The organism is Bacillus cereus group sp. Bc010, from assembly GCF_027716745.1.
Classification (GTDB): domain Bacteria; phylum Bacillota; class Bacilli; order Bacillales; family Bacillaceae_G; genus Bacillus_A; species Bacillus_A pacificus.
The window spans coordinates 173,014-230,684 of sequence record NZ_JAQFUY010000001.1; the positions used below are offsets into that span (position 1 = coordinate 173,014).

The following is a 57,671-nucleotide window of genomic DNA, read 5'->3' on the forward strand; positions in this document are numbered from 1 at the left end:
AAGTGATTTGCCGGATGTAACGAAATTACAACTGAAAAACGTAATCCAATTTACGAATAAATATAATAAAGAAAATAATTTTAATTATGATCCAGTCAATAAAATATCTTTAGGAAACTCAATTAAAAAAGTAAAAGAAAGTTTGGCTAAAGATGGAATTACATTCAGTGATACAGCGAAAGTAATTGGAATGGATTCTTCGCAAACTATGAATATTACTATTCCGAGTGGCTTTGAGTTATATGGTAATACAGATTCACTATTAATTGATGGTGTGGACCGTACAAGTGAATTCTTGCAAAACGGAGCAGTTGCAATATCAGCACGTAATGAGGGAGATTTGAAAATTAGCCTTCATGTGAAGTTAGTAGATCCAAGTATCAATATAGATGTTTTCTCTCCAGTAACGTGGGAATGGAAATTGAATGGTAATTACGAGAAAGAAACTAGTACCGGAAAAGAAGAACCTAAAAAAGAAGAACCAAATAAAAAGAATGAAGGAACAAAAACAGAAAATAGAAAAGTAGAAAATGTATTTCATAAAACGCAGTATGGAATAATGCCGCTAGTAAACACTGTTAACAAGCCTATCATTCAAAAGACAGAACAGAGTAATAATACCGAAGGAAACCCAGGAGGCGGAACGGGAACAGATAATGGAAATGGTGGAAACCCAGGAGGCGGAACGGGAACAGATAATGGAAATGGTGGAAACCAAAATCAAGGTGGTGGCTCAACAGTTATTGAACGTACAAATAATCATGTTGTACATCAAAAGACTGAGAAGTTAACAGATAATACATCTAATGTATTAATTAAAGAAGCAGTTGAGACCGTTCAAAGTTATCAAGGTTTAATGAGTCTTTATCAAGTGTATTATGGGATTGATTTAAGAACAAATGATGTAGGTCCTAAGCTTGAAGAGGGAAGTTTAGATGCGATTGCGACGGATCATTCATTGTATTATATGTTAAATAAACAAAGTGTAATTGATTTAATTTCAAATCTTGTTTCAGCTAGTATTACGAGTGAAGTAAAGCAAGATATGATGGGGTTAAAACAAAAAATAGACTCTTACCAACAACTTATTACTAGTGCAGATCAAAATTCAATACTACTAGCAGAGAAGTTAAATGAAACGATGCAGCAAGCAACTAGTATGAATCAAAACTTAGGTGAATATTTAAAAGGTTTAGCGAAATGGCGTGAGAGTAGCTTAAAGCTAGCTGAAGAACAACAAGTATTAACGACTAATAATGCAGGTGAACAAACAGCTGTACTATCATTAGACTCTGGTATTAAATCTTTAACGATGCAAACTCAGTCATTAGTAGAGAGTTCGAAGCATAGTTTAGCGACATCAGATGATGTGTATAAAACATTTGATCAAATTAATGGACAAGCAAAAGAAATTCAGGAAAGTGGAACGACAATTGTTTCGAAAGCAGATTCGTTATTAAATGATTTTACGAAGAAAATGGAAGATGATAAAGCATTCTCGAAAAACTTTACGAAGATTTTGGCGAATAGTCGTATTGGAGATCGTCAAAATGAGATGCTATATGATTTTTTAGCTAGTCCAGTTCAAAAACAAAACGATGGGGTAATTGTAGCAGGTAATGCTTTTACGCCATACTTAATCGTATTAACTTGTTTCATTGTTGCGTTATTTACAGCGTATGCAATTGCGAATCAAGAAAAGAAACGAACGCAATCAGATCATTTTGAAGAGAGATTCTCTTTAATTGATATGAATGTACCAACTACAGTAGTAGCATTTGGAATATCGATTGTGGAAGGAATTAGTATAGGAATCATTTCGGGCCGTCTTTTAAAGTTTGGCCAGGATCAAAGTTTACTATGGATTGCGTTTATCACAATCATTATGATGGCGTTTGTATTGGTTTCAACATACTTACTGCGACAAATAAAAATGGTAGGGATGTTTATTTTACTAGTATTTTTAAGTATGTATCTATTTTTAACTGAAGCAGTTGGAAATAAAGTAGATCAAATGTCTTCTGTAGGTAAAATGCGTCAATTTTCACCGCTTCAATATATAGAAGGATTTCTAAATGATTTTATTAGCGGTAAAGATACTGGAAAAGTTATTTTTATCGTATTGTTTGTAATTGCCATTATAGGATTAGTTAGTAATCTATTTGTATGGCACAAGAAATGGGAGGAAAAAGAAGTAAATGATCAAACAATGGAGCATAGTGGTTAAGCTATCATTTATTTGTTTCCTTTTACTGTTTGTCGCGCTACCGATTAGGAGCGCGGCGGATAGTTATCTTGGTGATGATGGAAAGATTCAGTTTAAAGTAGACCGCTTTGAAGATAAAGACCAAGAAAAAAATAAAAAGGAACATAAGGAAACAGAATTAGATAAAGCATCAATTGAGTTATTTAATAAAGATATAGAAGAAGAAATTCAAAAAAAGAAAAAGAAAGAACAAAAAGAGATGGAATCCTTAAGAGATTCTCTTTTTATAAAACAAAAAGAAAATAATCGTGTTAAAGATACGAAAAATAGTTTGTTTAGTAGTGAATACATTGTAAGAAAAAGCGCTGATGAAGTAGCAAGTAATCAAACAATGAATGAAAAGCCAATCGGTACAACAGTAATCATATTGTTAGGTGGCAGTGTTTTACTTATTTGTATAGGTATTTATACGGTTCTTCGGAAAAATTGGAGGTAAAGTAATGGCAATACAAACGCATATTAATGTAACGGTAGATTTTCGTAAATGGAATGGAAATACATATGATTTGCGTATTCCGAATCATCAATCTATTAAATATTTATTGAAAAACTTATTAGATACGCTAAAGATTGATAATCATGAAGGTTCACATTTTGTAATGAAAGTGAAAAATAAGTCAATTGTTTTAACAGATAATGATCGTTTAATTGATCACCAAATAACAGACGGAGATATTTTACAAATTTTATAAAGAATATTTCTTACTTTTAGTTTTTTGAAAATAAGTTATTACTGGTTATAAAGAAAAGGAGAAGAGGATAAACATGACGGAAAAAATAATTCAAATTGATGCAATGAACTATCAATTTCAAATAGAAAAAGAAAATTGGAAGTTGGAGATGACCAAATCTCAAACACGTATAAAAGACTTCCGTCAATTCGATATAATTACGGGCGTATCATCTGAATTTGTACCATTAACAATAGAAGAAACGGATGATATGTTTACGTTTCTATATCAAGTAGATAAAAAATTATATAAGTGGGACGATCTTAGCCGTTTTAGAAGAAATGAGAAATTAAGACTACTTCGGAATGTTGCGCAGTTTCGTAAATATTTAAATAAACGAATCACGTTCTTTTTACATCCAGCCAATATAGTTTTTAATGCTAATTTAATACCAAGTATTATACATAGAGGAATTCGAGATATTGTTCCACCAACCCCGTTATTAGAAGAGCAATTTTTAACACAATATAAGTGTCTAATCATTGCTTTATTCTCCGAAAAGCACAATTTTGATGATTTATATGCTGGGTTACTAAAAGATGCAAAAGAAACAACATTTGAACAGACAGTTGCTCAAATGGAAAGTTTAGATGCATTACTGCAGTTTCTTGATGACAGCTTTGAGAAGGAACAAACAAAAACAGAAAAAAATATGCAGCTAGTACCTAAAAAAAGCTATAAATCGTTTAAATACTTAGCTTTTTCCTTCATAGCGGCGACAGTTATTTTAGCTGCTCCTTTAATATATTTCACTTTTATAAAACTTCCTTATCAAAATAAATTATTAGAAGCAAATGCGGGTTTCATAGCAACTGATTATGACAAAGTCATTACGCAGTTAAGTGAAGAGGAATTTGAATCATTACCGATTGCATCTAAATATGAGTTAGCATTTGCATACATTACAGTTGAAAAACTAGGTGAAGATCAAAAGAAATCAATTATGAAAAATATTAGTTTGAAAAGTGATGAAAAGTATTTGCTGTATTGGATGTATAACGGAAAAGGTAATTTTGATAAATCATTAGATTTAGCTAAGACACTTGATGATCCGCAGCTTATTATGTACGGCCTTGTTAAACAAATTGAATCACTGAAAAATAATCCGGACTTATCAGGAGAAGAACGTGATCAAAAGTTAAAAACATATGAACAACAATTAGATGAATATAAAAAGAAATATGGCAATTCATCGAGCGATAAAAATTTGTCGGATACAGAGAAAAAAGAGTAAGCACTTGATGAGACAGTTGAAAAGGAGCAGTGAAAACGGATGGAGCAACTATTAGTATTGACTTATGGAGACAAAATATATAAGTGCACATTACATCCAAATGAGCAATCAATAGTGTCGATTGGAAAAGAGTGGACAAATGATATTACAAATCCAAGTTTAGAACAAGAAGTAGAGTTAAAGTGGAATAATGAAGTAAATGCTTGGATGGTACAAAATCAATTAATAGAATTCAATAAGGAATTTGAGATTGGAAAATCTAAAGATGTGAGCTTGAAAATTTTTATCTCTATTATCGGCACAACTAAAGTGTTTGATATCGGAACGAAACATTCTCTTACAATTAGTCAAAACAGTTATGATGATATTTCTATTATTGGGACAAATGTAGATTTAATGCTATCTCGTGAAACGTTGTACGATTCTTTTAAAGTGAATGTATATGACGGGGATGTATTTCATAATTATACGAAGCTAAAAGATAGCGTTATGTTAGAAGCGGGAGACGTATTATATTTTGATGGTGTTTTAGTAGAAATAGGCAATGAAGACATTCAAGTACTTTCTTCAGAAGAGAACGTGAAATCTACGTTACCTATTTTAGTAGAATCAGAAACAAATTATCAAAGTGGTTATCCAGATTATCATCGTTCACCGCGTATTATTTACCGTGAACCAGAAGAGAAAATGACAATTGCAAAACCTTCAAGTATGCCATCAAAACCGACTGAGCATTTGGCGAGAATTATTGCACCTTCTCTTGTCATGATTGTCGTAACAGTATTACTTGCTATCTTTATGAAATATGGGATGTTTATTATTGCATCGATTGCGATGACATTAGTAACAATTATTGTTTCTGTCACATCATATATAAAAAATTTAAAGCAATATAAAATTGACATTGTTGAACGTGATAAAAGTTATAGAGCGTATATAAAACAAAAAACGAAAGATTTACATGCAGAAAGTGAAAAACAGCGTCATGCATTACATTATCATTATCCAAATGTAGAAGTAATACGTAATATGGCAGTTCAAGTAAATCCTAGAATCTATGAAAAAACAATGTTACATCATGATTTCTTAACATTTAGCGTTGGAACAGGACAAGCTAATACGAGTTTTGAAATTCAATTTAATGAAGAAGAATTTAGTCAAACGAAAGATGAATTAATTGATATAGCACGTGAACTAAGACAGCGTTATCTATCATTGGAAGATGTACCAGTTGTAACAGATTTAATGAATGGACCAGTCGGTTATATTGGCCAACGTTCTTTAGTGTTAGAGCAATTACAATTATTAGTTGCACAAACAGCTTTATTCCATAGTTATTATGACTTGCAGTTTATTACTATTTTTCCGGAAGAAGAAAAAGAAAAATGGGATTGGATGCGCTGGTTACCACATGGAAGTGTTCGCGATATAAATGTACGTGGATTTGTATACCATGACCGTAGCCGTGATCAAGTGTTAAATAGTTTGTATCAAATATTGAAAGAACGAAAATTAAAACTAGATGAAAAAAGTTCAACGAATGAAAAAATGTACTTTGCACCGCACTATGTTGTTCTCGTTACAGATGAAAAACTAATACTAGACCATGTTGTTATGGAATTCTTTAATGATGATCCAAGTCAATTAGGTGTATCACTTGTATTTGTACAAGATGTTATGCAAAGTTTACCAGAGCACGTGAAAACGGTAATAGATATAAGAGATGCAAAACAAGGGAACATCATCTTAGAACAAGGAGAGCTTGTTAACCGTCAATTTAAACTAAATCACGTACCGAAAGGATTCAATTTAGAAGACATTTCACGAGCACTAGCACCGTTAAATCATTTGCAAAACTTAAAAAATAGTATTCCAGAAAGTGTAACATTTTTAGAGATGTACGGTGTTGAGAAAGTAAAAGAACTAAATATCACAAGTCGCTGGGAGAAAAATGCAGCGCATAAATCTTTAGCTGTACCACTTGGATTACGTGGTAAAGAAGATATCGTAAACTTAAACTTACACGAAAAAGCACATGGACCACACGGATTAATAGCAGGTACAACAGGTTCAGGTAAATCGGAAATTATACAATCGTACATTTTATCTCTAGCAGTTAATTTCCATCCGTACGAAGTAGCCTTTTTATTAATTGACTATAAAGGTGGCGGTATGGCGAATTTATTCAAAAACTTACCGCATTTATTAGGAACAATTACGAACTTAGATGGAGCACAAAGTATGAGAGCGCTCGCATCAATTAAAGCTGAATTACAAAAAAGACAACGATTATTTGGCGAAAATGATGTAAACCATATTAATCAGTATCAAAAACTGTATAAAGAAGGCTTAGTAAGTGAACCGATGCCACATCTATTTTTAATTAGTGATGAATTCGCGGAACTGAAGTCAGAACAACCAGAATTTATGAAAGAGTTAGTTTCAACAGCGCGTATCGGTCGTTCACTTGGAATCCATTTAATATTAGCTACGCAAAAACCGAGTGGTGTTGTAGATGATCAAATTTGGAGTAACTCGAAATTTAAACTAGCATTAAAAGTTCAAAATACGTCAGATAGTAATGAAATTTTAAAAACACCAGATGCTGCTGAAATTACATTACCAGGACGTGCTTACTTACAAGTTGGGAATAATGAAATATATGAACTATTCCAATCAGCTTGGAGTGGAGCAGACTATGTAGAAAACAAAGAAGATAAAGAACATTTAGACGCAACAATATATGCAATAAATGATCTAGGACAATATGAAATATTAAGCGAAGACTTAAGTGGACTTGGTAGTAGTAAAGAAGTAATAAGCGTACCATCTGAACTGGATGCTGTTATTGACTACATTCACGATTACGCAGAAGTAAATGAAATTGAAGCGTTAGCTAGACCGTGGTTACCACCACTTCCAGAAAGCGTATATTTACAAGACTTACACGCTATTCAGTTCAAAGAAGCATGGACGAAAGAAAAGAAACCATTAAAAGCAACAGTTGGTCTACTAGATCAGCCTGAATTACAATCACAAACACCATTAACACTAGATATTAGTAAAGACGGGCACGTAGCGGTCTTCTCAAGTCCAGGCTATGGAAAATCAACATTCTTACAATCAGTCATTATGGATGTAGCTCGTCAGCATAGTCCGGAGCATTTGCATGTGTATTTATTAGACTTCGGAACGAACGGTTTAATGCCATTAAAATCTTTACCGCATGTGGCAGACATCATTACATTAGATCAAGTTGAAAAATGTGAGAAATTTCTTCGTCGCATAGAAGACCTATTAAAAGATAGAAAGCAATTGCTAAGTAAATACGGTGTTGCGAGTCTTGAAATGTATGAGAGAGCTAGTAAAGAAGTATTACCAACAATATTAATTACGTTAGATAACTATGATGCTGTTAGAGAAGCTGGATTTGTCGAAGACTTTGAACGCATTGTTGCACAAATTGTACGTGAAGGGGCAGCGGTAGGAATTCATTTAATGCTTACGGCTACACGTCAAAATGCATTGAGAGTACAAGTAAATACAAATATTAAACTACAAATTGCGCTATATATGATAGATGAGGCAGAATCTAGAGCTATTGTAGGAAGAACAGAGTTAAAAATTGAAGAATTAGCAGGCCGTGGTTTAGTTAAAATTGACGAACCAACAATCTTCCAAACAGCTTTACCGACAAATGGAGAAGATGTCCTTACTCGAATTGAAAATATACAAGCTGAAGGAAAAGAGATGGATTCCTTCTGGGATGGAGAAAGACCGAAAGCAATTCCTATGGTACCTGAAGTTCTGGAATACAAGGAATTCATTGCATGGCCAGAAACAAGAAAAATTATTGAAGCAGGCAAACTAACATTTGGTGTAGAGACAGAAAACGTTACGCCTCTCGAATTAGATTTAACGGAAGCGTCTAATATTGTTGTAGGGGGAATCAAGAAAGATGAAGTTGAAAATGTAGTTCATCAATTCCTTCAACAGTTAGCAGACAGTGGACACTTTGACCTAGGTTTAATTGATACAAGAACACGAAATTTCTCAAACTATAGAGAGAGCGCTGCTTTATATGTAGCTGAAAAAACAGGAATTGAGAAAACGATTAAACAAGTTACAAACGCTTATAAATCGAGAGAAGCGGCGTTTAAAGAGGAGCAGGAAGTATCAAGTGAAACAGTGAACCCGGCAGAATTTATTAAGAAATTTAAGCCGATTGTAATCGTAATTGCAGATGTAAATGATATTTTAAGTAATTTAGAAGATAGCGATATATATAGTTTAGCGGAATTAATAACAAATGGTGCATTTATGGGCATCCACTTCGTAATTGGCTGTGATGTTGATTCAATTGACAGTCGATACGACTTAGTTTCAAAAACAATAAAAACGCAATCTCATGTTATTTTACTTAGAAAATCATCAGGCCAAATGGTCTTCGATGTATCTAATAAAGATTTAAGTAGTACAAAATTAAACCCATTTGAAGGGTATTTTGTTGAAAATCGTTTTGCTACTAGAATTAAAGTGCCAACTATTTAAGGGGGGATTTACATGGGGATAGAGGAATTAAATAGTCAAAAATCTGGTTTATTAAGTAGTATAAGTTATCAACAAGGGCAATTGGCTGAATTACAAATGAAACTACGAAGGCTAATAACTGCTAAAGGGCAATTTGTAAATAATCTTGAAGCAATTAAACAAAATCAAGAGCAGTTTAAGTCTTTAGAAATAAACGAGAGTAGTTGGAAAGGGCAAAGAGCAACTGCTTTTAAAGAAACGTATGAACAACAAGTCATTTCGAATTTAGGGAAGTTTATCGGAGAACTAGGAAGAGTGCAAGAAGACATCGATCAAGCTATACGGCGGCTTGAAAGAGAAATCGCTACATGTGAGTCTAGTATTCTTTCTCTAAGTAGAAGTGTTTCAATGGTTGACGCTAGTATTCAAGTAGAAGTACAGAAGGCGGGGAAATGATAAATGGGGGAAATTAAATTAAATAAAGGGGTATTTGATGCGAAAGTAAGTGATTTGAAAAGTGGTGCTAGTGATTTAGGTAAGACTAAATTTAATGGTATGCAGTTACATCGTACGAATTTGACTAGGCTGATTCAATATTGTGAAGCAATTGAACAGTTATCTCAAAAGGTGCAGCGATACGAACAGATATTAGAAAATGACTTAAATAAAATACAACAAACTGGGGAGAAAATAGTCGAAAAAGACGAACAACTTGAGAAGCAATTAAGGATCGGTTCAATTCATCATGCTATGAAAAATTAAAATAGGGTGGGAGAAGAGTGGATAAAAATATAGAGTTACAAGAAGTAAAAGAACTTCAAAATAGATTTCAAGCAAGTGCCACTGAGTTGAATCAACAGTTTGAATGTTTGATGCAAAAAATACTTGATTTTACAGAGATTAACTCTTTTCAAGGGAAAGCTGCTTCTGATATTAAAAATTATTTATCTACAGTTCATGGAAGTATTATTTTTAAGTATATGGAAGCAGTGGAATTATTAAAAGAACAATTTCAAAAAAGTATTAATGATTTCAATAGTACTGTTGACAGTGATGCTGATACGAAGATTTATGGGATTTACTTGGATGATGTAAAGAAAAAAATTAATGGGTATAGTGAAGGATTTAATCTATCTAATGACCAAGCAAAACAAACAGTGGGGTCTGTTAGCGACATCATCGCAATTCAATATCCATCATCAGCAGGGATCATGGAAGGGTCTATAAAAAGCCAAAAGGAAATTAGTGACACTTTAGAAAAATTAGAAGCTTATAATAGTAACCAAAGTGACCTACAGACGTTTCAAGAAATGATGCGTGAGTTAGATGATGGAATGAATCGAGTACAAGCTTATGGTGGGGATTTTTCTAGTGATTCAATAGAAAAAATAATGCCCGAAGAATGGGTAGCAGCAACAGTTGTGAATTCGAAAGCTTGGATAGGCGGTTTTAATAAAGGAAATAAATGGGGAAAAGGAGTGGTATCTTCATTTTTGCGCTACCATTATATGAAAAAAGTTTTAGGGTTTGGTACGCAGTTTGACATTATAGATGGTGAGGGACAATTTTTATTAAAAACAACCAAACCGAAACAAATGGTAGAAGCTCTTGAATTTTTAAAGGCTGATAAGAACGAGGATCATATTTTTAAATTTCTTAAAGGTAGAGTAGAAGAGTATTTAACTGGTTGGATGAGGCCAACTGATCCCAAAGTAACCGATAAAGAAGTAAGAATAGCGAAAAGAGAGATTGTGGAATTACCGGAATTCAAAGCGTATAAAGATTTCCATGTAGATTGGGATAAGAATGGGCTTGTGAAGGCTGTGGGAAATAATTCTTGGAGTTCACTTAAAAAAGAACTTGGAAAAGGTATTACTGATCTGAAGCCTTGGAAATGGAAGGATACACTCAAAGAATTAGGTGGAGTAGGGAAAACAATGAAAAGTTTTGGGATAGCTGGATCTGTTCTTTCCGTTGCAAATAATGTTGTAGAGGCTAGCGATAATGCTAAAAAGAATGGTGGTTGGCAATTACATGACGTTGTGGATATAGCAACGGATTCAGCGGTAGATGTTGGAGCAACTGCTGGAGCGGCAGCGGCTGGTGCCGTAGCAGGCTCGTTTTTCCTTCCGCCTATTGGAACTGCAGTTGGAGCAGGTGTTGGAATAGTTGCTTCGTTGGCCGTAAATGCTGAATTTGGTGGGTTAGGCGGAGAAAGTGTGGTTAGCGGAACAAAAAAAGGTATAAAATCGGTGACTAAGAAACTTGCAGATTTATTTTGGTGATACAATATAGTCCAGAGTGAAGGTGGAGAAGTCAAATGTGGAATATAAAAGAAGAGGATTTAAATGAATTTAAAAGTACTTGTAAGAACCGCTTAAGTCCCGACTGGGCTACAGGGTTTATGTTTGGAACGATGTTTTTTATTTCATTAATAATGTTTTTTCTTATTGTAGGGTTAATAAGGTTTGGTTGGAGTTATTACCCGACTCTCTTTGATAAAATAATTGTTAGCTTTGAGTTAGTGTTTTATAGTCTTCAAGTAATTTTTTTAATTATTTATCTGTTTCCTAAGATGTCATTTAAATTTCAGAAACTACAAACACTTGTGGTACTGTTATATGCGTTTCAGCTAGGTACTATAACATTTACAATACTGATAATCCCAGGGATGTCAAATTATTCGATTGATCAAATTACATTAATGTATGTTGGGTTATTATTTTTAGGAGCAGTCATTTTGCATATTTTAGCGACTATTGATACTTTTAGACAGGCAAGTAAAGGGGCATTTAATACGGGAGAAGAATCCTCTTCATTTTTTAGTAAAACAAAGAGGACTGCAATTAAGTGTGCTCTAATTTATGTGTTAACTCTTCTCATTTTAATTTATGTGCATAATGATTATACACTGAAGATTTTTGGATTGTATGCGGGAGGAACTTTAATAATGTACGCGGTAGCCGTAGGTGCAGCAGAGTTCCAATTATTAGCCTATTGTAGATTTAAATTTCCATCATTTTATATTTCATGGGAGGAACACGAAAGGGAACGTCAGAAAAGACTAAAGCTTTATGAAGAAAAGGAAAAAAAGCAAGCTAAAGAAATAAAATAAGTTTTGCATCTTAAACATTCATTACTACATATGTAGTAATGAATGTTTATAAATCAATACTATCAAAAAGGAGTAGATTTTGTGAAAGTTCAGCATAAAGCATTATCACTTTTAAATTTAATTAGCATTACTCAAATTGTAAAAAAAGAAGATTGGTTGTTACCCGCAAGAGCACTTAGAAATCAAGTAGTTCGTAATGGGATATATGCAGTAGGACCTGTTCTATATAAATATTCACAGTTAGAAAATGAACCAGAATATGGGGAATATACGTATTGTATTCCTGTCAACGGAAGAGTTGATTTAGGTGAGAGCTCTGCATATGAGTATTATGATGCTTTAATTATTAAGAGTGCTCTATGTGTGCGATTTACAGATGAAGATGGTGATATTGAGGAGGCTTATAACCTAATACGTGAGGTTGCAGAGCAGCATCATATGAAATTAGATAGTAGTTTTTATCACGTATGTTTAGATGTATATGGTGATACATGGTTAGATATTTATGCTCCTATTATAGAAGTAGGTGAAACAGTGAAATGCTAATTGAAAAACAAAGTATTGCATATACAAATGTTGTTTCAAGAGAATACATTTTTCATTACCCAGATATGAAAGAAGCAATTGAAGATTTTATGTCAGAAATTTCAAAAGCGAATTTAACGATAAAAGGTCCTATGTTTTACGCTTTGAAAAATATACCGTCTGATGGAAATATGTATATTGAATTATTTATGCCGGTAAATGAAGATAAAATTCCAACGTCAGAAACACTTCAATTTAGGAGCTATTATTATGTTGATGAGATGCTCATGAAACGATATACGGGAGATTATGAAAAATTAACAGAGCAGGTATATGGTGAAATGCTCCAATATATGGAGGATAATAATCTGAATTTAGCTTCGCCAATTTATCATGTGTTTAGCGGTGATGAGTCTTTACAGTATGTTGAAGTGAAAATCGCGGTATATAGTGAAGTATAATATTTGAAGCTTGAGATTTTTAAAATATGGAAGCATCATGAAATATCTTAAAAGAGATAGTTTTGAATAGTATATGGGGATGTGACATAAATAAAACCTTCTCTTCTCGTTAGAATGAGGAGGTTTTTCGTTCTCAAATCTATATATAATTAACTTAATATTTCGACATGTGATTTTCAGTTAGATTATTCTGAATTGGTAGTAGTTACGTTCTATAGTTTACTTTGTTGCTATTTTGAAGGAGAAAGTTTATTCAAAAGTCAATTTGTAAGGAGAGGAAGGTGTTACTTTGAATAAGGAGCAGAATGTTTTGAAAACAGAGAAAAGTTGTTTTGAGAGGACAATAGTATCTATATATAAAGCGTTAGAATTTATAATGAAATATACAATGATTCTAATAATAATAATGTCAATATTTGTGATAATTGCTGCTGTTTATTTTAAAATATATGAGGGTATAGGGGCAGGTGTATTCCTCTTAATCTCGTCATTATTTGCATATTTGGTGTTTTTTAAGAAAAATAAAAATGTCTAAATTAATAGCGGAAATAAAATTTCAAAGATTAACTATAATACGTTATTTGAAGAGGGAAAGCTTTAAATATGGCATGAATGTATAACAGCAAGAAAACCTTCTCTTTTCGTTAAAATGAGAAGGTTTTTATATTTAATCTACATGATTTAAGTAAAGGTAGTTAAAGGTGGGAAACTTGGATGTGGGATATAAAAGAAAAAGATTTAGATGAATTTAAAATAACATGTAGAAATCGTTTAAGTCCTGAGGCTGCTGTAGGTTTTATGTTAGGTTCAATCATATACACCTCATTAATAATGTTAGGTGTAATTTATGGTTTGGTGAAATTTGGTTGGTCCGTATATCCTAGTTTACTAGAGGAAACAATTATTAAAATAGAGTTATTTTTGTATAGCTTACAAATCATTTTTCTTATTGTATATTTATTTCCCAAAGCCCGTTTTAAATTTCAAAAGTTACAAGCTATAGTTATATTGCTATATGCACTTCAACTTGCGACTATAGGATTTGTAACAGTAGTTGTTTCGAGTATTTTCAGTTATTCCAATGATCGTGTTACATTGACTTATGTAGTCTTATTATTGTTAGGAGCCTTTATTATTCATATTTTTACAACAATTAATACCTTTAAGCAAGCTAGCGAAGGCGCATTTAGTAAGTGGAAAAATTCAGTTTCATTTTTTAGTAAGACAAAAGATTTTTTTATGATTGCTTCTATATTATATGTATTAACTCTCCTAATCTTAATTTATATTAATAATGATTATACGATGGAGCAAATAGGTTGGTATGCCGTATTGACCCTTATACTATATTCGGTAGCCATAGGTGCAGCAGAGTTCCAATTATTAGCCTATTGTAGATTTAAATTTCCATCATTTTATATTTCGTGGGAGGAACATGAAAGAGAGCGTCAGAAAAGACTAAAGCTTTATGAAGAGAAGGAAAAAAAGAAAACTAAAGAAATAAAATAAGTTTTGCGTCGAAATGGGGAAAGATGAATGCTTAAAATAAAGGAAGAAGATTTAGGTTTTTTTCAAATTACAAATAAAAACCAATTAAGTCCGGATTATATAAGAATCTTTTATGGGGGAGTTTTTGCATATACTTCTATACCAATGCTCATCATGTTTTTAGGTGTTTTGCTGAACGGTGATAAGATTTCTCTAACTCCTTTTGAAAAGATAGTTGTACAAACTGAGGTTAAGTTGTATGTTTTGGAGTTCGTTTTTTTAATATTATTCATGTCTAAAAAGATTGCTTTTAAATTACAGAAACTACAAACAATCGTAACTGTATTTTATGCTTTTCAGTTAGCGACATTACCTTTCATAGTTATGGTTGTTGAAGGAATATATGATTTTCCATGTGACAATAAAACATTGGTTTATATCGGTTTAATACTATTAGGAGCAATCTGTACCCACATTGTAGCAACGATCGATGTTTTTAGAAAAGCAAAGCATGGAGGATATAAATTAGAAGGACCGGCTGTCTCATTTTTTACTAACACGAAATTATATTTATTGATCGGAATAACGATCGGTGTAATAGTTCTACTTGTATTAATTTTTTTAAACCTTAATTATACATTTGATGAAATGGCAATTTATGTGACACAAACAATAATATTATATATATTCGCTGTAGTATCAGCAGAATTCGTCCTATTGGTGTATTGTCGCTTTAAATTTCCATCATTTAATATTACGTGGGAACAACATGAAAAGGAACGCCAAGAATTTATAGCAAATAGAAAAAGAATAAGAGAGAAAGAACAAAAGCGAAACAAAAACTGAAAAGAAAGTTATAAATGATACTCGTAAACTTATATTGAAGATAGAATGAATACATTATTCATAAATTAACTAGTAAAGGGAGGAATGTAATATCTTGAATAAAGATTCTAAAGCTGTAAAAAAAGAAAAAGGTTTATTTGAAAGTGTAATAGCACCTATTATTGTTGGGATTATATTTATCTTTTTAATTCTATATAAAGTAGTAGAGTTTCTGGGGAAGTGGATTGTTATCTTCTGAATAATATTTTTTATTGGTAGTATATTTCTTGCATATATCTAGAAGAATATGGAGGAGTGTTGGGCGGTGGGATAGGGTTAATATCGATGTTATTGTTATATTTTATGTTTATTAGAAAAAGTAAAAAAGGCTAGTTTAATATGAAATACTAAAAACATTTATTTACTTTCAGTTTGTCTACAAAAATAGAGTTATTACATGATTTTAGAAAAGATGGTGTAATTATATGTGGAATATAAAAGAAGAAGATTTAGATGAATTTAAAATAACATGTAAAAATCGCTTAAGCCCAGAACGCTCCATGGTGTTTATACTTGGCGCAACTGTTTATAGTTCATTATTCATGCTTTTTATTTTGGGAGCATTAGTTAAATTTGGCTGGGGTTATTATCCAAATCTCTTTGACAAAATAATTGTTAGTATTGAATTAGTGTTATATGGTTTGCAAGTAATTTTTTTCATTCTATATCTATTTCCAAAAGTTCGTTTTAAATGTCAAAAGTTGCAAGCGCTTGTGATATTATTATGTACATTTCAGCTAGGAACTATAGGATTCACATTATTTATACTTCCAGCAATTTCAAATTATTCGATTGATCAAATTACATTATTGTATCTAGGTTTATTGTTTCTAGGAGCAGTTTTTGTTCATCTAGTGACAACGATTGATACCTTTAAACAAGCAGAGAGTGGAGCATTTAGTATGGATGAAAGGGCAGCTTCATTTTTTAGTAAAACAAAAAACAACGTAATGATTGGTGTTACGGTATATGTACTAACCCTACTTATTTTAATTTATTTTCATAATGATTATGAAACAGAGATATTAGTAGGGTATATAGCAGGAACTCTTGTAATGTATGCGGTAGCCATAGGTGCAACTGAATTCCAATTATTAGCCTATTGTAGATTTAAGTTTCCGTCATTTTATATTTCGTGGGAGGAACATGAAAGAGAACGTCAGAAAAGACTAAAGCTTTATGAAGAGAGGGAAAAAAGAAAACTAAAGAAATAAAATAAGTTTTGTGTCGAAATGAGGAAAGATGAATGCTTAAAATAAAGGAAGAAGATTTAGACTTTTTCAAAATTACAAATAAAAACCGATTAAGTCCTGGTGGTGTAATGGCCTTTTTAGTTGGAGTTTTTGTATACGCTTCATTACCGATGTTTTTTATTGTTTTGGGTTTTTTACAACTTGGTTGGGAGGCTTATCCAAAATCTTTTGAACGAATATTTGTTTCTGTAGAGTCAGTATTATATATTCTGCAAATCCTTTTTTTGATTATCTATTCATTTCCGAAATTAAGATTTAAATTACAAAAGTTACAAGCCATTGTAATTGTGTTTAACTCGTTTCAGGTTGCAACGGTAGGGTATGCTTATGTATTAATTGAAGCGATATTTGGATATACTTGTGAAAATCTAACCGTATGTTATATAGGTCTATTATTATTAGGAGCGATTACTACTCATATTGTAATTACAATCCATACTTTTAAAAAAGCAAAATATGGAGGTTATAAGTTGGAAGGGGAATCAGTCTCATTTTTTACTAATACAAAACTCTGGATGTTAATTGGAATGGTAATTTATATAGTTGTCCTATTGATATTAATCTTTGCAAGTATTCGTTTTACGCTAAAGCCGATGGTGTTTTATTTTTTACAAACAATTATATTATATGTATTTGCCGTTGCATCAGCAGAATTCGTCCTATTAGTGTATTGTCGCTTCAAATTCCCATCATTTAATATTACGTGGGAACAACATGAAAAGGAACGCCAAGAATTTATAGCAAATAGAAAAAGAATAAGAGAGAAAGAACAAAAGCGAAACAAAAACTGAAATGAAAGTTGTAAATGATACTCGTAAACTTATATTGAAGATAGAATGAATACATTATCATAAATTAACTAGTAAAGAGAGGAATGTAATATCTTGAATAAAGATTCCAAAACTGCAAAAACAGAAAAGGGTTTATTTGAAAGTACAATAGCACCTATTATTGTCGGGATTATGTTTATTTTTTTAATTCTATATAAAATAGCAGAGTTTCTGGGGAAGTGGCTCATTATTTTGTCAATACCGAGCTATATTGTTACCATGTTTATTTTTTTATACCAGAAAGAATATGGAGGTGTATTGGTTTGTGGAATAGGCTTAATACTAATGCTATCGCTGTATTTTGTGTTTGTTAAAAAAAGTAAAAAAGGCTAGTTTAATATGAAATACTAAAAACATTTATTTACGCTCAGTTTGTCTACAAAAATAGAGTTATTACATGATTTTAGAAAAGGTGGTGTAATTATATGTGGAATATAAAAGAAAAAGATTTAGATGAATTTAAAATAACATGTAGAAATCGCTTAAGCCCAGAAGATTCTATGGTGTTTATGTTTGGAGGAATAGTTTATAGTTCATTATTCATGCTTTTTATTTTGGTAGCATTAATTAAATTTGGCTGGGGTTATTATCCAAATCTCTTTGACAAAATAATTGTTAGTATTGAATTAGTTTTATATACCTTGCAAGTAATCTTTTTCATTCTATATCTAATTCCAAAAGCTCGTTTCAAATATCAAAAGTTGCAAGCACTTGTGATATTATTATTTGCATTTCAGCTAGGAACTATAGGATTCACATTGTTTATACTTCCAGCAATTTCGAATTATTCAATTGATCAAATTACATTATTGTATGTGGGTTTATTGTTTCTAGGAGCAGTTTTTGTTCATCTGGTGACAACGATTGATACCTTTAAACAAGCAGAGAGTGGGGTATTTAGTATGGATGAAAGAGCAACTTCATTTTTTAGTAAAACAAAAGCCAATGCAATGATTGGTGTTACGATATATGTACTAACCCTTCTTATTTTAATTTATTTTCATAATAATTATGAAACAGGGGTTTTAGTGGGGTATATGGCAGGAACCCTTGTAATGTACGCAGTAGCCATAGGTGCAGCAGAGTTCCAATTATTAGCCTATTGCAGATTCAAATTTCCATCATTTTATATTTCGTGGGAAGAACATGAAAGAGAACGCCAGGAATTCTTAAAGCGTTATAAAGAGAGAGAGGAAAAGAAAGCAAAAGAAATAAAATAAGTTTTGGTTTCTGAAAATTCAAATAGAATATATAAGCAATTAAGGATTGTATATAAATCGATGCTATTAAAAATTAAAGTATCTTCAATATAATCTGTATGAGTAAATAAATACCAGTAAGTAAAGGTGAAGTGTATTACTTTCCAAAAGGGAACATAATGAACCTAAAAATCCCTAGAGTAACTAACGGGGTGTCAGTATGAAGTTAAAGAAGAAAGCTAAGATGATGATAGTTCTGTCAGTATTAGCAAGTTTATTAGGATGTGGTAATGATATACCTAAAAGATTATCTAAATTTCATTGTACAAAAAAGATTTATGTACTTAAAAATGTTAAGAATGTAATGGAATTTTAGTGCCTGAAAATTATTTAAACTGTATAGAAGGTGAAAAGTCAGGATGTGGAATATAAAAGAGGAAGATTTAGAAGCATTTCGGATGACATGCAGAAGCCGTTTAAGTCCTGAAGGTGCGACGGGATTTATGCTTGGAACAATATTTTATATTTCGATATTTATGTTTATTATTTTTGTAGGTGATTTGAATTACTACAGCAATTTCTTTGATAGAACAATTGTTAAAACTGAAATTGTGTTATTTAGTATTCAAATTATATTTTTAATTATATATCTATTTCCGAAAGCATGTTTTAAATTTCAAAAGTTACAAACGCTAATCGTATTACTATATGCGTTTCAATTTGGAACGATATTATTTGTAGTTTCGATTGTTTCTGAAATGGCTGACAATTCAACTGGTAGGATGTATACCGGGCTATTATTTGTAGGAGCAGTTATTATCCATATTGTAGCAACGCTAGATACATTTAAACAAGCAAGTGAAGGTGCGTTTAGTAGTGATGAAAGATCCACATCGTTTTTTAGTAAAACAAAAAGAACTATGATAAAGGGGGCTACAATATATACACTAATAACTCTTATATTGATGTATTTTCAAAATGATTATTCAATTGATTTTTTTGTTATGTATGGAGTGGGAACTGTATTAATGTATGCGGTTGCAATTGGAGCGGCAGAATTCCAACTATTAGCGTACTGTAGATTTAAATTCAAGTCATTTAATATGTCATGGGAAGAGAATGAGAGAATGGGTGGGAGAATTCGAAAACAAAATAAGAAATTCAAAACGAAAAATAAATAATATATTAATAGAATTTTAGTGTTCGAAAAATAATTGAAACGTATAGAAGGTGAAGAGCCAGGATGTGGAATATAAAAGAAGAAGATTTAGATGAATTTCGAATGACATGTAATAATCGTTTAAGTCCTGAGGGGGCTATGGTTTTCTTTATTGGAGGGATAGTTTATACTTCAGTATTTATGTTTTTTATTTTTATGGGGGGCTTGGAGTATTATAATACTTTCTTTGACAAAACAATTGTTAAAATTGAAATTGTTTTATATAGCTTACAATTCATCTTTTTAATTCTATATTCATTTCCAAAAGCACGTTATAAATTTCAAAAGTTACAAACGCTCGTTGTATTATTATATGCATTTCAATTAGGTACAATAACATTTACAGCGTTAGTTCTTCCTGGGATATCTGATTATTCAATCGATCGAATGACTTTAATTTGTGTAGGGTTATTATTTGTAGGAGCAGTTATCGTTCATATTGTGACAACAATTGATACATTTAAACAAGCGAGTGAAGGTGCGTTTAGTAAGGATGAAAGATCCATCTCATTTTTTAGTAAAAGAAAAGGAGATGTGATGAAGTGGGCTACAATATATGTGCTAATCCTATTTATTTTGATATATTTTCATAATGGTTATGGAATTGATGTTTTAGTTCTTTATGCGGTAGGTATTGTTTTACTGTATACAGTAGCCATTGGAGCGGCAGAATTTCAACTATTGGTGTACTGTAGATTTAAATTCAAGTCATTTAATATGTCATGGGAAGAGAATGAGAGAATGCGTGGGAGAATTCGAAAGCGAAATACAAAATCCAAACCGGAAAGTAAATAAGAGTGAAATAGAATTGAAGTGAATGAAATTTATTTAAACTGTATAGAGGGTGAAGAGTCAGGGTGTGGGATATAAAAGAAGAAGATTTAGATAAGTTTAGGATGACATGTCAAGGACGTTTAAGTCCTGAAGGTGCTACGGGTTTTATGCTCGGAACGATATTTTATACTTCATTATTTATGGTTATTATTTTTGTGGGAGGAATGGATTATTATACTACCTTGTTTGATAAGGTAATTGTTAGGATTGAATTAGTGTTATATGGTTTGCAAGTAATGTTTTTAATTCTATATTTATTCCCTAAAGCACGTTATTTGTACTTTCTGGGATGATAGAGCATTCAATTGATCTCAATACACGTGTTTATGTAGGGCTATTAGTATTAGGTGGAATTATTGTTCATATTGTGACAACGCTTGATACGTTTAAACAAGCGAGTGAAGGTGCGTTTAGTATGGATGAAAGGTATGCTTCTTTCTTTAATAAAACAAAGGGAAAGATGATGAAGTGGGCTACATTTTACGCAGCAACTAGTTTTATTTTGATATATTTTCATAACGATTATGGGTGGGATACTTTAGGTATGTAGTAGGGCCCCTTTTAACGTATTATCCGAAAGAAGTATCCTCCCAGAGGCGTGTGAAAGACGATAGTCTAGCGGTAGGTGGGGGATGAATGTTGGTTTGGCGTAGCCAAACATTTGAGTTTCCTATTTATTTCGCCCCTCATATAATCAGTCTTATAAGAGGTAAAGTTTGGTATAACAATGAAAGTAGATAATAATCTTGTAGTGTTCAGGTTGTGTGATCACCGTCATAGCTTATGGGAAATAAAGCGGAAAATGAGGTGAATGGATATGCCAAAGCAGAATAAGGCGTATAAATTTCGTCTGTATCCAACAGAAGAACAAGCACATCTCATATGTAAAACGTTCGGATGTGTACGTTTTGTGTATAATAAAATGCTGGCTGAACGGAAAGAAATATATGAAAAACACAAAGCGAACAAGGAAGAGCTGAAGAAACAAAAATTCCCTACTCCTGCGAAATATAAAGTGGAGTATGAATGGTTGAAAGAAATTGATTCATTGGCATTGGCCAACGCTCAATTAAACTTGCAAACTGCGTATAAGAATTTTTTTTGTGGTCAAAGTGAGTTTCCTACATTCAAAAATAAAAAGAGTAGAAAATCCTATACAACGAATCGAGTAAACGGAAATATTATGTTATTTCATGGTTATATCAAATTACCAAAATTGAAAATGGTGAAACTGAAGCAACATAGAGAGATCCCACCAAATCATATCATCAAATCATGTACGATTTCGATGACACCAACTGGTAAGTATTACGTGTCTATTTTGACCGAATATGAAAAAGAAATCACTCCAAAAGAAGTAGAACGTGTAGTTGGATTAGACTTCGCAATGGCTGAATTGTACGTGAGTAGCGAAGATGAGAAAGCCAATTATCCTCGCTTTTATCATCAGATATTAGACAAATTAGCGAAGGCACAACGAGTATTAGCAAGGCGTGTGAAAGGTTCAGTGCGCTGGAATAAACAACGTATTCGTGTAGCGAAGTTGCATGAAAAGGTCGCCAATCAACGTAAAAATTTTCTTCATCACAAGTCTAAAGAATTAGCTACGAATTTTGACGTTGTAGCAATTGGAGACTTACATATGAAAGGAATGTCACGAGCACTTCGCTTTGGTAAAAGTGTAGCGGACAACGGTTGGAGGATGTTCACGACATTTTTAGAATATAAGCTGCAAGAACAAGGAAAACAGCTTGTAAAAATAGATAAATGGTTTCCTTCTACAAAGATGTGTAGTCGTTGTAGAAATAAAAAAGAAATGCCATTATGTGAACGCATGTATGCGTGTTCGTGTGGACTCACAATCGGCCGTGATTATAACGCAGCTATCAATATCAAAAAAGAAGCCATACGCTTACTAGCGTTGGCATAAATAGTAACAAAATAACCTTTGGAACAAGGGAGTTAGCTCGGCTGTCCTAGGACAAATTTGTTAGCTATCAAAAGTAGCGATGAACCGAGAAGCTCCCACTTAGGGGTATGCTCATAAGAGATACTAAGTGGGGGGGAGTTCACTGTATACGATAGCCATCGCAGCAGCAGGATTTCAGCTATTAGCATATTGCAAGTTTAAATTTCAGTCATTTAATAAAACGTGGGAGCAACATAAAAGAGAAACTCCAAGATATCAAAGGAAAAATAAAAAAGGTATATCGAAACGTAAGGCATAAAGAAAGTGCGTATTGTAAGTTTTGGTGGTAAAAAAGTAATAATTTATAGGAGAGTATTTTAACTTCTAAAAGAAAATTTAATTATGTAAGGTGATTAAAGTGATTAGTAGGTCGACCTCTTTTTTATTTTTCTAAATATTACAACTTAAGTTTTTTGAAAGCAATATAAAATTTTATGTTTAGTTCACAAACTTTCGGAAAAACTAGGAAAGATATGACAAAGGAGGTTATGAACGGTGGATCATCCAATTCAAGGATTAATGAAAGCGGCAATGGAAAATTTAAAAGAAATGGTCGATGTAAATACGATTGTTGGAGAGCCTGTTCAAACGGCTGACGGTGGTGTAGTGTTAACTGTTTCTAAAGTAGCGTTCGGGTTTGGAGCAGGAGGTTCTGATTTCCAAACGAATGATGGACAAAGAGCGAACGGTAACCCTGCATTTGGTGGCGGTAGCGCGGGTGGTGTTTCTATTACACCAGTAGCATTTCTTGTGGTGAATAAAGATGGAGTAAATATTCTTCATTTACAAAATGCGACACATTTAGCAGAAAAAATGATTGAATTAGCTCCACAAACAATTGATAAAATTCAATCGATGTTCCAAAAAGATGAAAAGAAAGAGGGAAATCATCATCCTCAAAACCCAGATGAAATCCTTTAAAAACGCCTGCTTATGAGCAGGTGTTTTTTCTTGTAATCACTATGTAATAAAACACATGAAATTGTAAATAGTTTTTGAAGTTTTTTCTATGTTTCTAAAATTTTTCATGTTAAAATATGCTATAGAATTGAAACATATAAAACGAAGGTGGCTAGGTGCTTTGTCTGGAGGATCTGACCAAGTAAAGAATATGATATATATTAATGGTAATCGTCGGGGTCATTGTTTTATTACATCAGGAATTACGTTTAAAGAGTTTGCAAGTAACATCCCTTCACCGCTTCATCAAGTGTTGCTTTTGAAGCATAACTTTGAATGGACAGATTTTCATTATCATACTTTATTTGAATATGTTGAGGAAGAAAATATACATAAGTTAATTCAAGCAGAGATTGATGAATTTGATGAATTTTGTTGGGTAGATTTTGATGATGCAAGCGATTTAGATGAACTAGAGCCAAAAGAAATTGCAGAGCTTTTATATTTGGCTCACAAAAAAGAACCACTTGCAAGAACGTTCTTTCCGCTATTGAAAAATAGATTTGTTTATTTTTCACATGATGACGGATGGTACAACAAAGTGTATTATCGTAGAATTGCTGATTTTGTAGGAATGTTAAGTAAAGTTATTCCTTATAAACTCGGTGCTTTCGGTAAGAAACGTTTTTCTTTCTTCCAAAAATCAAAAATTTTCCCAGCAATTTCTAAAGAAGTGATTATGGGGCTTATTCCATTAATGGAAGATGGTCTTTATATTGATCTGGCAGGGAAAATTGAGTCAAGAAGGGGTCTCGAAATTCCGGTATATGTAGTGGGTTCGTATGAAAGTACGGATGAGGTACTAGATAATATCGATGAATTGAAAGAAGAAGCAACAGAGACTGGTTGGCTTATTTTTGATAAGAAAGAACAAGAGTGGCAATGGGTTGTAGACTAAGAAAACTTGGCGCATGCAGTCAAGTTTTCTTGTCTTTTGAAAGGAGTACAAATGAAGAAGTATTATACAATTGTGGGTATTGTAAGTATTATTCTTGTGGCAATTTTACTTATCACTTGTCCGAAAGAATCAGATTTTAAATTGTATCTAGAAGATAAGTATGCATTGAAATGTGATGAGAGTAGTTTTGAATGCACACAAAATGTAGATGGTAAAAAAGAAAAACTAAAATTTGAAAGTACAGATGCACGAAATGGTGTATTCTTTATGACTGTAAAGCAAACATTTAAAACAGAAGCTGGTGTTACGAAAGAATATAGCGGAGTAGGAATGTTTGGTACATTTCTTTTTGTTTCAGAGAAGACTTTCTAGTAATAGAAGGTCTTTTTCTTATGCTTATGTTCATATAGATGAAGTAAGACAAGCATAGGAGGGGTATTGATGAAGAACACATGTATTGTTTGTGGCGGTGAGGAGTTTTTCTCTTCTACATTATATGCACGTACGAAACAAGACTGGGCATATGCGCCAAACATGTACCGTTTTGAAAAGGTGTTTATTGAGCATCGGGATGAAGAAAATTATCCAGTGTTTCAAGAAATTACAGCGAAACATTGTTGTGGATGCGGTCATATTATGTTGTATCACGAATGAACACACCAAGTATAACTTGGTGTGTTTTTTTAAAAAGCTGACAAAGCAAGCGGATAAAGTAAAGTAAATAAAACAGAAAAACTACCAAAACCAATTGCGGTATATCCAAGTGTTCTTGCTCCAAAATTGACAGCTAATAAGCCGACTAAAATCGCAAGAGAACCGAGTGTAACTGGATAAAATGCAATGGAGAAAAGCGAAAGAAATAAAGCGACATAACCTATCATTGCACCGGTATTTGTACCTTCTATTTCATTTGCAATTTCTTTACGCTTATGTCTAATTGGAATGCCAGCTGGTGATATTTCAGCTGCATACTCTTCGTTTTTTTCACCACTTTTAAAATGATGATTTCTCTTTCTTCGCATGTACATCCCTCTCTTTCAATTGGGTGTACCTATAGTATCTTTCATAAAAGAAAGAACATGAGTATGAGTTAAACCCAAGTAAAGCAAAAATTGGAGAATAAAGATTCCTTCATTAGCATGTACATCTCCTTATGAAGGTAAAACAGGGATTTTTGAAAATGATGTAGAATGAAATGAGTGACAAAACGTGAAGGTAGGGGATTACATGACAAAATTTAATTGGCATGAGTCAGCAGAGAAAAAATGGGATAGTAGTGCAGAATTTTGGAACCAAAATAGTCAGGAGATGTGGGATAGTGGGAGTAGGAGTACGATTATTCCATTTTTTGAACAATACGTGAAGAAAGAAGCCAAGGTGCTTGACGTTGGTTGTGGTGATGGATACGGTACATATCAATTAAGTCGCGCGGGCTATAAAGCAGTTGGAGTGGATTTATCAGAAGTGATGATTCAAAAAGGGAAGGAGCGTGGAGAGGGCCCGGATTTATCCTTTATAAAAGGAGATCTTTCTTCCTTACCATTTGAAAATGAACAATTCGAAGCAATTATGGCAATTAATTCTTTAGAATGGACCGAGGAGCCATTACGAGCATTAAATGAGATAAAGCGTGTTCTAAAAAGGGATGGATATGCATGTATTGCAATTTTAGGACCGACAGCAAAGCCGCGAGAGAACAGTTATCCTCGTTTATATGGCAAGGATGTTGTTTGTAATACGATGATGCCTTGGGAATTTGAACAGTTAGCGCAAGAACAAGGTTTTAAAGTTGTAGATGGTATCGGTGTATATAAGCGCGGAGTAAATGAGAAGATGTTAGGTCAACTATCTACAGAGTTACAACAATCGTTAACATTTTTATGGGTATTTATGTTAAAAAGCGCATAAAGAAATGAAAGAATTTTTAGGAGGTAAATAAGTGCAGAAAATACAAAAAACTGATACAATATCATCAGAACCAATTAAAGGGGGACTAGGGTATATGACAACTACTACAACAGTTAAATCCGACATTGAAATCGCACAAGAAGCGAGTATGAAGAAGATTCAAGAAATTGCAGCTGATTTAAATATTTTAGAAGATGAATTAGAGCCATACGGGCATTATAAAGGTAAGTTATCTCTTGATATTTTTAAGCGCTTACAGAATGAGAAAGACGGTAAAGTTGTTTTAGTAACAGCGATTAACCCAACTCCAGCTGGAGAAGGTAAATCAACAGTAACAGTTGGTTTAGGTCAAGCTTTTAATAAAATTGGTAAGAAAACAGTAATTGCACTTCGCGAACCATCTCTTGGGCCAACGATGGGACTAAAAGGCGGAGCAGCAGGTGGTGGTTTTTCACAGGTTGTACCTATGGAAGACATTAATCTTCACTTTACTGGAGATATCCATGCGATCACAACTGCTAATAACGCGTTAGCGGCGTTTATTGATAATCATATCCAACAAGGAAATACACTTGGAATTGATACGCGTAAAATCGTTTGGAAACGCTGTGTTGACTTGAATGATCGTGCCCTACGTAACGTAGTAATTGGTCTTGGTGGACCCGTTCAAGGTGTACCACGTGAAGATGGTTTTGATATTACAGTAGCATCTGAAATTATGGCCGTATTCTGCCTTGCGACAGATATTCAAGATTTAAAAGCACGTCTATCACGCATCGTAGTTGCTTATAATTTTGCAAATCAACCTGTAACGGTTAAAGATTTAGGCGTAGAAGGTGCGTTAACATTATTATTAAAAGACGCATTAAAACCAAACTTAGTACAAACGCTAGAAAATACACCAGCTATCATTCACGGCGGACCATTTGCGAATATCGCTCACGGTTGTAACAGTGTTATCGCTACAACAATGGCAGCAAAATTAGGTGATTATGTTATTACAGAAGCTGGATTTGGTGCTGATTTAGGTGCAGAGAAGTTTTTAGATATTAAAGCTCGTGCAGCTGGTATTAAACCAGAAGCAGTTGTTATTGTTGCGACGATTCGTGCGCTTAAAATGCATGGCGGCGTAGCAAAAGATCAATTAAAAGAAGAAAATGTAGATGCATTAGCAAAAGGTATGGAAAACTTACAGAAGCACGTTGAAACAATTCAAAGCTTCGGTGTGCCTTTCGTAATTGCAATTAATAAATTCATTACAGATACAGATGCAGAAGTTGCATACTTACAAGAATGGTGTAATGAGCGTGGCTATGCGGTATCCTTAACAGAAGTTTGGGAGAAAGGTGGCCAAGGCGGAGTTGACCTTGCTGAAAAAGTGTTAAAAGAAATTGAAAAAGGTGAAAACAACTACGCACCACTTTATGAATTAGAATTACCATTAGAAGAGAAAATTCGTACAATTGCTCAAAAAGTGTATGGCGCAAAAGACATTGAATTTGCTCCGAAAGCACGTAAGCAATTAGCTCAATATGAAGGAGAAGGTTGGAGTAACCTACCAGTTTGTATGGCGAAAACACAATACTCTCTTTCTGACGATGCAACGAAATTAGGTCGTCCATCTGACTTTATCGTTACAATTCGTGAGTTAAAATCATCTATCGGTGCAGGCTTTATCGTTGCGTTAACAGGTACAATGTTAACAATGCCAGGTCTTCCAAAACAACCAGCAGCACTTCAAATGGATGTAAATGAAGATGGAAAAGCAGTAGGTTTATTCTAAAAGGTTGTAATTCATCTCGTTTATCTGTAAACTATATATACATCAAGTGGCGCCTTTCCATCGAAAGGCGCCTGTTTTTTGGAGGAAATTATGTTTGATCCAACTGCTTTTGACAATTTAAAAGTAATCGTAGAAGGTGCTGTGTATGATTTTGATCTACATGGAGATATTCTTGTAACAGATCGAAAAGATATGATGGATCTTGCTTCATTAAGTCGTATATATCATATCTCATTTCAATTAACAGAACCGTTTGAACCGTTAGTAGAAGCAACATTTTCATTATCTGTGGATGCAAAGAACTTGTCTGGTGAAATATTAGAAGTACCACAATTTACACCAGGATGCGAAATGAAGTTAGCATTTTCATTCCCGATTGAAAAACCAGAAGTAGTGTGCGGTGAAATTGAAACTTTCATGCATTCTATATGGGGAAAAGAAAGAATGATTACGCAAAAACTTTCATACGAATATAATAAGCAAGCGATTTCATATCATAATAAGGTAGAGGTTCTATTTCAAAAAGCGATTACAGAAGACCATGTTGATGATTTAATAGCTGTTATTTCACACATGATAGAAACGGTGCGAACAATACAGCATTTTCTTCAAAAATAGAGATAAAGGAGAAAAACAAATGATAAAAGATATGCAACCATTTTTACAACAAGCTTGGGAGAAGGCTGGTTTTAAAGAGTTAACTGAAATTCAAAAACAAGCGATTCCAACTATTTTAGAAGGACAAGACGTTATAGCTGAATCTCCAACTGGAACAGGAAAAACATTAGCGTACTTATTACCCCTTTTACATAAAATTAATCCTGAAGTAAAACAGCCACAAGTTGTTGTTTTAGCGCCAACACGTGAACTTGTCATGCAAATTCATGAAGAGGTTCAAAAGTTTACAGCAGGAACTGAAATTTCAGGTGCATCTTTAATTGGTGGTGCAGATATTAAGCGCCAAGTTGAAAAATTAAAGAAACACCCAAGAGTAATTGTCGGTTCACCAGGACGTATTTTAGAATTAATTCGTATGAAAAAGCTAAAAATGCATGAAGTAAAAACAATTGTATTTGATGAATTTGATCAAATTGTAAAACAAAAAATGATGGGCGCAGTGCAAGATGTAATTAAATCTACGATGCGCGATCGTCAATTAGTATTTTTCTCGGCTACAATGACAAAAGCTGCAGAAGATGCGGCACGTGATTTAGCAGTTGAACCACAATTAGTACGTGTAACACGTGCAGAATCAAAAAGCTTAGTTGAGCATACGTATATTATTTGTGAGCGACGCGAAAAAAATGATTACGTAAGAAGAATTATGCATATGGGCGATGTAAAAGCAGTTGCGTTCTTAAACGACCCATTCCGTTTAGATGAAATTACTGAGAAATTGAAATTCCGTAAAATGAAAGCAGCAGCTCTTCATGCAGAAGCAAGTAAGCAAGAACGTGAAGCAACGATGCGTGCATTCCGCGGCGGGAAATTAGAAATTCTACTTGCTACTGATATTGCAGCACGCGGTATCGATATTGACGACTTAACACATGTAATTCATTTAGAGTTACCAGACACAGTAGACCAATATATTCACCGCTCAGGACGTACTGGACGTATGGGTAAAGAAGGAACTGTTGTATCTCTTGTAACACCACAAGAAGAGCGTAAATTACTGCAATTTGCGAAAAAACTAGGTATCGTATTTACGAAGCAAGAAATGTTCAAAGGATCATTTGTAGAAACGAAACCGAAAGCACCAAAGAAAAAGAAACCAGCGTTTACAGGGAAGAAAAAGCCTAGATAAATGATGGGGAAGGCGTAACTATTTGTAGTTACGTCTTTTTTGTTTGTAATCAAGTGATAATGGGAATTGTATTAGTGCTTTTTTATATGCTTCTACTGGGGGTATCGAAAAAAGGTAGTTTATTTATTTGGTTTATACGAGGAAATAATATAAAAAAAGTCGAATATTAAATTGGCTTCAATGGATATAACATGATCGAAAGAAATGATTATTTTGACGAACTAGATGGGATGAGTCAGTCGATAAATTTTGCAAAGAAGTACATACCAACTCAAAAGGAATAATGATAGTACATGTAGAAACCTACTTAGAATATAAAAAACATTAGGGGGAAATGAAATGATTCATAAGGTCGGACAAATTATGCTGTATGTAAACAATCAAGATGAGGCAGTCAATTTTTGGACGGAAAAGGTAGGGTTTCATGTAGTAGCAGAGGAAGATAACAAGCAAGGAATGAGATGGATTGAAATCGCTCCGACTAACGGTGCTGAAACGAGCATTATACTACATAATAAAGAAGTGATTTCTAAAATGAGCCCAGAATTGAATCTTGGTACACCATCTTTAATGTTCTTCTCAGAAAATCTTGATCAATTATATACAGATTTAACAAATAAAAATGTTACTGTTGGAGAAATGGTAACTATGCCTTCTGGTAAAGTTTTTAACTTTGCTGATAGTGAAGGGAATTATTTTGCGGTTATGGAAAAGAACCAATAATAATATTGTTATGTGAAAATCCCCCCTCAAATATATTGAGGGGGATTACATATTTGAAGTGGATTTTTCATTAGAGAGTTGATTAATATAAAATACGCCTTTTTCAATAGCTGTCTCAATATAACCAATGATTTGATTAAACGTAAACACCTGTAAGTCTTTATGCAAATGTTGCTCTGGATACAACATATCTTCAAAAAGATATTTTCGAAATTCTAAAACATTTTCTTTAGAAACCTCTTCAATATCGACAATGTGAGCATCTTGATTGAGAAGCGAGAAGAGCTGTTGTTCTTTATCGTAATGATGAAGCAACTTTGCATTTAACAATTTAAAATCGTTATAGTACAGGGGTGCGATCGTCTCGTCATTTTCTATTCTATTTTTTAGCCAAGGTAGAAAAAATCCACTTAGCCAATTATCATCGGCAATGAGGTGAGTGTAATAGCCTAAGAGAAAAGGGGAATCCATTTGAGCTTTATATTTTTGAAAAAAAGAATTGAAAGCTATCCTTCTCGTATAATTTTTCGTTGTGCCAGCGTAAAAATGTGAAGTTCCTTTTTCTTCTGTTGAATGAACTGCATCAGGAGCTACACCTCCAAGTATGAAAGAAGTTTTATCTTGAATACATAGTTTTTCGGCAATACCGTTAGCGATAATAGCATGCATAATTCGTGATCCCATGAATGACACCTCGGTTTCAAGTATTCATTTTAGGAAGATGACTGAACAGTTAGTATTACTTTCCCTGTACTTTTTCTACTTTCGACCCATTCATGTGCTTTCCCTGCATCTTGGAGTGGAAAAGATTTCGTAGCCGTTATTTGCAAACGTCCGTCACGCAAATAACGGAATACTTCATTTGCAGTTGCTTGGAGTAGTTCAGGACGTTTTTTTCGTGTAGTTCCAAAGCTAAAACCGAGTATAGAACGGCAACTTGCATGTAAATCTTTCGTTTGGAAATTGCCAATTTCACCACTAGCATTACCGAAATGAACGAGGCGACCGTAATAAGCAAGACATTTTAAACTTCTTTCCGAAACAGTTCCAGAAATAGAATCTAAAATTACATCAACCCCTTCACCGTTTGTCAGCTCATTGACTTTCTCTACAAAATCTTCATTCTGATGACAAATTACATAATCAGCTCCAGCATATAAAGGAATTTCTTTTTTTGCTTCACTTCCGACAGTACCGATAACTGTTCCAGCCCCTAATAGTTTTGCAAGTTGAATAGCTGTAGTACCGATTCCACCAGCAGCCGCATGAATGAGTACTGATTCGCCTTGTTGAAGCCTTGCAACATTTGCGAGTAAATTATAACCTGTAAAAGATACAATCGGACAAGCAGCTGCAGTTTGAAAGTCGACTTCATCAGGTAATACGAAAGTAAGATTTTCATTTGAAACAACGTATTCTGCATAAGATCCATTTTGAGGAAAAGCAATGACACGTTGTCCAGGGTTTATATTTTTTACATGAGAGCCGACACGTTCTACTATACCAGCGACATCTATCCCTGGAATAAAAGGTAGTGCTTTATTTCCTTTTTTGCGATAACGTGATTTAATGTCAGCGAAATTTACACTTGTAGCAACAACGCGAATTAAAACTTGATTTTCTGAAATAACCGGCATATTCACATCTGTATATTTCATCACTTCAGGACCACCGAACGATGTTACAATGATAGCTTTCATTATTTATCCCCCTAAATTTGACTATATAAATCATTTTAAATCTTTATCAGAAATTGGAAAATTATATAATAGTTATGCAAGGTTATAAGTGAAGCTTATGAACGTATTGAATCATTATATTAATTTATATAAAAACTTTTGAAAAAATCGAACGAAATATAGATTACTTGCCAATATAAAGTGTAAGACAAAGGAGGGGTGGTATATGAGGGAAGAAACAGTGTATACAGATTTGATCCAATTAACTTTATCAGGCAATAAAGAAGCGTATAGCGAATTGTATGATGTAACGATTCACGAAGTATATAAGACAGCACATTTTTTAATAGATGATAAAGCGGATGTAGATGATGTCGTTCAAGAAATATACATACAACTATATGAATCGCTTCGTAAGTATGATAGCGAGAAGCCATTTCGTCCTTGGCTAATTGGACTTGTAATTAAACAAATTCACTCTTATAGAAGAAAGAGGTGGATGCGACTACGAATTATAAAAAAAGCAGAAGAGCAGAGAAAACCGGTACAAATTGATTTTTCTAACGATGTTGTAAGTAAAATATCAAACCAAAAACTAATCGAACTTATTCATAAATTACCGTATAAATTGAAACAAGTTATTATTTTAAGATACTTACACGATTACTCACAAGAAGAAGTAGCACAAATATTACATATTCCAATTGGTACTGTGAAATCTAGAATTCATTCGGCCTTAAAGAAACTACGTCAAAAAGAGCAAGTAGAAGAAATCTTTTTAGGAGAGGTAGGGAATGTGAAATGAGTTTAGATTGTAAGGTTCGAGAATCTATACAAGAAGAAGCGAAGGGGATTGTTGCACCGCCGGAGTTAAAAGAAAAAGTAATCGTTCAAATAAAAATGAATCGTGGTGGAAGTAAGGTGAAAAAACGCCTTATCGCAGGAGTTCTTGCAGCGGCCTTTTTAATCCCGACAACTGGTTTTGCGTATCAATCTATTATGGCAGATGGTATATACGGGTCTTTTGAAAACTTAAAAAAACATGCTGGAACGATGACATTAGAGGCGTACATGCGTTTTAGTGCAAAGCTATCAGAAGCGAAAGATGAAATGGGGACAAAAGAATATGAAGTGTTTACAAAAGAACTAAAGAAATTAACAAATGCAAAGCTTGCGTACGGAGATGCGAACGGTAATATTGATTATGATGCATTATCACCAGAAAAAAGAGAAGAAATGAAAACGGTAAGTATGGGCCTTCAACCATACTTTGATAAATTAAATGGTCATAAATCTAGTAAAGAAGTATTAACGCAAGAAGAGTTTGATCGCTATATGGAAGCTTTAATGACACATGAAATAGTACGAGTGAAAACAAAATCAACTGGTGCAATAAAAGTAGAAGAAGTACCTGAGGCATATAAAGAAAGATTTATGAAAGCGGAGCAGTTTATGGAGTATGTAGATGAAAAGGTGAGATAAGTAAAAAAGCTCAGAGTCTAAGCTCCGAGCTTTTCTTATTGAAACGTAAATATATTAACCACCTATGCCTTTTGCTAGCAATAGGAAGTATACAACTACTAATATTACGCCATTTAATGCAGTACTAACTATTCTGAATAACCAATTTTTTGATGCGATTGCAAAAATAATACCTAGTAATGAAAGTATACCTAGAATCGTAATAATTAAGGTTAAATTTGTATGAGGTCCTCTTAGAATAAAGAAAGAACATATACTTGCGAGAAACATTAGACACGAGAATCCAAAAAGTCTATACATAATAATTCTCCCTTGATTGAAATGTAATTTGACTTAGTACGTGATTTTCTTTAGTTTAACATAAATTTCCTAGTACAAATTGACTATATACACTATAAAAAACGAGTATAAAATATACGTGATTTCATACTCGTTTTAATATTACTTAAATTTCCTTACTGCATGAATAGCTACTCTTACAAGCAATATCGCGCTTATAAATAAACCACAGTAACCAACGACACTTAAAAATTGATCATTTGGTTCTTTCGCATTGTTTGCTAAATGCAATACGCCTACTGAAATCCCACCAAATGCAGTTCCAATAAATGCAATGAGGAATTGTGAGATGAATGTAGTAATAAATGATGCATTTGTTTCGTCAGAGAAAAAGCCGACCTTTACGGATAGTTCTCCGTTTTCTAGTTTTGAACTTAAATCATCTAGTTTTCTAGGAATGCGTCGCATGGCAGGTAACATAGAAAGTAATTCGTTTGTTGCAGCTTCTTTTAGATTTGAATAATTGTTAATTGGCATGAAACTAGCTGCATGATCTCTCGCAAAGCGCTTTGCTTCATCCATTAAATTGAATTCAGGATTTAGTTGTACCATCGTTCCTTCTAGCGTAATGAGAGAGCAGAAAGCACCTGCAACCATTGGATAAAATGCTAATTCAAATTCAGCGATTATTTGAAATAACCCTTGCATGAATTCTTCAGAACTATTTGTAGAAACGTACGTACTTTGGATTAATAATTGACTGATAGATTGTTCTAATCCTTCTTTATCAACATTTGGTTTCTTTTCAACTAATTGAAGCAGTCCATCAAGCAAGACATATGAATTTTTGCGCTCAAAGCCGATAAGCAGTCTCTTGAATGCATCTTGTTGTAGTGTTCCTAAACGTCCGACAGAACCAAAATCAAGTAATGCAGGAGTGCCATCACGAAGAATATACACATTACCTGGATGAGGGTCTGCATGGAAAATACCTTTAAAGAAAATCTGTTCTAAAATACAATCAAAGAGTTGTCGTTGTACTTTTTTCGTATCAATTTGTAATTCATTTAATAATGCTGACCCACTTTTAACACTTACTCCATCTAAAAATTCAAGCACAAGTATTTTTGAATTACTGTATTCTTGATATACTTTCGGTATTTTTACTGTCGTTTCACTATTTTTTAGTGAATCTGACACTTGTTCGAAGTTACGAGCCTCAATTTTGAAATCAATTTCTTCTTTCATTGCGATAGAGAAGCCATGTGCTAAATCAAGAAATCCGATATTTTTAGCCCAAGTTGATTTGTTGGAAATCCATAGAGCGAAGTGAATTAAAATATCTAAGTCACGTTTAATTGTCTCAGAAATATTAGGACGTAGTAGTTTAACGACGACATCCTGGTCGTTATCTTTCAACTTCGCTTTATGTACTTGGCCAATAGAGGCAGCAGCTAACGGTTCCATTTCAAAGGAGCTGAAAATTTCATCTTTTGGTATATGTAGTTCCTTTTGCAATATTTCTTCAACTTGTTGTTGTGATAAACGTGTTACATTTTCTTGAAGGTTGGATAACTCGTGAATAAAAACTGGAGGTAGTAAATCAGATCGAGTTGATAAAACTTGTCCGAATTTAATAAATATACCACCGCATTCTTCCAGTGTATTTCGAAGGGAAGTGGCGAGCTTACGATCTACTTCTGGTGAGCGCTTTAAAGCTAAATATTTTCCCATTCCGTATTTTATTGCAATAGAAGAGACGCGCATATATCTTTTTTGTCTACCAATCTTAGCGAAGAATTTTGAAATAGGATTTCTGCTTTCTATTAATACGTCATCCATTTCGCCACGCTTAATAGGATCAAATAATTCAAAAACTAGGTAACAAAGCATCGATACAATTAATGAGCTTCCTAGCCAAAAATATCTATCAACACCGACAATCGATTCATCTTGATAGCGTAAATATAAAAACCAATACATAGCTGACGTAAGTGAAACACCTAAAGTGGCCGCACTTGCTTGTTTGAAAAAATTTAATTTTGTACCAATTAGTCGACCACTAATAAAAGACATAATGACTGCTAGTAGAAAAAATTGAAAAAACATTGTATCATTCCTCTGAATTTTATTCGATTACTGTATTATACTGGAATACAATTATTCTAACAACAAGCCAAGGAAATATAATCCTTGACTGGCAAGATTTAATGAAGTATTCAATTATATTTTTTCATATGTGCAGTATCTTTTTGTATAAAACAATCTAAAAGGGAATAGCCAGCTATTAAACTAATTATCGTAACAAAAGTTGTATTGATAAGAATAATATTAGTTATATAAGGTAGGTATGCACCAACTGGTGAAAAGAGTAGAGCTGGAGAAAAGGAAATGAATAGTGTAGGCACAGTAATGGCGATAAATTTATCCGGTTGAAAGCGCCAGTTTTGTTTACTTGTTTCACGATTAATGGATTGAAGGAATCGTAATAAAATGCCGACTATAAGAGGGAAGAGTGTAAAGTAGAATAATCTTGGATAAACGTTAAAGTTTACTTGTGCGTCTGTATCTAAATAAAATTGAATTTTCACTCCGACAAATAATAATAAGACGATAAATAATGTAAAGCAGAGGTATAGCATCACTTTTTGCATTATATTCCACCATCCTTTACTCAAAATATATTCAAAAAAAGAAGAGATATACAATAACTACTGTTGTATATCTCTTCTTTTACGGTTATTTAATAGTGGCGTTTGCTTTTTCTTGCTTCGTGAAATAATCTATAATGCCCATCGCGCTAATTTCTATATCTAGATGTAAAATGTTATAAACGGAATGATCTGATGGAACATTTAACTTTGTAAGGTGAGAAGAGACCTTATCCATTAATACAGTTTGCAAAGCTTTAGTAGCCTCATCGAAATCATTATATTTTTCAAAGACCTCTTTACCAGTATGAACGAAAATAGGTAACCAATGTTCTAGTTGCTTATATACTTCTGTAACATTGGATGATGCGCCGTAATGGCCGAAATAAATAGTATCTACATTCATACTTTGAATATGATTTTTAGAAGCAATCATCGCATCTGGTTGGAATTGTGAAGGGGACGTTGATGGTAAATATAGTTCTACACCAACGTCTGCAAGTTCTCTATAATAAATTCCAATTGTATCGCCAGTAAAAATGCCGTTTGTTAATGAATCGTGAATGCTAATATGGTGCTTTGCATGTCCCGGTGTATCATAAAATGTAAGGATGCGGTCTTCTGCAATTTGTAACGTATCACCATGTTGTACAATATGAACACGTTCTTCTTCAATTGGAAGAATTGGATCAAAAAGTTTATCGAAATCTTCTTTGTACACAGCTTTTGCACCTAAAATGAGTTTTGTTGGATCAATCATATGACGAGCACCGCGAGAATGCACGTATAAAGTAGCATTTGGGCATTTTTCCATCATTAAACCAGCAGCACCGGCGTGATCTAAATGAACATGTGTAACGATAATGTTTTTAACTTCGTTTAAATCAATATGTAATTGTTGTAAGCCGTCTAAAATATACGGAAGAGAAGGGGCTGCACAAGTTTCAATTAAAGTAATATCATCACCTAATAAAACGTACGTACCAGTTCGTTCATTATGTTGTAAATCAAAATCATCAATCAGATATAGGTGAGAAGATAATTGTTCTACTTTTTTCATCTTTACCACTCCTTATATACGATATGTAACTATTATACGCTAAAAATACAAAAAGGCAGAAAACGAAAGTTTCGTCTTCTGCCTTTTTGTAATGTTCTTATTGTCTTTGTTGTTTATTAATAGACATAACGAATAGTCCAACAATGCCGCCAACTAATGGAAGCATAATCTCTCCTGCTAAATTAAAGTAGGAGCTTAAGAATAAACCATTTACATCGATTACCCAGCCAATCACATACAATAACATCATATATAGTACGAAATAAAACTCGCGATTTGAAATCGTTTCATGTTGTGCAGTTTTCATATTGAACACCATCCTTTTCTATAATAATAGAATATAAACTGTCACATTTTGTTCACAATTTAATTGTAAAACTTTCCATCATAAAAGTCTAGTAATTTGTGTCGAATTTTCGAACGAAAATAAAGCGTTTACAATCGTGGGAAGAAAATACGTAATAAGAGCTGTATATTCACGAATGTAGTATAGTATAAACATAGAATGATAGTGAAGAGAGGGGCAAGGATAATGACAGTTTATGATTTTTCAGCTAAAACGATAACAGGGGAAGAAAAATCGTTAAAAGATTACGAAGGAAAAGCGCTTCTTATTGTAAATGTAGCTAGTAAATGCGGGTTTACACCACAGTATAAAGGATTACAAGAAGTATATGATAAATATAAAGAACAAGGGCTAGAAATACTCGGTTTCCCTTGTAACCAATTCGGAGGACAAGAACCAGGTACAGAAGCAGATATTACTAGTTTTTGTGAGTTAAACTATGGTGTGAATTTCCCGATGTTTGCAAAAATTGATGTGAAAGGTGATAAAGCTCATCCGCTGTATACATACATGACAGAACAAGCACCAGGTTTACTCGGTATGAAAGCAGTAAAATGGAACTTTACAAAATTTCTAATTGGAAAAGACGGAAAAGTAGTAGGGCGTTTTGCGCCGCAAACGAAGCCGGTTGATTTAGAGGTTGAGATTGAGAAGGTACTTGGGGAATAACTAGGAGTTTCACTTAATTAAAAAATGCCTCAAAGAACTACTTTGTTCTTTGAGGCGTTTTCTTTACATTCACATTACCAAGATTAAATGGCTGAATGGAAGTCATTTGATTTAGGCGGAGAAGTTGCTTTTTTCATAAGTACTTCCCATAAGTGTACGGATTTTTTCCATTCTGCTGCGGCTTGTCCTTTTTGATATATAGCACTCTCATAATTGAAAGTAAGTTGTTGCATATCCGTCGAGTTGTAAAGTGTATCAACATGGAGAGCATATTCTCGGAATGTTTGACTCTCGTCTCGTCGTATACCAATTCGTGCAAATTGTTTTAGGAGAGAATCGTAAGCTTTTGTATAAACAGCATCATCTTTTCGATATTTATAGAAAAGAATGATAAAAAATGTAATCCATTTCATTCTAGTAGCGAAGAGAGTGTAGCCGATGATACTAATTGGTATCGTAGAAAGGAATACGTACCACCAAGAAAATTTATTTTTAGCATTTGTAATTTTTTTAGTAGGAGTTTCTTCAGTATCTTCTATTAAACTTTTAAGCTTTGCTTCATTGTTTCTTTCGTGCATTTGCGCGTTTTGAGAAGTTTCTTCGCTATTTTGTAAAGTAGGAGCAGGAGTATTATTTATAAAATTATAGGGATTCGTAAATCCTTTTGTCGGTTCGAATGGAATCCATCCGTATTCTGGGAAATATACTTCGACCCAAGAGTGTGCGTTATCGTTCGCGACTTTATAAACATCCTCACCTTCAGCACCCACCAGCGTATTGTCAAGAGTTCCTTCTGTATAACCTTTTACCCAGCGAGCTGGAATCCCGGCAGAACGAAGTAACACGATCATAGATGTCGAAAAATTATTACAGTAGCCACTTTTTGTATCGAAAAGAAATTGATCTACATAATCTTGGTTTTTGGCAGGGAATGAGACATTCGTTGTTTCATATACAAAAGAATGGTCGGTGAAATAGTTTTCAATAGCTAATACTTTATCGTATCGGGTGTCTTTATCCTTTGTTAGACTACTAGCTAAGTCTTTTACTCGCTGCGGTAATGCTTCTGGAAGTTGCGTGTACTTTGTTATGAAATAAGGATTTGTTTCCTGACCTTCATTCGTTTTTACAGCTTTTAAGTTTTCTATGGAAAACTCCGGGACCTCATACGTTACTTTATATGAATGTAAAGTAGTGGAAGAGTTTCCGTCCATCGTATAGATTTTTTCAGAAAATGGGTCAACGCTGTATGATATATCAGAAGAAGCCTCAACTGATATTAACCCTGCTGGATAGGTAAGGTGAGGATAACTTTTTTGCATGGTGATTGTTGCCTTAGTTGTCTCCGTTTTTGTATTTTGTTCGTACCAACTCACCACGTCATTTTTATTTTTAAAAGAAATCTTCTTTTGATTTTCAGAAAATTCCCATCCTTTTCCGGTATAAAAATCTTTCGTTTCTACTCTCCATTATTGTTTGTTTTGCGTTGCGGCTGTAAAAACAATTGTAGGATCTGCTTTAAAAGGACCACCTAATCGTGAGTCATCTAAACCATACCCAATTTTAGAAACTTCTTGCTGTTTACTTGCTTCGGATGTGTTGAATTTTAAAAAATCCATTGGGTTGGGCCATTGAGGACCAAATTTTGGAGCGAAGTATGCGATGGTTGCTGACAATACAATAAATATTGTAAGAGGTCTAAGTAATTTTGAGATTTCTCTAGCATAATTTTGTAAGTGTTCACTCTCTTTTATTCGTTCTATGCGAAGAAGACTAAGCATAAAAAAGCCAATGACAACAGTACGAATAATAGCGTAGTTTGCATTGTATACATGTAAGTTATGAAAAACGGTGATATAAATAATAGTCAATATAAGAAATAACAACCCACGTTTTTTATGAATCATCCAAAAAGAGATGAAAGCACTCAAAAACCAAAATGATAAAAAAAATAAAAGTGTTGGAAAAACTGGAGAAATATCTAGCAAATTCCCTTGAAATAACAGAGAGGAATTTTGAGAAATATCATTAAAAAATTTTGTTAACCAAGATGGATTTAAAAAAGCATTTTTATAGTATAAGAAATGAATGGTGAATAAAATCGTGAAGACTTTTATTAGAATCTGCCACTTTGTTTGAAAAAAAGAGAGAGTGAAGCAAATCCCTATAAATATTACAAAAATATCTAATCTACCTACGTTTGTAATACCGATGAGGGGCCTTAGCCATTCTAGTAAAAGTAGAAATGCACATGCATGCATGAAAAATCTAGTCATATCCCATTGTTTTTTTGTCTGTAATGTTATCATTTGCTCACCTCAAAAAACACGTTTGTATACTGGTTTCCATAAACCACATTTACAAATATTTTTCGTTTTTGTAGAGTTTCTAGAATACTAAGTTCTCGATGTGATAGTTGATTTGCTTTTTCTTTTACGACAAACACCATTAATTTTCTATTTTTTATAGCAGCATAGTCAGCTGCCTTTTGAATATCGGGAGAAAGATCACTTGTCACGAGTATAATCGTTACGGGCTCATAAACTTTTCTTAATTCCATTTCTACACTTCGGGAGAGCGGGAATACACTGTCCGCTTGTACTTTCGCTAAATGACAAAAGATTTGATGTAACTGACTATCTCCATTGTCTAAAGGGAAAAAGGTTCGTTCTTTTCCGACAGATACGAATGACGCCGGTAAATTTTGCTTCAAAACAGATCTGACAATAGAGGCAGTAAATGTGACGACTGATTCGAATAGAGGGGATGGGGTTCTGTCCATGAATATCATAATATTATGGCTGCGCTGTTGTTCAAACTCTTTTGTCATAATGTTGTTTGTTCGTGCAGTTGCTTTCCAATCAATCCATGAAAAGCGGTCACCAGGTTTATAGTCTCTCACACCGACAGAAATGGTAGAGTCTTTTACTAAATTTATATTTGCTGAAAGTGCTCCTTGTTCGAAATGATTTTCTATTTGTCGATATGTTATATCTACATACTGAGGGTAGACTAAAAATGTATCTGGAACTGAAAAAATTACTTCTTTCTCCATCATACCGAATAAATCGCCAGTTTTGACACGTACGCTTGAAAAAGTATGCTCTCCTCTAGGGATTGTGTCGATTGCATATTGAAACGAAATATTTCGCTTCAATCCTGGAAAAAGTATTACTTTATTCATCTTCGTTTGTTTACACTTTGTAAATTGTGATGGTAATTCATCTTCTATAATTAAGTAAAGTAATGGAAAAGGAAATCTTCTTTTTATTGTAATGGTGCTTAAAAAAGGTTCTCCTGCTGCATATTCGTCTTGATTTGTTATTCGTATTACTTCAGCGTTCCGCAAAGCATAGAAGGGGAGTAATAGTGAATAAAGGCCAATAGGAATTGTACTGTAAAACAAAAACCAACTTACAAATCCTCCTTGAAGCATAGCGTATAAAAATGTTAAGACTAGGCATAACGGAATGAATGATAACTTAGTAAAATGATAGAGTACTCGTAGAATCCTTTTCATCAAAGGTTCATCTTCCTTTGGGTAGGCACGGTAGTTCGTGCAACGATTTTTGCGATAACTTGTTCTCCTGTTATTCCTTCAAATTTTGCTTCCATTTTTAAAATGAGTCTGTGAGCCAACACGTAAGGAGCTAAAAATTTAACATCGTCTGGAATAACATAATTTCTGCCATGGATAAATGCATAAGCTTGTGAAGCTTTCATTAAAGCAATCGAGCCACGCGGACTTGCACCTAGTTGTATAGAACTATAAGACCGAGTTTGACTAACAAGCTTTACAATGTAATGCTTAATCGCTTTGTCCACGCTTATTTCCCGTACGCTTTGCTGTAAATAAAGTAATTCTTCTATTGTAGTAATAGCTTGTAAATGGGAGAGGGGGGTTGTTTTTTCCATCCGGTTTAAAATTTCAAATTCTTCTTCTTGTGTAGGATATCCCATTTTTAGTTTCAACAAGAAACGATCGAGCTGTGCTTCTGGTAAAGGATATGTTCCCTCATATTCAACAGGATTTTGTGTAGCCATTACAAAGAATGGCTTGGGTAACGGTCTTGTCATACCATCAATTGTAATATTGCCTTCTTCCATACTTTCAAGTAAGGCGGATTGTGTTTTGGGAGATGTACGATTAATTTCATCAGCAAGTATAAAATTCCCCATGATTGGTCCAGGCTTGAACTCAAATTGGAGCTCTTTCGGATTGTAAATAGAAACACCTGTTACATCTGATGGAAGTAAATCAGGTGTAAATTGAATACGTTTGTAATCAGCATCAATAGATTTAGAAAGAGCACGTACTAACATCGTTTTCCCAACGCCAGGAACATCTTCTAATAGTACATGACCTTCAGCTAAGAGAGCTGTTAAAGCTAATAGTGTTTCTTTTCGCTTTCCGACCATTAACTTTTCAATATTGTTAATTATTTTTTCTATAATGGGATGTAATGAATCAAGCTGGTGCATCGTAATCCTCCTAATGTGTTATTATCGTTTTCTAATCTATTTAGCGGAAAATAGAATGTATCCATCTAATTGAGGGCAGTAAAGATTTTATCTTTAATTCTAAGAATATTCAGATTATTTATTCTGATTACATCTAGTATAATTGTTTCCGTAACTTAGGGCAATATGGTAAATAATGATTTGTAGTTTAATGTGAAAAGAGAAGCGGATAGGAAATGTAGTTATTTGGATTGAGAGGATGATGAAGCGTGAATAAAAGCATGACATGAGCATTGCTACTCATGTCATGCTTTTATTTATGCCTTTGTAATGGCACGCGGAAATAAAATATTATTTTCTTTCATGAATTGCATCAATAAGTGGCTTATTACCGCCACAACAAAAATCTATTTTATATGATTTAAAAAGATCACTAGCCTTCGGAAATTGTGTAACAATCTCACCAACAATAGAAGTTTCAGTAAATATATGTTCCATATGAATGCCTCCATAAAGTTTAAATGTAATATCTAAATTAAGAATAGCGATAAATGAAAAAACAACGTGGTGATTGAAATCACTTATTATGTGTCTGATTTGAGAATAATAGGATTATTCTTCAACAGAGGACATTATAGAAAAGATGGCGAAGAATTTTGGGATAGGAAGTATATCTTTTATAGGAGGTTTTTATGGAATATGTTTATCATATGGTACCAGAAGAACTAAAAGGAGAATGTTTAATCCCATTAAATGAATTGAAAAGTGTATATCCAAATTTATACGGTGAGTATATACAAAAATATAAAGATCATCCTCACAGGGAGAAATTATTAACACGTAAAATACCAAAACTAGAATGTTTATGGAATGATGTTGTGCATTTTTTACCATTGCATCCTTATGAGATTTATAAAGTATTACTGGAAATAGGAATAAACCTTCATACAAATAAACTGTTTTATAAAGTTCCTATTAGCGCATTGAAGGGTCAGTGTATGGCAATATACAAGTACTCAAAGCATAATTGGGGTGGACCAAATAGAGAATTAAAAGAATGCGAAATAGAAATCATCAACTTTAATGAATATAGAGAATTAAAGCAATTAAATACCTGCACCAAAGAATATTACAGGGAGGAATATGAAAAGGGTAGAAGATTTGGGATGTTTCACTTAATTCCACATGTTCTTGTCAAAGGAAAAATAGAGGTGAAAAATCTTGAAATAATAAATTGGAGTATTGCTCCAGTTAATGATTAATATTACAAGCATTAAAAAAATAAGATGCTAATTTGAATTGATATATGGCTTACAAGAATGGAAGAATAATAACTATACGTAGTAGTAAAAAAGAAGCTTACTAGAAGCTTCTTTTTTACTACTATTTTTCACATGCAACTCCATCGCCATCACGATCAAGATGTGAGGCATAACCTGGTTGTCCTTTATATAGGGGAGCTTTCCCAGCAGCTCTAACTGCAGCACAATTTTTGTAATATGCACTACTAGTATTTCCTGAAGCAGGTTGTGTTTGAGTTTGCTGTGCTTTTTTCTGTTCCTCTTGTTGTTTACGAGCTTGTTCATCAGCTTGGCGTTTTTGCTCTTCTTGTTGTTTGCGAGCTTGTTCATCAGCTTGGCGTTTTTGCTCTTCTTGTTGTTTACGAGCTTGCTCATCAGCGAGGCGTTTTTGCTCTTCTTGTTGTTTACGAGCTTGCTCATCAGCTTGGCGCTTTTGTTCTTCTTGTTGTTTACGAGCTTGCTCATCAGCGAGACGTTTTTCATCTTCTTGTTTACGAGCTTGTTCCTCGGCTTGACGTTTTTCATCCTCTTGCTTACGAGTTTGTTCTTCAGCTTGACGCTTCTCATCTTCTTGTTTTTGAGTTTTTTCGTCCGCTTCTTTCTTTTCTAGTTCTTTTTTCTTCTCGCTCTCTTTTTCTTCTGCATTGTTAGAAGTAACTTTTTTACTAGTTGCTGCTGTTTTTTCAGAAGTAGGGTTTGAAATGCTTGATAACGCACCAAAAATGACAAATAAAATAGCAGTGATAATAAATTGTTTTTTTGCTACACCTGTCTTTTTAATTACGGATAAGATTGCTAGAACAAGGAAAAAAATAAATAAAATTAAACTTAAAGTAGCAAAAAAATCGATGACTGGGTGTTCAGATTTTGTAGTGCCCATTCCTGTTAAGAGAATCGAAAGCATAAAAAGAATAACGGTAGGACGACCATATTGTTTTGCTTTTCCATTTTTCTTAAAGAATGAAATGATACATAGAACTAAAAGAATAAAAGCAATAAAAAATAAAGCTGCACCAATATTACTCAAAATTGCCATTTTTATACCTCCATTTGTAAGATTTTCACTATTGATTATATAGGAACTTATTGGATATTACACGATTTATATAAATTTAGAAAATTAGTATTTTTAATAGACTTATAAACATTTATTCAATATATAAGAAAAAATAGATATATTTCCTATTACCTTTTTAAACAAAATTCATAAAGTATAATATATCGATTGAAAGGAGGGGATTTGAATGGAATTTCAATTGTTAGTGAATTGTATATTACAAGAAGGTAATGCTTACTTTTTAGTAACGAAGGTAGACGATGTAATTACGTTAAAAGTACCGATTACTGCGGGAGTAGCAGGTTTATTCTTAGCTTTAGGTGTACCAAGATGTTCTTAATTTAAATCTCTACAGTAGAAAGAGGAGGACAAGCCTCTTTCTACTAATACATAATTATTTTATGTAAACTAAAATGTTATTTTAGTAATAGCACATTTAGAATGGACATGCATATACTATAATGTTTTTTAAGTTATGAAAATTAAAGAGGTGCTATTATATATGAAAAGAAGAACATTTGATATTCCAGTCACATTACGAAGAGAGTGGTTTTTAATAGAATTAGCCCATTTAACGAAAAAATATGGAATTGAAATTGCAACTAGCAAAATGGAAGCTGCACCGTTTTTAAGAGATCAAGTTACGGAATCAAAAATAGGATCAGGCCTCCAATATGATAAATATGATGATGAGTATATCATTGAAAATTAAAGGGTACCAGCAAAAATAAATTCCTTTATAACAAAATATAAAATAAAGCAGATTCTAAATATGGAATCTGCTTTATTATGAAATAATTCTAGTCAACTAGCCTCTTTCTAGTGTTTTTCCTACATATTTTTCTTGTGTTATTCCGAAAGATTCATGAAGAATGCGAGCATAATCTTTTGATTCTATTGGTCGTTTATTTTTGATGCCTTTAAAGGTTTCTGTATAATTTTTATTTGTTAATGATACGTGCCCATAATCAGTTAATTTACAAGTAATAGCCCCTTTATTAAAAGGAGATTCTTTATGTTCCACAATCACTTTTTGAATGTTATTCACCTTTTTCTCATCTATTGAATCTAAAGTAAAGGCATAGCCTATTTTCCATTCATCTGAAGGTTCAGATTGCAAGAAATTTGTAGATTCCCCGTTAGCTCCTTTTCTCATTTCTAAAATGTGTGTACCTTTTCGGGTCGTTTGTTTGCGAATTCGATATTCTCCCGTTTGAGAAGAGATGACTTCTCCGGTAAAGGGGACTGGATGTAAAGGTAGATGAGATGCAAAACCCGCGTCTATAACATAATCTTTATTATTATGATTTAATATGATAATGACATGACCATCATCGGGTTTCCATTTATTATCGTAAAGATCATAAACAGTACGAGCTACTTTATATACTTGAAACCCACAATCCATTAAAAAGTAATACAATAAGGAGTTTAATTCATAACAAAGACCGCCTCGTTTTTGAATAAGTAATTTTTCTACTAAGTTCTTTTTTGAGATATCTTTAATCGTACCAGCCATAATATCGAGATTTTCATAGGGAAGAATCAAGCCCATCTTTAAGAGGATTTCATTTAAATCATCAAATGTTACTTCTTTTACAGGAATTTTTAGTCGTTTAAAAAACTCCTTTTGTAAATTGGTCAACATAAAGCATTCTCCTTTCTTTTTACAGAATTTTCTTCTGCTCACCGCTAGGTTAGTACTTCTAAAAGTTTAATTCAAGTCTGCGAAAATTATCATAATATATGTTTCTGAAAACCTTATTATCTATTTAGAAATTTCAGTTTAATCTTTCGGCGTAGGAAAGTCTTACAGCATAAGCCTCTATTCGTTTGTTTTGTATTAAATTAAATAAAAGTACATATCTTCATTCCTCTTTTTTTATAACTAGGTAGTAATAAAGTGTTATTTTTCTAAAGTTTTTTCAAGATTTGTATACTTTATATAGACAATGATGATTAAGAGATATTTGGATTTAGTACGGTTAACAATTATTGAGAAACTTTTTTATAGTGTTCTCTCAAAAGGAAGAGATAGAAACAAAGAGAATAACGTGTGTTAAGGAAGAAGGGGTACTAGTAATCTCTTGAGAATAGGGACAAGATTTTGTTTAAGTAAAAAGATTATCTAGTATTAAGAAAGAAGATAAAAAATTACAAAGAGCACCTTCTTTCAAAAAAAGTGGGGGGAGTAACATGCGATTGATGAGAAGATGTGTTGCCTTACTAATTGTATTTTTTATCATGGTTCCAATGATTAGCACAAATGTGCAAGCAGAAGTTGTAAAAGAGCTTAAAACAGGCTTTCCAAATCAAGAAGTCTTTACACCTGGAGATTGGTTTTTAGGGCAAAAACCTGCAAATTATGATGAGAATAAACCTCCAATTCTTTTTGTACAAGGAAGGAATGGGAATGCTGATAGTTGGTATGGAAAGACAGTGTATCACGATATAAATGATATGTATGACTATGCTTTGAAAGCAGGCTATCAAACAGTATTTATACAATTATATGATGCTGCTGGAAAAGGATCAGCTAGTCAGTGGGACAACGGAAAATTGTTAGCACAAAAATTAGAAGAAATATATAATCATTTCGGTAAAAAAGTTAATATTGTAGCACATAGTAAAGGCGGTATCGATACACAGGCTGCATTAGTAGGATATGGTGCAAATCGATTTGTCGGAAATGTTATCACGCTTGCGACACCACATCATGGATCAAACTTAGCTGATTTATCATATAGTTGGTGGGCGGGATGGCTTGCCTCTATATTAGGTCAAAAAGATGATGGTACGTACTCATTACAAATGGGTGAAATGGCAAAATTTCGTTCAACGATTGATAATAATCCAGCAGCTAAATTAAACCGTTATTATACAGTTACGGGAACTAGTTGGGGCCCTGTATTCTCGGCGTTATCCATGGGCGGATTATATTTGTCATCATACGGTTCAAATGATGGACTAGTAAATGAGTGGAGTGCTAAGTTGCCGTATGGAACTCATTTATTTACAGATTCCAGATTTGATCATGATAATATACGAAAAGGATCTGCTGTGTTCTCACGAATTGAACCATATTTACGTACATCAAATGTAGCCGTACCAGCTTTAGTAGCATCCAGCACTAGTTCAAATGAAAACATAGAACAATTAAATACAACTTCAAACCAAAACATTTTAGGCGGAGAATTGCCACAAAATCAGTGGATAGAGCAAACTGTTACAGTTGATAAAAAGTCAGAAGGAATCGTTTCTATATTAACTGCTTCGTCTAATGTAGAAGTACAAATGATATCACCAAAAGGAAAAATGTATACAAATAAGGATAGCGTTATAACTACTGGTGAAGAAGAATCTTTCTTTGGTGGTGCAACAATTAGAACATTTAAATTTGATAAAATGGATGTAGGAGAATGGAAAGTTAAAATGATGGCGAAGCAGTCGAAAGATGCATATCTAGTTATAAGCGATTACAAGAATGACGCACCATTTGTTCTTCAAATGCCTACCAAAGTTAAAGTAAATAAACCTGAGTATAAACTGAAAAAATCACCTGTAGCACCTGAAATGAAAGGGGATCTTTCCATAACAGTAAGAGTTGTGAATGAAGAAGGGAAACTAGTCTCTGAATTTAATGAATTGCAAAATGTTAATAACAATACATTTACTGGTGCTTTGAAGGACATAAAGCAACCAGGAGTATATAACGTTACGATGGATATAAAAGGGATGAATAAAGAAGGACTGCCTTATAATCGTACAATTGTTAAGTCGGTTTATGTGGAGAAGTAAGGACGAATAGATATTAATATAAAAGTGTAGAAATCTTGTGTTAGAAAGATTTCTGCACTTTTTTGATTATTATCCCGCTATTTGCGGGATAATAATCAGTGGGCGTTTATGTTCTATAAGAGAGATTAGAAATTGAAGAAGAGGATTAGTTATTAAAAAAGATGCTGAGCTAGCATCTTAATCTAAGGCGGCTTTTTATTTACTTAATTTTGTTACAGTTAATTCAAGTGAATTTATACCATTATCACAAGTTACAATTTTTTGCTTATTAAAACCGCTGTTATTTCTAAGTTGAATGGTAGAATTTTCTGGTACCGTAACAATTGTTTCACCAACGAGTTGAAGACATTCGTTATTTGCTGAATTAGTCATTTGAATTGCGAAATCTCCTTGGCTATTAGCAAGGGGATTGTTATTTAAGAATATAGTCATGACTGGAATATGTGGAAATACAGGATTTAAAGTAGTGTTAATAGTTGAAATGAAAGAAACTCTATAATCACCAGCTTGACTAAATTGTATAGTAGTAGGATTTAGTAAGGAAACTCCTCCTGCTATAGGGCCGAAGTGATTAAATGGAAAAGGATCGCCAAAAGAAACAGTTATAAATTCAGTTTGCCAAAAAGTCCCATAAGCTGGACCGGATGGTTTATGTGAGCTGGGGGGACAGGGGCAGGAACATCTTTTAAACGATTTTGAAGAATGAAAGTGAGGATTCAATCTATTACCTCCTATTATTCATAGATTTAAGACACATAGTAGTTTATGTAAATGGGAGGAAATTTGTTTGTATGCTTGTACTATATAGAAGAAAAGATAATAGATTTGGAAGATAACGTGCTCAAATAATGAAATATAGTATTAGGATATTATTTGTGAAATTTTTGAAGGAGGTTAATGAATTGCTAGAAAAATGAGCCGAGGTTCTTAATAGATTGAAGTATAGGAGAAATGATTATTATATTAATTTCACTTGAAAAGGAAACATTATTATCTTCAGTTGCACTAATGTTATCGAGTAGTGAATTTCTATGATTTGAATGTTGGTATATTAGAGTCTTTAGTTATCGCTTTTTATTTATGTAGATGGGCAGGAAGAAGACGAAAAGTATCGAATGAATGTACATATGTAGCATTGTTTGCTTTTGGTGTGAATAATAGTAAAAGATACGTTGAAATATTTTAAACCGTAACGAAAGAACGATTAAATTATAGAAGGAGCAACTTACATGGAAAATATATTAAAGGTATCTTCAAAATCAAGCCCAAATTCAGTTGCAGGTGCAATAGCAGGTGTACTAAGAACAAGTGGCAATGTAGAAATTCAAGCGATTGGGGCTGGTTCTTTAAATCAAGCGATTAAAGCAATAGCAATCGCAAGAGGATTTGTTGCTCCAAGTGGTATCGATTTAGCCTTCGTTCCAGCATTTCAAGAGGTTACGATTAATGAACAAGAAAGAACGGCGATTAAATTAATTATAGGTCCTAGGAAGAAAAGGTAACTGCAGTAATTCACTATTGAAATGACATTTAACATAACAAACAAAAAAGTGTCACAAATGCTATAAACCAGGCATTTGTGACACTTTTATAGTTTTGTGAGAATAAAAACCTCTAAAACTGCTCATTCTTCTCCCAAGATTCCACAATATAATGTGCAATCGTCGGATTGAATCCTTTCCCAACTAAAAACATAATGGCAGCAACTTCTGTTAAAGCGTGTTTATGTGATGTATGTTTTGCTTCATTTAAACCGTAATCTACCCAAGGTTTTACGAAATCTAGTACAGGTTTCTTTAAAGGTAAGAACTGTGTACCGACAACTTGTTGAATTTGTTGTTGCGTTGGTTCTGTAATTGGTCCAGGTGGTAAGATTTGTGGCTGTGTAATATCTAATGTTGGTCCAGGTGGTAAAATTTGTGGTTGTGTAATATCTACTGTTGGTGGTTTAGGTGGTGAGACACGTGCGTCGTAGTTTGGTTGATACATTTGTTGTTGATATTGAGGTTGTTGTGGCTGAGTTGGGTATGGGTTTTGTTGAAACTGTTGTTCTTGAGTTTGTGTTGCTACATATGGATTTTGTTGAAATTGTTGTTCTTGAGTTTGCGGTGCTACATAGGGATTTTGTTGAAATTGTTGCTCTTGAGTTTGTGGTACTGCATATGGATTTTGAGGATATTCGTAACTTGGACGTGTGTCATATGGATTTTGCTGAAATTGTTGTTCTTGAGTTTGTGGCGCTGCATATGGATTTTGTTCATATTGTTGCTCTTGTTCTTCATATTGTTGCTCTTGTTCTTCATATTGTTCTGTATATCTTTGTTCTTGTTCCTGCGCCTGAGGGTAAAATGGTTGTTGTGGGTAAGGCGGTTGATTATTATAGAACATATTTATTCCTCCTTCATGATGATGCCTACCACCTAGTGTATGGGCGGACAAGAAAATATGTGATGAAAAAATGCGGGCGTGTTACAATAAGTAACTGGGTGAAGATAAAATGACAAAACAAGAAAAGATAGAAAAAACAATTACTTTTGTAAAACATATTTTAGAAAAAGATGCGAGTGGGCATGATTGGTATCATATTGAGCGCGTACATAAACTGGCGATTTCTTTATCCGAGCAAGAAGGAGGAAATCGTTTTATAATTGAAATGGCAGCATTACTTCACGATGTGGCAGATGAGAAGTTAAATGAAAGTGAAGAAGCAGGAATGAAAAAAGTTTCTGATTGGTTAGAAGAGTTACATGTTGAAGAAGAGGAAAGTAAGCATGTTCTTCATATTATCGCCAATATGTCTTATAAAGGTGGTCATGGCGGTAAAGTGGAGTCAATTGAAGGGAAGATTGTTCAAGATGCAGATCGCTTAGACGCTCTTGGTGCAATTGGAATAGCTCGCACATTTGCGTATGGCGGGGCGAAAGGGAGATTAATGTATGATCCAACTATTCCTCCTCGTGAAGTGATGACGAAAGATGAATATAGAAAAAATAATGACCCATCTTTAAATCATTTTTATGAAAAACTTTTAAAACTAAAAGGCTTAATGAATACGAATGCAGCAAAACAAGAGGCGGAAGTTCGTCATCGTTATATGGAACAGTTTATTGAACAATTTATGAAAGAGTGGAATGCACAAATATGAAAATGTTAACTGTGGAAAACTTATCAAAATCATATGGAGAAAAACCGTTATTTGATGGATTATCATTTAGTATTGCAGAAGGACAACGTGCCGGAATTATCGGTGTAAACGGTACTGGTAAATCAACTTTATTAAAAATTATTGCAGGGGCAGAAATTCCTGATACAGGTGATATGACTCATTCACGTGGATATACAATTAGTTATTTATCACAGCAACCAGAGTTTGATGAACAATTAACAGTATTAGAGCAAGTCTTCCATGGTGATACACCTTTAATTCGTCTTCTTCGTGATTATGAAAAGGCGCTATTACATATCGAAAAAGATCCAAGTAATGAAAAGGTACAGGAACAATTATTTGCAGTGCAACAACGTATGGATGCGATGAGTGCGTGGGAAGCAAATGCGAATGCAAAATCGTTATTAACGAAATTAGGAATTACTGATTTCACAGCAATTGTTGGAAATTTATCTGGTGGACAGAAAAAACGTATTGCGATGGCGCAGTGTTTTATTGAAACACCGGATCTATTAATTTTAGATGAGCCTACGAACCATCTTGACCATGAGACAGTTGAGTGGTTAGAGGAATATTTAGCAAGGTACACAGGTGCGGTATTACTTGTAACCCATGATCGTTATTTCTTAGATCGTGTGACGAATCGTATTTTCGAATTAGATAATGGAAAATTGTATAGTTATGAAGGAAATTACAGTACGTTTTTAGAAGCGAAAGCACTTCGTGAAGAACAAGAACTTGCGCAAGAATCAAAACGTCAAAACTTATATCGCCGTGAACTAGCGTGGATTCGCCGTGGTGCAAAAGCTCGTTCGACAAAGCAAAAGGCACGTATTCAACGATTTGAAGAGTTAAAAGGTCAAGAAGGTCCAGCTGCAAAACAGTCAGTTGATATTGCGCTTAGCGGTAGTCGCCTTGGGAAAAAAGTACTTGAGTTAAAAGATGTAACGAAAAAATTTGGCGATAAAACAGTATTAAACAACTTCAATCATATCGTGAAACCAGGCGATCGTATCGGAATTATTGGAGCGAATGGAAGCGGGAAATCTTCACTATTAAATATGCTTGCAGGTAAAATATCTCCTGATAGTGGTGAAATTGAAGTTGGACAAACAGTAAAAATTGCTTACTATACGCAAGAAAATGAAGAAATGAATTTAAATCAACGTATGATTGAATACATTAAAGAAATTGCGGAAGTTATTCATACGACAGATGGAAAAGTAATTGGTGCGTCTCAAATGTTAGAACGTTTCTTATTCCCGCCACATTCACATGGTACACCTCTTGGCAAATTATCTGGCGGTGAAAGAAGACGTTTATACTTATTACGTATATTAATGGGAGAACCGAACGTACTATTACTAGATGAGCCTACGAATGATCTAGATACACAAACATTAACGGTGTTGGAAGATTATTTAGAAGATTTCCCAGGTGTCGTTTTAACTGTATCGCATGACCGTTACTTCTTAGATAAAGTAGTAGATGAATTGTTCATCTTTACGGGAGAAGGAGAAGTGCGCGAATTTCTAGGTAGTTATACGGATTACTTAGAAATGGAAAAAACGAGAGAACTTATTGAGAAAGCGGAAGTACAGAAAGAGAAAAAAGTAGTAGAAGAAGCACCGAAACAACAACGTAAGCGTAAACTTTCATATAACGAGCAGCGCGAATGGGAAACAATTGAAGATACAATTGCGGAACTTGAAGAAAAGCTAGAATCAATTGGAGAAGAGCTTGCGAATGTTGGTTCTGATTTTACGAAAGCGCAAGAATTGTCTGAAGCACAGCAAAAAACAGAAGAAGAGTTAGAAAAAACGATGGAAAGATGGAGTGAACTATCCGACATTGTTGAAGGATTAAAATAAAAACAAGCTGCATATATTGAAAAGTAAAGAGAAAAACTTTACACTATTGGTAGAACCTATTTTAGGAGGGAAAAAATGAGAACATCTAATCCAATGTTGAAAAAAGAGGCATTCCGTAAAGAAGGAGCAAGTGCTTCTGCGATGACTATTGGCGGAACAGTAGGCAAAACGTTTATTATGCTTATCTTGCTACTTGCAACGTCTGTCTATTCATACATACAGATGATAGAGGGTACGATGAAGATGCCAGTATTAATTGGCGCTTTAATCGTTGCGGCAATCATCGCATTTGCGTCTATGTTCTTCCCGCGTATTTCACCTTTTGGTGCACCAATCTATGCGGCGGTAGAAGGGGTTGTATTAGGTAGTATTTCAGCTGTTTATACAATGAAGTTTGGCGATTCTATCGTTTTAAATGCTGTATTACTAACAATCTCAATTCTATTTGCGATGTTAGTGTTATATGCAACACGCGTAGTAAAAGTAACGGATAAATTCCGTACAGGCGTGATGGCAGCAACACTTGGAATTATGGTTATGTATTTAGTCGTATTTCTACTAAACATGTTTGGTGTAACTGTTCCGTACATTCACCAAGGTGGTACGATCGGTATTATTATTAGTGCAGTTGTTATCGTAGTTGCTGCATTAAACTTATTACTAGATTTCGATTTAATCGAAAATGGTGTACGTAGTCAAGCTCCGAAATATATGGAGTGGTACACTGCGATGGGACTAATGCTTACATTAGTATGGTTATACTTAGAAATTCTTCGTTTCGTTTCTTACTTTACGAAAAATGACTAATAAAAAAATCCTGCGTGAAAAATGCAGGATTTTTTTATTTTCAAAGATATATTGATGATGTGGTATAATATGGATGTTGGTAACCTTAAATTGAAGGGGATGGAATATGATGAAAGAGAAGAAAGGGATTATGAAAAAACTATTTTCTAAAAGTTTTTTCATAGAACTAGATGATGCTTTAACGTATCCATCGGGAGAAGTTATTACTTCAGCTATTGAAAGTTATGCAGCTGAATGTAATGAACAACTGAAATTTGAGAGTAAAGTAAAACCGATAACTTTCTACTTAGAAGAAGTATTATATCGTGCGGAAGTAAAGATGGCCCGCGGAGGATATTACATTTCATGCAGTGAAGTATAATTTTTGAAACCTTACATGTTTAAAGTATGTAAGGTTTCTTTTTAGTTTTTATAAGATATAAAAATATATTTTTTATTATAAAGTATATTATTTTAAGCTTTTTACCCTTCATATATTTTTCTTTACAATGAAGAAAAATATAAGAGGTGGTATAACTTATGATGAATCGAGTTGTATTAATCGGTAGATTGACAAAGGAGCCAGAATTATACTACACAAAGCAAGGCGTCGCGTATGCACGCGTATGTGTTGCGGTGAATAGAGGTTTTCGAAATAGCTTAGGTGAGCAGCAAGTAGATTTTATTAATTGCGTCGTATGGAGAAGGTCAGCTGAGAATGTAACTGAATATTGTACGAAAGGTTCACTTGTTGGAATTACTGGACGTATTCATACGAGGAATTACGAGGATAATCAAGGAAAGAGAATATATATAACGGAAGTTGTGATTGAGAGCATTACATTTTTGGAGAGAAGGAGGGAGGGCGCATCGTAAGAAGAGGGCTTAGTAATATAAGCCCTCTATCACTTTTGATTGATCCCTTCCCAAACAACATCTAATTGTTGGTTGAGTGTATTTTTCGCGTTTATTTCATTAGCATGTAATAGTGAATGGGACATTAATGTATAAAAATAAGTACTCATAATAGTAGAAGTGATAATATGTATATCCCATTGACTGTTTAATTTTCCTGTCTCTTTCGCCTCTGTAATAATTGAAGACAAACCTTTTTGTAGCTGCTGTATACTTTTTACTTCATTTTCTACTAAGTAATTAGACTTTATAATCTCAAAGACGGCATGCTTCATTAAATCACCATGTCCAGTAAAACGGTCTAGTAAGTCTCCTAGAACAAGTTTAATTCTTTCTTTTGGATGTTCTACATTTGCATATGTTTTTAAACTTTCATTCCATAGTTCAATTTGAGAATCACCTAAAAATAATAATATGTTTTCTTTTTTCGGAAAGTAATTGAAGAAAGTTCCTTTTGCAATCCCGCATGCAGTAGTAATATCTTGAACCGTTACATTTTCGTACCCACGTTCTTGGAAGAGTTGTACTGCTTTTAGGAATATAAGTTCTTTTAATTCTTTTTTTCTCGTTTCTCTCAGCATATAATCTACTCCTAACACAAACAATTATATCTGTTTAATAGATAATCTCAAATAAAATCTTACTTCATGATTAAGTTTAATGTAATTGAAAGAAGGATAGAGAATGCTGTTTCTCATTTTTATTATAAATGAAAGTTGTATAGTTCATGTGCTTGCCTTTCAGAAATCCATTTTGGAATGCGTTTCATTACTTCATTTCTTACTATAGTTAAAGGTTTACTTTCTATTTGCGCCATTTTTCCAACTGTCCACGCAGTGTTTGAGATTTTTTCAATTCTATCCCGTCTTTTTTGTTCGTATTCTATAAATGCTTGACGATAATGGGCATTATTTTTGATGCATTCAGCCAAAATAATCGCATCTTCAATTGCTTGGCAAGCACCTTGGCCTAAATTCGGAGTAAGTGCATGGGCAGCATCCCCAATAAAAACGATGCGTTTTTCAAAAAACTGATTCATTGGCATAATGTCTACAATATCACGATGAATCATATGAACGTCCGATGCATTATGCAAAATAGATGGTATGGGATTGTGGTAAGATTTGAAATGATTATATAAATCTGCTGTTGTGTAAGCTTTGTATTTTGGATCTCTAGCTTTCGCGTTTATGAGCGCATACCAGTATACTTCGTTGTTGGGAAGAGGGACGATACCAAATCTACCGTTCGTTCCCCAAGTTTCAATAAAATCATTTGTTAAAGAAAGATTATTAGTAGGAGTTATGCCACGCCAACACGTATATCCTGCATAACGATAATTATCCCTTTGTGTTACTTGTTTTCGAACGACAGAATGAATACCATCGGCAGCAATCAGTATATTGCCAAATGCTTCACTACCATCTTGAAATACTATTTTTAAGGCGTCTTCCTCATTTCGTTCTATTTTTACACATTCTTTTCCCCATTCGACAGTATCTTCTTGTAGTTTAGAAAGTAGCAATTGATGT

At 33.5% G+C, this 57,671-nt stretch carries 58 protein-coding genes and 6 pseudogenes (2 of these 64 only partly in view); 46 read left to right on the top strand and 18 right to left on the bottom strand.

Going from position 1 to position 57,671, the window contains the following annotated elements:
- The 27 genes and pseudogenes from esaA to PDQ68_RS01025 all read left to right on the top strand — a co-directional run.
- Window positions 1–2,227, top strand: the 3' portion of a protein-coding gene (gene esaA, locus PDQ68_RS00900; RefSeq protein WP_270786561.1) for a type VII secretion protein EsaA. The gene continues 1,169 nt to the left of window position 1, outside the view; 2,227 of the gene's 3,396 nt are visible here — the last part of the coding sequence; its start codon lies beyond the left edge, outside the window; it ends in the stop codon at window positions 2,225–2,227.
- Complete coding sequence (essA, locus tag PDQ68_RS00905) at window positions 2,199–2,702, top strand: type VII secretion protein EssA (protein WP_016717308.1); 504 nt, start codon at window positions 2,199–2,201, stop codon at window positions 2,700–2,702. The genes esaA and essA overlap by 29 nt, the downstream gene beginning before the upstream one ends.
- A 4-nt stretch (window positions 2,703–2,706) precedes the next feature.
- Complete coding sequence (locus PDQ68_RS00910) at window positions 2,707–2,958, top strand: EsaB/YukD family protein (RefSeq protein WP_016717309.1); 252 nt, start codon at window positions 2,707–2,709, stop codon at window positions 2,956–2,958.
- A 73-nt stretch (window positions 2,959–3,031) separates the two neighbouring features.
- Complete coding sequence (essB, locus tag PDQ68_RS00915; protein WP_016717310.1) at window positions 3,032–4,231, top strand: type VII secretion protein EssB; 1,200 nt, start codon at window positions 3,032–3,034, stop codon at window positions 4,229–4,231.
- Between the two features lie 39 nt (window positions 4,232–4,270).
- Complete coding sequence (gene essC, locus PDQ68_RS00920) at window positions 4,271–8,782, top strand: type VII secretion protein EssC (RefSeq protein ID WP_061183076.1); 4,512 nt, start codon at window positions 4,271–4,273, stop codon at window positions 8,780–8,782.
- Between the two features lie 12 nt (window positions 8,783–8,794).
- A complete protein-coding gene (locus tag PDQ68_RS00925; RefSeq protein WP_061183077.1) occupies window positions 8,795–9,217 on the top strand; it encodes a YwqH-like family protein in 423 nt (140 codons plus the stop codon).
- A 3-nt stretch (window positions 9,218–9,220) separates the two neighbouring features.
- The gene (locus tag PDQ68_RS00930; RefSeq protein WP_016117668.1) at window positions 9,221–9,523 is read left to right on the top strand and encodes a TIGR04197 family type VII secretion effector; all 303 of its coding nucleotides are present in this window, start codon (window positions 9,221–9,223) and stop codon (window positions 9,521–9,523) included.
- A gap of 17 nt (window positions 9,524–9,540) precedes the next feature.
- Window positions 9,541–11,046, top strand: a complete 1,506-nt coding sequence (locus tag PDQ68_RS00935) for a T7SS effector LXG polymorphic toxin (RefSeq protein WP_061183078.1) — start codon at window positions 9,541–9,543, stop codon at window positions 11,044–11,046.
- A 35-nt stretch (window positions 11,047–11,081) separates the two neighbouring features.
- Window positions 11,082–11,876 (top strand): hypothetical protein, encoded by a 795-nt coding sequence (locus tag PDQ68_RS00940; protein WP_061183079.1) that lies wholly within the window; start codon window positions 11,082–11,084, stop codon window positions 11,874–11,876.
- Window positions 11,877–11,957: 81 nt separating this feature from the next.
- Complete coding sequence (locus PDQ68_RS00945) at window positions 11,958–12,422, top strand: DUF5085 family protein (RefSeq protein WP_046959244.1); 465 nt, start codon at window positions 11,958–11,960, stop codon at window positions 12,420–12,422.
- A complete protein-coding gene (locus PDQ68_RS00950; protein ID WP_046953662.1) occupies window positions 12,416–12,862 on the top strand; it encodes a DUF5085 family protein in 447 nt (148 codons plus the stop codon). The genes PDQ68_RS00945 and PDQ68_RS00950 overlap by 7 nt, the downstream gene beginning before the upstream one ends.
- 289 nt (window positions 12,863–13,151) lie before the next feature.
- The gene (locus PDQ68_RS28830; RefSeq protein ID WP_017657489.1) at window positions 13,152–13,397 is read left to right on the top strand and encodes a hypothetical protein; all 246 of its coding nucleotides are present in this window, start codon (window positions 13,152–13,154) and stop codon (window positions 13,395–13,397) included.
- A 179-nt stretch (window positions 13,398–13,576) separates the two neighbouring features.
- Entirely contained in the window at window positions 13,577–14,371 is a 795-nt protein-coding gene (locus tag PDQ68_RS00955; protein ID WP_061183080.1) for a hypothetical protein, read from the top strand.
- Between the two features lie 27 nt (window positions 14,372–14,398).
- A complete protein-coding gene (locus PDQ68_RS00960) occupies window positions 14,399–15,196 on the top strand; it encodes a hypothetical protein (RefSeq protein WP_061183081.1) in 798 nt (265 codons plus the stop codon).
- Window positions 15,197–15,290: 94 nt separating this feature from the next.
- A pseudogene (locus PDQ68_RS28835) lies at window positions 15,291–15,568 on the top strand (hypothetical protein).
- Between the two features lie 92 nt (window positions 15,569–15,660).
- Window positions 15,661–16,449, top strand: a complete 789-nt coding sequence (locus tag PDQ68_RS00970) for a hypothetical protein (RefSeq protein ID WP_061183082.1) — start codon at window positions 15,661–15,663, stop codon at window positions 16,447–16,449.
- Between the two features lie 32 nt (window positions 16,450–16,481).
- On the top strand, window positions 16,482–17,279 hold the full coding sequence (locus PDQ68_RS00975) for a hypothetical protein (RefSeq protein WP_061183083.1): 798 nt from the start codon (window positions 16,482–16,484) through the stop codon (window positions 17,277–17,279).
- A gap of 93 nt (window positions 17,280–17,372) precedes the next feature.
- Window positions 17,373–17,651, top strand: a complete 279-nt coding sequence (locus PDQ68_RS00980) for a hypothetical protein (RefSeq protein ID WP_073531165.1) — start codon at window positions 17,373–17,375, stop codon at window positions 17,649–17,651.
- A gap of 92 nt (window positions 17,652–17,743) precedes the next feature.
- Window positions 17,744–18,538 carry a hypothetical protein gene (locus PDQ68_RS00985; protein ID WP_061182312.1) on the top strand — a complete coding sequence of 265 codons (795 nt, stop codon included), beginning with the start codon at window positions 17,744–17,746 and terminating at the stop codon, window positions 18,536–18,538.
- A 398-nt stretch (window positions 18,539–18,936) separates the two neighbouring features.
- Window positions 18,937–19,698, top strand: a complete 762-nt coding sequence (locus PDQ68_RS00990) for a hypothetical protein (RefSeq protein WP_270786562.1) — start codon at window positions 18,937–18,939, stop codon at window positions 19,696–19,698.
- 62 nt (window positions 19,699–19,760) lie between these two features.
- Entirely contained in the window at window positions 19,761–20,531 is a 771-nt protein-coding gene (locus PDQ68_RS00995) for a hypothetical protein (protein ID WP_073531163.1), read from the top strand.
- Between the two features lie 62 nt (window positions 20,532–20,593).
- Window positions 20,594–21,111 (top strand): annotated as a pseudogene (locus PDQ68_RS01000) (hypothetical protein); the annotation flags it as partial.
- Between the two features lie 276 nt (window positions 21,112–21,387).
- A complete protein-coding gene (locus tag PDQ68_RS01005; protein WP_472926912.1) occupies window positions 21,388–22,500 on the top strand; it encodes an RNA-guided endonuclease TnpB family protein in 1,113 nt (370 codons plus the stop codon).
- 534 nt (window positions 22,501–23,034) lie between these two features.
- The gene (gene ytfJ, locus PDQ68_RS01010) at window positions 23,035–23,460 is read left to right on the top strand and encodes a GerW family sporulation protein (protein ID WP_000349987.1); all 426 of its coding nucleotides are present in this window, start codon (window positions 23,035–23,037) and stop codon (window positions 23,458–23,460) included.
- Window positions 23,461–23,620: 160 nt separating this feature from the next.
- Window positions 23,621–24,397, top strand: coding sequence for an oxalate:formate antiporter (locus PDQ68_RS01015; RefSeq protein ID WP_000014090.1), 777 nt, complete (start codon window positions 23,621–23,623; stop codon window positions 24,395–24,397).
- A 51-nt stretch (window positions 24,398–24,448) separates the two neighbouring features.
- Window positions 24,449–24,769, top strand: a complete 321-nt coding sequence (locus PDQ68_RS01020; protein ID WP_000761181.1) for a hypothetical protein — start codon at window positions 24,449–24,451, stop codon at window positions 24,767–24,769.
- 69 nt (window positions 24,770–24,838) lie between these two features.
- A complete protein-coding gene (locus tag PDQ68_RS01025) occupies window positions 24,839–25,051 on the top strand; it encodes a hypothetical protein (protein ID WP_000798747.1) in 213 nt (70 codons plus the stop codon).
- A gap of 29 nt (window positions 25,052–25,080) precedes the next feature.
- Here PDQ68_RS01025 and PDQ68_RS01030 read toward each other — a convergent pair whose 3' ends face one another.
- Window positions 25,081–25,419, bottom strand: a complete 339-nt coding sequence (locus PDQ68_RS01030; protein WP_001253199.1) for a hypothetical protein — start codon at window positions 25,417–25,419, stop codon at window positions 25,081–25,083.
- Window positions 25,420–25,624: 205 nt separating this feature from the next.
- Here PDQ68_RS01030 and PDQ68_RS01035 point away from each other — a divergent pair, with 205 nt between their 5' ends.
- From PDQ68_RS01035 to PDQ68_RS01060, 6 genes and pseudogenes are all read left to right on the top strand, one after another.
- On the top strand, window positions 25,625–26,305 hold the full coding sequence (locus PDQ68_RS01035; RefSeq protein WP_000160040.1) for a class I SAM-dependent methyltransferase: 681 nt from the start codon (window positions 25,625–25,627) through the stop codon (window positions 26,303–26,305).
- A gap of 94 nt (window positions 26,306–26,399) precedes the next feature.
- Window positions 26,400–28,088 carry a formate--tetrahydrofolate ligase gene (locus PDQ68_RS01040; protein ID WP_333724088.1) on the top strand — a complete coding sequence of 563 codons (1,689 nt, stop codon included), beginning with the start codon at window positions 26,400–26,402 and terminating at the stop codon, window positions 28,086–28,088.
- 90 nt (window positions 28,089–28,178) lie between these two features.
- The gene (locus tag PDQ68_RS01045) at window positions 28,179–28,706 is read left to right on the top strand and encodes a hypothetical protein (RefSeq protein WP_000460210.1); all 528 of its coding nucleotides are present in this window, start codon (window positions 28,179–28,181) and stop codon (window positions 28,704–28,706) included.
- A gap of 19 nt (window positions 28,707–28,725) precedes the next feature.
- A complete protein-coding gene (locus tag PDQ68_RS01050) occupies window positions 28,726–29,895 on the top strand; it encodes a DEAD/DEAH box helicase (protein ID WP_000588613.1) in 1,170 nt (389 codons plus the stop codon).
- A 170-nt stretch (window positions 29,896–30,065) separates the two neighbouring features.
- Window positions 30,066–30,179 (top strand): annotated as a pseudogene (locus tag PDQ68_RS01055) (sugar phosphate isomerase/epimerase family protein); the annotation flags it as partial.
- A 55-nt stretch (window positions 30,180–30,234) separates the two neighbouring features.
- Complete coding sequence (locus PDQ68_RS01060) at window positions 30,235–30,618, top strand: VOC family protein (RefSeq protein WP_000581478.1); 384 nt, start codon at window positions 30,235–30,237, stop codon at window positions 30,616–30,618.
- A gap of 45 nt (window positions 30,619–30,663) precedes the next feature.
- Here the strand turns inward: PDQ68_RS01060 and PDQ68_RS01065 are convergent, their stop codons facing one another.
- Both PDQ68_RS01065 and PDQ68_RS01070 read right to left on the bottom strand, forming a co-directional pair.
- On the bottom strand, window positions 30,664–31,302 hold the full coding sequence (locus PDQ68_RS01065; protein ID WP_061182762.1) for a zinc dependent phospholipase C family protein: 639 nt from the start codon (window positions 31,300–31,302) through the stop codon (window positions 30,664–30,666).
- A gap of 29 nt (window positions 31,303–31,331) precedes the next feature.
- Window positions 31,332–32,318 (bottom strand): quinone oxidoreductase family protein, encoded by a 987-nt coding sequence (locus tag PDQ68_RS01070; protein ID WP_061182763.1) that lies wholly within the window; start codon window positions 32,316–32,318, stop codon window positions 31,332–31,334.
- Between the two features lie 205 nt (window positions 32,319–32,523).
- On the opposite strand from PDQ68_RS01070, the gene PDQ68_RS01075 reads away from it, so the two are divergent.
- Both PDQ68_RS01075 and PDQ68_RS01080 read left to right on the top strand, forming a co-directional pair.
- Window positions 32,524–33,102 (top strand): sigma-70 family RNA polymerase sigma factor, encoded by a 579-nt coding sequence (locus PDQ68_RS01075; protein ID WP_061182764.1) that lies wholly within the window; start codon window positions 32,524–32,526, stop codon window positions 33,100–33,102.
- On the top strand, window positions 33,099–33,779 hold the full coding sequence (locus PDQ68_RS01080; protein ID WP_000050659.1) for a DUF3600 domain-containing protein: 681 nt from the start codon (window positions 33,099–33,101) through the stop codon (window positions 33,777–33,779). The genes PDQ68_RS01075 and PDQ68_RS01080 overlap by 4 nt, the downstream gene beginning before the upstream one ends.
- A 54-nt stretch (window positions 33,780–33,833) precedes the next feature.
- Here the strand turns inward: PDQ68_RS01080 and PDQ68_RS01085 are convergent, their stop codons facing one another.
- The 5 genes from PDQ68_RS01085 to PDQ68_RS01105 all read right to left on the bottom strand — a co-directional run bounded on the left by PDQ68_RS01085 (window position 33,834) and on the right by PDQ68_RS01105 (window position 38,076).
- On the bottom strand, window positions 33,834–34,079 hold the full coding sequence (locus PDQ68_RS01085; protein WP_016717338.1) for a hypothetical protein: 246 nt from the start codon (window positions 34,077–34,079) through the stop codon (window positions 33,834–33,836).
- A 141-nt stretch (window positions 34,080–34,220) separates the two neighbouring features.
- Entirely contained in the window at window positions 34,221–36,167 is a 1,947-nt protein-coding gene (locus PDQ68_RS01090) for an ABC1 kinase family protein (protein WP_061182765.1), read from the bottom strand.
- Between the two features lie 110 nt (window positions 36,168–36,277).
- The gene (locus tag PDQ68_RS01095; protein ID WP_001174530.1) at window positions 36,278–36,712 is read right to left on the bottom strand and encodes a hypothetical protein; all 435 of its coding nucleotides are present in this window, start codon (window positions 36,710–36,712) and stop codon (window positions 36,278–36,280) included.
- A gap of 85 nt (window positions 36,713–36,797) precedes the next feature.
- Entirely contained in the window at window positions 36,798–37,769 is a 972-nt protein-coding gene (locus PDQ68_RS01100; RefSeq protein ID WP_061182766.1) for an MBL fold metallo-hydrolase, read from the bottom strand.
- Window positions 37,770–37,866: 97 nt separating this feature from the next.
- Window positions 37,867–38,076, bottom strand: a complete 210-nt coding sequence (locus PDQ68_RS01105; protein WP_000844978.1) for a DUF3925 family protein — start codon at window positions 38,074–38,076, stop codon at window positions 37,867–37,869.
- A 225-nt stretch (window positions 38,077–38,301) separates the two neighbouring features.
- Between PDQ68_RS01105 and bsaA the strand changes: the two genes are divergently transcribed.
- Window positions 38,302–38,784 (top strand): glutathione peroxidase, encoded by a 483-nt coding sequence (gene bsaA / locus PDQ68_RS01110; protein WP_000219435.1) that lies wholly within the window; start codon window positions 38,302–38,304, stop codon window positions 38,782–38,784.
- A gap of 83 nt (window positions 38,785–38,867) precedes the next feature.
- Here bsaA and PDQ68_RS01115 read toward each other — a convergent pair.
- The 4 genes and pseudogenes from PDQ68_RS01115 to PDQ68_RS01130 form a co-directional block, all read right to left on the bottom strand.
- Window positions 38,868–41,093, bottom strand: a pseudogene (locus PDQ68_RS01115) (transglutaminase TgpA family protein).
- Window positions 41,090–42,304: a DUF58 domain-containing protein gene (locus PDQ68_RS01120; RefSeq protein WP_061182768.1), complete on the bottom strand. Its 1,215-nt coding sequence runs from the start codon at window positions 42,302–42,304 to the stop codon at window positions 41,090–41,092. Before PDQ68_RS01120 ends, PDQ68_RS01115 begins: the two are co-directional and overlap by 4 nt.
- Window positions 42,304–43,266 (bottom strand): AAA family ATPase, encoded by a 963-nt coding sequence (locus PDQ68_RS01125; protein ID WP_016717343.1) that lies wholly within the window; start codon window positions 43,264–43,266, stop codon window positions 42,304–42,306. The genes PDQ68_RS01120 and PDQ68_RS01125 overlap by 1 nt, the downstream gene beginning before the upstream one ends.
- Before the next feature lie 336 nt (window positions 43,267–43,602).
- Window positions 43,603–43,743: pseudogene (locus PDQ68_RS01130) on the bottom strand (DUF542 domain-containing protein); the annotation flags it as partial.
- 194 nt (window positions 43,744–43,937) lie between these two features.
- Here PDQ68_RS01130 and PDQ68_RS01135 point away from each other — a divergent pair.
- On the top strand, window positions 43,938–44,507 hold the full coding sequence (locus PDQ68_RS01135) for a hypothetical protein (protein ID WP_061182769.1): 570 nt from the start codon (window positions 43,938–43,940) through the stop codon (window positions 44,505–44,507).
- A gap of 121 nt (window positions 44,508–44,628) precedes the next feature.
- On the opposite strand, the gene PDQ68_RS01140 is transcribed toward PDQ68_RS01135, so the two are convergent.
- Complete coding sequence (locus tag PDQ68_RS01140; RefSeq protein WP_270786564.1) at window positions 44,629–45,582, bottom strand: excalibur calcium-binding domain-containing protein; 954 nt, start codon at window positions 45,580–45,582, stop codon at window positions 44,629–44,631.
- A 208-nt stretch (window positions 45,583–45,790) separates the two neighbouring features.
- On the opposite strand from PDQ68_RS01140, the gene exsG reads away from it, so the two are divergent.
- Together exsG and PDQ68_RS01150 are read left to right on the top strand one after the other, a co-directional pair.
- Entirely contained in the window at window positions 45,791–45,943 is a 153-nt protein-coding gene (gene exsG / locus PDQ68_RS01145) for an exosporium protein ExsG (protein ID WP_000395674.1), read from the top strand.
- A gap of 162 nt (window positions 45,944–46,105) precedes the next feature.
- Window positions 46,106–46,315, top strand: a complete 210-nt coding sequence (locus PDQ68_RS01150; RefSeq protein ID WP_000830253.1) for a hypothetical protein — start codon at window positions 46,106–46,108, stop codon at window positions 46,313–46,315.
- A 96-nt stretch (window positions 46,316–46,411) separates the two neighbouring features.
- Here the strand turns inward: PDQ68_RS01150 and PDQ68_RS01155 are convergent, their stop codons facing one another.
- The gene (locus PDQ68_RS01155) at window positions 46,412–47,251 is read right to left on the bottom strand and encodes an arylamine N-acetyltransferase family protein (RefSeq protein ID WP_061182446.1); all 840 of its coding nucleotides are present in this window, start codon (window positions 47,249–47,251) and stop codon (window positions 46,412–46,414) included.
- Window positions 47,252–47,799: 548 nt separating this feature from the next.
- Here PDQ68_RS01155 and PDQ68_RS01160 point away from each other — a divergent pair.
- Window positions 47,800–49,401, top strand: coding sequence for an esterase/lipase family protein (locus tag PDQ68_RS01160; RefSeq protein ID WP_001238713.1), 1,602 nt, complete (start codon window positions 47,800–47,802; stop codon window positions 49,399–49,401).
- A gap of 195 nt (window positions 49,402–49,596) precedes the next feature.
- On the opposite strand, the gene PDQ68_RS01165 is transcribed toward PDQ68_RS01160, so the two are convergent.
- Window positions 49,597–50,121: a hypothetical protein gene (locus PDQ68_RS01165; RefSeq protein ID WP_016717346.1), complete on the bottom strand. Its 525-nt coding sequence runs from the start codon at window positions 50,119–50,121 to the stop codon at window positions 49,597–49,599.
- Window positions 50,122–50,630: 509 nt separating this feature from the next.
- Here PDQ68_RS01165 and spoVS point away from each other — a divergent pair.
- A complete protein-coding gene (gene spoVS, locus PDQ68_RS01170; protein ID WP_000427805.1) occupies window positions 50,631–50,903 on the top strand; it encodes a stage V sporulation protein SpoVS in 273 nt (90 codons plus the stop codon).
- Window positions 50,904–51,015: 112 nt separating this feature from the next.
- On the opposite strand, the gene PDQ68_RS01175 is transcribed toward spoVS, so the two are convergent.
- Window positions 51,016–51,789 (bottom strand): hypothetical protein, encoded by a 774-nt coding sequence (locus PDQ68_RS01175; RefSeq protein ID WP_270786565.1) that lies wholly within the window; start codon window positions 51,787–51,789, stop codon window positions 51,016–51,018.
- A 109-nt stretch (window positions 51,790–51,898) separates the two neighbouring features.
- On the opposite strand from PDQ68_RS01175, the gene PDQ68_RS01180 reads away from it, so the two are divergent.
- From PDQ68_RS01180 to PDQ68_RS01200, 5 genes are all read left to right on the top strand, one after another.
- Window positions 51,899–52,546, top strand: coding sequence for an HD domain-containing protein (locus PDQ68_RS01180; protein ID WP_000165941.1), 648 nt, complete (start codon window positions 51,899–51,901; stop codon window positions 52,544–52,546).
- Window positions 52,543–54,438 (top strand): ABC-F family ATP-binding cassette domain-containing protein, encoded by a 1,896-nt coding sequence (locus PDQ68_RS01185; protein WP_014893791.1) that lies wholly within the window; start codon window positions 52,543–52,545, stop codon window positions 54,436–54,438. Before PDQ68_RS01180 ends, PDQ68_RS01185 begins: the two co-directional genes overlap by 4 nt.
- Window positions 54,439–54,513: 75 nt before the next feature.
- The gene (locus PDQ68_RS01190) at window positions 54,514–55,245 is read left to right on the top strand and encodes a Bax inhibitor-1/YccA family protein (protein WP_001260642.1); all 732 of its coding nucleotides are present in this window, start codon (window positions 54,514–54,516) and stop codon (window positions 55,243–55,245) included.
- Between the two features lie 106 nt (window positions 55,246–55,351).
- Window positions 55,352–55,606: a DUF4318 domain-containing protein gene (locus tag PDQ68_RS01195; protein ID WP_000975124.1), complete on the top strand. Its 255-nt coding sequence runs from the start codon at window positions 55,352–55,354 to the stop codon at window positions 55,604–55,606.
- 158 nt (window positions 55,607–55,764) lie between these two features.
- Window positions 55,765–56,100 carry a single-stranded DNA-binding protein gene (locus PDQ68_RS01200; RefSeq protein WP_000982033.1) on the top strand — a complete coding sequence of 112 codons (336 nt, stop codon included), beginning with the start codon at window positions 55,765–55,767 and terminating at the stop codon, window positions 56,098–56,100.
- A gap of 29 nt (window positions 56,101–56,129) precedes the next feature.
- On the opposite strand, the gene PDQ68_RS01205 is transcribed toward PDQ68_RS01200, so the two are convergent.
- Window positions 56,130–56,720, bottom strand: a complete 591-nt coding sequence (locus PDQ68_RS01205) for a TetR/AcrR family transcriptional regulator (protein WP_000943165.1) — start codon at window positions 56,718–56,720, stop codon at window positions 56,130–56,132.
- Between the two features lie 122 nt (window positions 56,721–56,842).
- Window positions 56,843–57,671 (bottom strand): annotated as a pseudogene (locus PDQ68_RS01210) (FAD-dependent oxidoreductase); it runs 304 nt beyond the window's last position.

Coding starts and splice junctions, on each gene's coding strand:
- PDQ68_RS00925 (WP_061183077.1), top strand. CDS start 8,795: ATGGGGATAGAGGAATTAAATAGTCAAAAATCTGGTTTATTAAGTAGT.
- PDQ68_RS00990 (WP_270786562.1), top strand. CDS start 18,937: ATGTGGAATATAAAAGAGGAAGATTTAGAAGCATTTCGGATGACATGC.
- PDQ68_RS01160 (WP_001238713.1), top strand. CDS start 47,800: ATGCGATTGATGAGAAGATGTGTTGCCTTACTAATTGTATTTTTTATC.
- PDQ68_RS00995 (WP_073531163.1), top strand. CDS start 19,761: ATGTGGAATATAAAAGAAGAAGATTTAGATGAATTTCGAATGACATGT.
- PDQ68_RS01025 (WP_000798747.1), top strand. CDS start 24,839: ATGAAGAACACATGTATTGTTTGTGGCGGTGAGGAGTTTTTCTCTTCT.
- PDQ68_RS01140 (WP_270786564.1), bottom strand. CDS start 45,582: ATGGCAATTTTGAGTAATATTGGTGCAGCTTTATTTTTTATTGCTTTT.
- PDQ68_RS01120 (WP_061182768.1), bottom strand. CDS start 42,304: ATGAAAAGGATTCTACGAGTACTCTATCATTTTACTAAGTTATCATTC.
- PDQ68_RS00940 (WP_061183079.1), top strand. CDS start 11,082: ATGTGGAATATAAAAGAAGAGGATTTAAATGAATTTAAAAGTACTTGT.
- PDQ68_RS01020 (WP_000761181.1), top strand. CDS start 24,449: ATGAAGAAGTATTATACAATTGTGGGTATTGTAAGTATTATTCTTGTG.
- PDQ68_RS01070 (WP_061182763.1), bottom strand. CDS start 32,318: ATGAAAGCTATCATTGTAACATCGTTCGGTGGTCCTGAAGTGATGAAA.
- PDQ68_RS01105 (WP_000844978.1), bottom strand. CDS start 38,076: ATGAAAACTGCACAACATGAAACGATTTCAAATCGCGAGTTTTATTTC.
- PDQ68_RS01065 (WP_061182762.1), bottom strand. CDS start 31,302: ATGGGATCACGAATTATGCATGCTATTATCGCTAACGGTATTGCCGAA.
- PDQ68_RS01035 (WP_000160040.1), top strand. CDS start 25,625: ATGACAAAATTTAATTGGCATGAGTCAGCAGAGAAAAAATGGGATAGT.
- PDQ68_RS01030 (WP_001253199.1), bottom strand. CDS start 25,419: ATGCGAAGAAAGAGAAATCATCATTTTAAAAGTGGTGAAAAAAACGAA.
- essB (WP_016717310.1), top strand. CDS start 3,032: ATGACGGAAAAAATAATTCAAATTGATGCAATGAACTATCAATTTCAA.
- PDQ68_RS01155 (WP_061182446.1), bottom strand. CDS start 47,251: ATGTTGACCAATTTACAAAAGGAGTTTTTTAAACGACTAAAAATTCCT.
- PDQ68_RS01095 (WP_001174530.1), bottom strand. CDS start 36,712: ATGCAAAAAGTGATGCTATACCTCTGCTTTACATTATTTATCGTCTTA.
- PDQ68_RS01175 (WP_270786565.1), bottom strand. CDS start 51,789: ATGTTCTATAATAATCAACCGCCTTACCCACAACAACCATTTTACCCT.
- PDQ68_RS01085 (WP_016717338.1), bottom strand. CDS start 34,079: ATGTATAGACTTTTTGGATTCTCGTGTCTAATGTTTCTCGCAAGTATA.
- PDQ68_RS00910 (WP_016717309.1), top strand. CDS start 2,707: ATGGCAATACAAACGCATATTAATGTAACGGTAGATTTTCGTAAATGG.
- PDQ68_RS01090 (WP_061182765.1), bottom strand. CDS start 36,167: ATGTTTTTTCAATTTTTTCTACTAGCAGTCATTATGTCTTTTATTAGT.
- PDQ68_RS01060 (WP_000581478.1), top strand. CDS start 30,235: ATGATTCATAAGGTCGGACAAATTATGCTGTATGTAAACAATCAAGAT.
- PDQ68_RS01125 (WP_016717343.1), bottom strand. CDS start 43,266: ATGCACCAGCTTGATTCATTACATCCCATTATAGAAAAAATAATTAAC.
- PDQ68_RS01075 (WP_061182764.1), top strand. CDS start 32,524: ATGAGGGAAGAAACAGTGTATACAGATTTGATCCAATTAACTTTATCA.
- PDQ68_RS01045 (WP_000460210.1), top strand. CDS start 28,179: ATGTTTGATCCAACTGCTTTTGACAATTTAAAAGTAATCGTAGAAGGT.
- PDQ68_RS01180 (WP_000165941.1), top strand. CDS start 51,899: ATGACAAAACAAGAAAAGATAGAAAAAACAATTACTTTTGTAAAACAT.
- PDQ68_RS00955 (WP_061183080.1), top strand. CDS start 13,577: ATGTGGGATATAAAAGAAAAAGATTTAGATGAATTTAAAATAACATGT.
- PDQ68_RS01200 (WP_000982033.1), top strand. CDS start 55,765: ATGATGAATCGAGTTGTATTAATCGGTAGATTGACAAAGGAGCCAGAA.
- PDQ68_RS01040 (WP_333724088.1), top strand. CDS start 26,400: ATGACAACTACTACAACAGTTAAATCCGACATTGAAATCGCACAAGAA.
- PDQ68_RS00985 (WP_061182312.1), top strand. CDS start 17,744: ATGTGGAATATAAAAGAAAAAGATTTAGATGAATTTAAAATAACATGT.
- PDQ68_RS00960 (WP_061183081.1), top strand. CDS start 14,399: ATGCTTAAAATAAAGGAAGAAGATTTAGGTTTTTTTCAAATTACAAAT.
- PDQ68_RS01205 (WP_000943165.1), bottom strand. CDS start 56,720: ATGCTGAGAGAAACGAGAAAAAAAGAATTAAAAGAACTTATATTCCTA.
- PDQ68_RS01190 (WP_001260642.1), top strand. CDS start 54,514: ATGAGAACATCTAATCCAATGTTGAAAAAAGAGGCATTCCGTAAAGAA.
- PDQ68_RS01005 (WP_472926912.1), top strand. CDS start 21,388: ATGCCAAAGCAGAATAAGGCGTATAAATTTCGTCTGTATCCAACAGAA.
- essA (WP_016717308.1), top strand. CDS start 2,199: ATGATCAAACAATGGAGCATAGTGGTTAAGCTATCATTTATTTGTTTC.
- essC (WP_061183076.1), top strand. CDS start 4,271: ATGGAGCAACTATTAGTATTGACTTATGGAGACAAAATATATAAGTGC.
- PDQ68_RS01195 (WP_000975124.1), top strand. CDS start 55,352: ATGATGAAAGAGAAGAAAGGGATTATGAAAAAACTATTTTCTAAAAGT.
- spoVS (WP_000427805.1), top strand. CDS start 50,631: ATGGAAAATATATTAAAGGTATCTTCAAAATCAAGCCCAAATTCAGTT.
- PDQ68_RS00930 (WP_016117668.1), top strand. CDS start 9,221: ATGGGGGAAATTAAATTAAATAAAGGGGTATTTGATGCGAAAGTAAGT.
- PDQ68_RS01185 (WP_014893791.1), top strand. CDS start 52,543: ATGAAAATGTTAACTGTGGAAAACTTATCAAAATCATATGGAGAAAAA.
- PDQ68_RS01135 (WP_061182769.1), top strand. CDS start 43,938: ATGGAATATGTTTATCATATGGTACCAGAAGAACTAAAAGGAGAATGT.
- PDQ68_RS00970 (WP_061183082.1), top strand. CDS start 15,661: ATGTGGAATATAAAAGAAGAAGATTTAGATGAATTTAAAATAACATGT.
- PDQ68_RS00950 (WP_046953662.1), top strand. CDS start 12,416: ATGCTAATTGAAAAACAAAGTATTGCATATACAAATGTTGTTTCAAGA.
- PDQ68_RS01080 (WP_000050659.1), top strand. CDS start 33,099: ATGAGTTTAGATTGTAAGGTTCGAGAATCTATACAAGAAGAAGCGAAG.
- PDQ68_RS01150 (WP_000830253.1), top strand. CDS start 46,106: ATGAAAAGAAGAACATTTGATATTCCAGTCACATTACGAAGAGAGTGG.
- PDQ68_RS01100 (WP_061182766.1), bottom strand. CDS start 37,769: ATGAAAAAAGTAGAACAATTATCTTCTCACCTATATCTGATTGATGAT.
- PDQ68_RS01050 (WP_000588613.1), top strand. CDS start 28,726: ATGATAAAAGATATGCAACCATTTTTACAACAAGCTTGGGAGAAGGCT.
- exsG (WP_000395674.1), top strand. CDS start 45,791: ATGGAATTTCAATTGTTAGTGAATTGTATATTACAAGAAGGTAATGCT.
- PDQ68_RS00975 (WP_061183083.1), top strand. CDS start 16,482: ATGCTTAAAATAAAGGAAGAAGATTTAGACTTTTTCAAAATTACAAAT.
- bsaA (WP_000219435.1), top strand. CDS start 38,302: ATGACAGTTTATGATTTTTCAGCTAAAACGATAACAGGGGAAGAAAAA.